The sequence below is a fragment of the Gallibacterium faecale genome (genome assembly GCF_027920745.1).
Classification (GTDB): domain Bacteria; phylum Pseudomonadota; class Gammaproteobacteria; order Enterobacterales; family Pasteurellaceae; genus Gallibacterium; species Gallibacterium faecale.
Genome location: NZ_JAQIBB010000101.1, coordinates 1 through 57,671, shown reverse-complemented (window position 1 = coordinate 57,671; position 57,671 = coordinate 1). Strand labels below are relative to the sequence as shown.

The window sequence follows — 57,671 nt, the reverse complement described above, 5'->3', positions numbered from 1 at the left end:
AGCCATGCATCCGCATAATTTCTTCTGCTTCATCAATCATGGCTTGGGTAATAGGTTGGCAAAGATATTTCTTCAAATAATATTGCAAACCAAAAAACTGGGTATATCCATAACGCCCACCACGACTTTCAATGTAATGATGCATATACGTCATCTTGTTTGGATATTGTGCTGAGTGGGAATATTTATATGAATCACTCATCAAGATAATATTTTTTTCCATTATGGTTATCCTCTTGGTTTTAGCTTATTTTGCGATCAGACTTAATTTCGCTACTCGATCCCCTGAAAGGACACAGTCCATTTGGTAAAATTTATTTCCATTCAAACGCATAGACGCTGTTAAACGTGATGTACTTTGCGCACTATTTGCTGAAGTACGTAATACTTTTTTCGTTCCTGCGACTTGTTGAATTTTTGCAATACATAAGTAGTTTAATTTTGCCTCATCACCTGTACGAACAGCAGAAATATTGCGATCCGCAGAGTTATAACCTAATTTTTGCACCCATTTTTCTGCTGCTAATTGTTCATTATTTAGATTACCTTTACTGAAATCATAGTAATGTTGATCATTAATCACCGCTGCAACACGCCCATTCTTCAAATAGATATTCTCTACTTTTTTTGGCGATTTCACGGTAATAAAGGTGATTTGTTGTTGATTAAAATAAGCGGTCGCTGTTTGTTGCCCCGTTTCATACGTGAAACTTGGTAAGCGTTGTGCAGTTTCTCTGATCGCTTTTAATGCAGCATCTTCTTTCGCTAATGGATCTGACACACTTTTAGCTTCAGATACAGACGCTGTAGGAAAATGTAATTGACTACACGCTGATAATAATAACGCCACCAACATAGAGGCGAATACTGATAGTTTTTTCATCTTTTTACTTCTCCATCTTATTAATTAATCTCGACTTAAAAATAATGCTGCTGCTCCGCGCACACCGCCAGAATCTCCATGTTTTGCTTTCAAAATTGCAGGTACTACAGCACTACGCATTAAGTGTTTTGGTAAGCGTTGTGGTAATGCTTCATAGATATAATCAAAATTAGATAATCCACCACCTAAAAAGATAGCGTCTGGATCTAATACTGTAATCAAATTACCAAAACAAATTGCCATTAATTCAATAAATTTATCAACAAATTCCACCGTTTTTGCATCATTTTGATAGAAGCGTTGAATAATTTCTTTTGCTGAAAGCTTTTCTTTGAGTAAATCATGGTGTAATAGCTCAAAGCCTCGCCCTGAAAGATAAGTATCTAAGCAGGCTTCATTACCACAGCCACATTGATAAATTGGTGCTTGATCCCAACCAAGGAGTTTCAATGCATGGTAATTGAGTTGAATATGCCCCACTTCACCTGCCATACCAACTTTACCAGAATGTACTTTACCATTAAAGACTAAGCCACCGCCAAAGCCGGTACCAATAATTAGCCCTAATACGGTTGCATATTGTTGACTATCAGCATCCCACGCTTCTGATAATGCAAAACAGTTTGCATCATTTTCAATTCGTACTTCTCTTTGCAAACGTTCTGTTAAATCACGAATAATTGGTTTGTTATCTGCTACACGAATATTAGTAATTTCAGCAATCCCTGTATCACGACGTACAAAACCAGGTACACCAATACCCACTGTACCCTTGCAATTAAATTTTGCATCTGCGCTCTCTACTAATTGCACTACCGCATTTAACCACGCTTCATAAGATGTTTGTGGTGTATCAACCCGTTCACTATGAAGCTTTTCTAATTGTTGATTAAATACTGCTAATTCAATTTTAGTACCACCAATATCAATTCCGTATAACATAATCTACGCTCGCTTAAGTTAGTCAAACTGGGCGGAATTATATCTTATTTTCTGGGCTTTACTAACCTTCCAGATCAATCATCAAGTTGTTATTAGAATCTGTGGCAATTTTTGCCTACAATGCTGCAACAAATAAAATATCCATAGCCCCCTAAATAATCATCAAAAAGTAACAGAAAAATCGAAAAATAATGTATATAATGTCACCCTTTTACATTTTTATTCGATTAGCATCACGCCATACATAACATAACTAAGGACAGAAAATGGCAAAAATTGAACTTGTTGCTCAGGCAAACTTACCAACAGAATTTGGTATTTTTAAAATTATCGGTTTTGAACATCCAGAAACTCATAAAGAACATGTTGCTTTAGTGTTAGGAGATGTCACCAATGATGAACCTGTATTAGCGAGGATTCATTCAGAATGTTTAACTGGTGATACATTACATAGTCTAAAATGCGACTGTGGCTTTCAATTACAAGCAGCATTAAAGCAAATTAGTGAAGCAGGACGAGGCGTATTAATTTATCACCGTGCAGAAGGTCGTGGGATTGGATTAATCAATAAAATTCGTGCTTATGCGTTACAAGATCAAGGAATGGACACAATCGAAGCAAACTTAGCACTTGGATTTAAAGAAGACGAACGTGATTTTAGTGTTTGTGCTGAAATGTTTGAGTTATTAGGTGTTAAAGCCATTCGTCTATTAACGAATAATCCTGAAAAAATTAATACGATGAAACAAGCAGGCATTAATGTAGTTGAACGTGTACCATTAAATGTAGGTGAAAACCGTTATAATACTGGCTATCTCACCGTAAAAGCAGAAAAAATGGGACATATGATTGTGCATACCCATGATTGCCAATGCGATCAACATAAAAAATAACAAAAACCCCAGATTTATACAATAAATCTGGGGTTTTATCCTTTACTGGATTGAGATTTAACGTAAGCTAAATGGATATGAATATGGGATAATTCCAGTACTTAACATCTTACTCATACTGCTACCGTGGCGATTACCCAATCCTGAAATCTCAAAGTTAATTCCAAATGAATTATTATAGAAGGTATCATTACGATTTGAGTATTGTTGCCCTTCTTTTGGCGCCGTGAGATAACGTCTTGCACCAATATTTGCTTTCCAACAACAGGTGCGATATTCAACACCAATATATTGCTCTACTGGCTTATTCAATGAAATATCTTGATATACATGCCCAACAACTGCCCAGTTGTCGTTAATCTGCCACGCTGTTGCCAACCCTACTTGACGAATCTTCTGATCATACACATTGCTTCCCGTTAAATTTTGATCAATATATTTTTCACTGACATAACGATAAGATAATTGGATCAAATTTTCGGCAGATGGACGATACTCAAGCGCCATATTCATTAATGCAGTTTCATCAAATAAAGTATCGTACTGATAACCGCCTTTCCAATTCCATTGTTGGTTAATCTTCCAGTTGGCTTCTGCCGCCCAAGAAGAGGAAGTTCCTTGAGTACGATTTCTACTACTTTCATCAATTTTTGACGGCGTAAAATAAAGAATTTGCCCTAAAGAAAGATTAAAACGTTCATCTGCATCTTTATCAAAGAAGCGTGTTGTTCCGCCAATAGTTAATTGATTTGCTGAAGCTATCCGGTCTAAACCACTATAACGTCGATCATTAAATAATGAGTAGAAATCTTGCTGCAATAAAATTGAATCATAGCCAAAGCCTAAATAACTGTAACTATCAGTTCCAATATTGCTTTGATTTCGATAAGGGCGATAAACGTATTGTACTTTTGGTTCAATAGTTTGAGTATAACCATCAAATAATGTTTTATTTGATGCTAATACAGTAGCCACTTCTGCTTTAAACTGAGGAATTACACGATTCACCGACTTTTCTACCTCTACCGCATCAACAGCTTCGCCTTTTTTCTGCGAATAATGGGTTGCATACAATTTCGTTTCTAAATTTAGACTGCCATATCGATTGGCTAATGGCATCGAAAGAGTAGGTTCCATATGGAAACGCCATGCTGATGGCATTTTCGCACTATCGTTTTTAAATTGTACGGCTTGTGAATAGAGAGAAAAATCAACTAAATCATTAAATAATCCATCACGATAATAATTAAAATCAATCTGCGGCAAAGTCCGATAAGGCCCTACTGATACGGTATCAAATACTTGGAATTGCGTTGCAGATACAGTGAGATTGTAATTTGGTTGATAATAGCTTAATGCGAAACTTTGAGTGGCATAACCATCAGTACTACTACCATAAGGTGATGAAAAATCATTAAAATAACGAGGATCACTCACTTTAGTATAATTCACATTAAAACGCCAATTATCCCAAAGAGAACCACCATTTTGCCAATACACTAAATAACGAGGGGCATCCTGCGTATAATCTTCATAACGATCATTTTTGATATATTCACCCGCTACAACTCCAGAACCTAAAATATTTAAATAACGTGCTTCACCCAAAAATTGTACGCCTCGGTTACTCATATATTTTGGCGTAATCGTCATATCATAATTAGGTGCAAGATTAAGATAAATCGGTTGCGCATAATAATAGCCATCTGTACTTGAAGCCCCAAAATCTGGCATCAATAACCCTGAACGGCGACGATCTCCTATTGGGAATTGAACATAAGGAAAATAGAACATTGGCACGTCTTTTACATAAAACACCGCATTCCATAAATCTGCATACTCTTCTTTGATATGTTGCTTCATTTCAGAGGCACGAATCTTCCATGAATTATTATTTGGCAAACAAGAAGTAAACGTCGCATTCTTTAATAAACGGTAATCTTGACGTAACTCTGCTTTTTCAGCATCGCCACGACCTTGTCGATCAACAAATTGGTAGTTGGAACGATAAATATTGGCATCTTTAGAATTAAGATGAATATCTGCTTTTTCCCCAACAACTTGCACTAAATTATCTTGGTAATTCATATTACCATTTACATACGCATAACGTTGAAGATCTTGCTTATTTCCTTTTTGCTCGATAAAAACAGAATCAGCTTGTAATTTACGATTCCCCTGCTCAACTTGCACATTGCCCGTATAAAGGGCGTTATTAGGTTGGTTAATTTCCGCACTATCGGAATCAATATAAACAGGTAAATCATTAGGATCAGTTTTCACAACCTCCCCAGTAAAATGGGGAACACCTAATAAACATTGACTGGTCAAATCAGCATAGCTCGCTTGACTATATAACGCCGAGAGAATCGACAAGGATAAGAATGAATAATATTTTTTCATCGGACGTTTCAACTATCTCTTTAACAACAAATGGTCAGCATTATAGCCTAAAACTAGGCCAAAGATGAGTAGTAAAATGAAATAAAAAAGCGTTGGGTAAGGAGAATATTAACACCAACGCTTTTTCTAAAAAATACAGGAATTATCTTACTGTATTAACATATCAATTCGCAATCACTTATAGTTTTGCACTTAACATTGCTTCTAATTTTTCGATATCTGCCGCAAATTTACGAATTCCATCAGCAAGTTTTTCTACCGCCATCGCATCCATATTATGTTGCCAATAGAATTCAGCTTCTGTCATGGCTGCTGGACGCGGTAATACTGCACCTTGATAATCCAATTTACGTGGTAGCTCTGCATTGCTTTCTTGTAACTCTTTTAATAACGCTGGAGAAATAGTTAAACGATCACAACCGGCTAACTCAGTGATTTCACCAATATTACGGAAACTTGCTCCCATCACCACAGTTTTATAACCATATTGTTTGTAGTAGTTATAAATCTTGGTTACAGAAATCACACCCGGATCTTCACTTGGCGCGAACTCTTTCTTATCACCATTTGCTTTATACCAGTCTAAAATACGGCCTACAAATGGTGAAATTAAATAAACGCCCGCTTCTGCACAAGCACGAGCTTGAGCCTCAGAGAATAATAGGGTTAAGTTACAATTGATACCTTCTTTTTCTAGAATTTCCGCAGCACGGATACCTTGCCAAGTTGAAGCAATTTTAATCAAAATACGATCATTGCTAATACCCGCTTCGTTATAAAGCGCAATGAGTTTACGTGCTTTGGCAACGGTCGCTTCAGTATCATAAGAAAGACGCGCATCCACTTCAGTAGAAATACGTCCTGGGACAATTTTTAAAATTTCTAAACCAATATTAACTGCTAATTTATCTTCTGCATCAATTAATTGTTGTGCTTTGTCTGCACTTTTACTTTTTGCATAAGCAACAGCTTCATCAATTAATGAAGCGTATTGTGGTAACTGTGAGGCACTTAAAACTAGTGATGGATTGGTTGTTGCATCTTCTGGTTGGTATTTTTTAATTGCTTCGATATCACCAGTGTCTGCAACGACAACGGTCATTTTGCGTAATGCATCAAGTTGAGACATGAATTTACTCCTTTATTTGTGTCTGAAAAACTTTTGCATAGTATCACAGAACAGAATGGATTGAGTAGTCAGTTCTATAGCAATTATTGCTATTATTAAAATTAATCAATCCCAAGTTCTTGCCAGATTTGATCAATACGAGCGACCACTGCTGGATCTTTTTTAATTGGTCGTCCCCATTCTCGTTGCGTTTCACCCGGCCATTTATTAGTTGCATCAATGCCCATTTTTGAGCCTAATCCTGCCACAGGTGAAGCAAAATCAAGATAATCAATAGGTGTATTTTCAACTAAAGTTAAATCACGCGCAGGATCACAACGTGTGGTAATCGCCCAAATCACATCTTTCCAATCACGTGCATTAACATCATCATCACACACAATCACGAATTTAGTGTACATAAACTGGCGTAAGAATGACCAAACTCCCATCATTACTCGTTTCGCATGTCCTGCATATTGTTTCTTCATCGTCACTACTGCCAAACGATACGAACACCCTTCTGGTGGTAAATAGAAATCGACAATTTCAGGAAATTGTTTTTGTAAAATCGGAATAAATACCTCATTTAACGCTTCACCTAACACAGCCGGTTCATCAGGCGGACGCCCTGTATAAGTTGAGTGATAAATCGGATCCTTACGCATCGTGATATGGGTTACCGTAAATACCGGGAAATACTCTTGTTCATTATAGTATCCAGTATGATCACCATAAGGTCCTTCTAATGCTTTCTCCGTAGGATCAATATAACCCTCTAGTACAATCTCAGCGCCAGCCGGGATTTCTAGATCGCAGCTTAATGCTTTTGCTACCTCTGTTTTATTCCCCCGTAATAATCCAGCAAAAGCATATTCGGATAGGGTATCTGGAATTGGTGTTACTGCACTTAAAATTGTTGCTGGATCTGCCCCCAAAGCCACAACAACAGGGAAATTTTCTCCAGGATGTGCCTCCTGCCACTCTTGGAAATCTAACGCACCACCTCGATGTGATAACCAACGCATAATTAATTTATTTTTACCAATTAATTGCTGGCGATAAATTCCTAAATTTTGCCGTTTCTTATAAGGGCCTTTTGTCACAGTTAGCCCCCAAGTTACCAATGGAGCGACATCTTCTGGCCAACATTGCATAATAGGCAACTTATACAGATCCACCTCATCCTCTTTCCATACAATAGCTTGGCAATCAGGATGACTGATAGTCTTAGTTGGCATATTTAATACAGGGCGAAATTGTGAAATACTACTAAACAAATCTTTAATGCCTTTTGGTGGCTCTGGCTCTTTCAGAAAGGCTAATAATTTCCCTACTTCACGTAATGCACTCACATCCTCCTGTCCCATACCTAATGCAACCCGTCTTGCAGTACCAAACAAATTACAAAGTACAGGCATTGAGAAACCTTTTGCATTTTCAAATAACAATGCTGGTCCACTTTTACGCAAGGTACGATCAGCAATTTCCGTCATTTCTAAATAAGGATCAATTTCATGGGAAATTCGTTTTAATTCCCCTTGTTCTTCGAGTAGTGCAATAAACTCACGTAAGTTCTTATATTTCACCCTGTATTCCTCTTATACCAATACAATCCACGCCAATAATAACGCTAAAATAAAACGATAAATGGCGAAAGAAACAAAAGAAATTTTCCCAATCACATGAAGGAAAGTTCGGATTGCAATCATTGCTACCACAAATGCGGTGACAAATCCCACTGCAAACATTGGTAAATCATTCCATGAAAGGAAAGGCAAGCTTTTATAAAGATCTAAAGCTGTTGCTCCCATCATCATTGGCACTGCTAGAATAAATGAATATTCTGCAGCAGCTTTCTTACCCACTCCCATTAATAAACCACCTGAAATTGTTGCGCCTGAGCGAGAAAATCCAGGAAACAACGCTAAGCATTGGAAAAGACCAATAGCAAAAGCTTGGCGATAGGTCATTTGATCCACCTCTTCTGCATAGGCTTGTTGTGGACGGAATTTTTCTGCCAAAATCAACAAAATCCCCCCAGCTACCAAAGAGCCAATCACATTATGAATGTTAAACCATGACTTAATCGTAGAATGAAATACCAATCCTAAAACAACTGCAGGAATCATTCCTAAAATAATATGCAATAAATTAAGATGCGGGCGTTTATTATCTACCTTTTCTCCAAAATGAATCCCAATTAGACCAAACATCTTACGCCAATAAACAAAAATCACCGCTAAAATAGAACCTAATTGAATAATTACTTCAAATGTTGCTGCTTTTTCACCTTCAAAACCAAGAAAGTGTGCAGCAATAATCATATGCCCAGTTGAAGACACCGGTAAAAATTCAGTTAGCCCTTCAACACAACCTAAAATAAATGCAATTAACAACTCAGACATGAATAACCTCTCGTTTATGGCAACATTTTACCAAGTTGTTTGCCACCTACGAGGTGCATATGTAAATGGAACACTTCCTGACCACCATGTTTATTGCAATTCACAATTAGGCGATAACCATCTTCAGCAATTCCTTGTTGTTCTGCAATCTTTGCTGCTACCACAAACAAATGGCCTAATACTTGTTCATCTTCAGCAGTCACATGATTTACAGTAGGAATAATCTTATTAGGAATAATTAAAATGTGAGTTGGTGCTTGCGGCGCAATATCACGAAATGCGGTCACTTGTTCATCTTGATACACAATATCCGCAGGAATTGCTTTACGAATAATTTTGCTAAAAATTGTTTCTGTTGTCATAACATCCTCGCTAAACAATAAAAAAATCGCCCCTTAGACAAGACTTTTATCCAAGAGTGCTGAATAAGTTAGAAATATATTATAAAAAAATTTTTTTGCTTATGCTTGTAAAAGCGTAGAAAACTTTAGATCATTGTTTCGCAACACTTTTTTAACATCAAAAAAGTAATCTGCTTTATAATTTGATCTGTATCAACTACAATGCAAAAGAACAAAAACTAGTCATAAAATTACTATGTATTTTTCTCAAAAATTTTTATAATTACCTAAATTTTTTGAAAATATAAAATTTTTTTGAAAAAGGAAATCGTCTTTATGAAAGATGCGACAACAGTAGCACTGAATCCAACAGAGATGACTAATCTTGCGGAAGACGTTGCCGCTTATAAAGCACAAAAAAAACCTTTTCTTTCCTTTGCTTCTGGCATTTCTGCTGGTGCATGTATCGCATTAGCATTTGTTTTTTATACAACCACTCAAACAGGATTAAATAATGCTTCATGGGGACTTGCTAAACTCGTAGGCGGTTTAGTATTCGCATTAGGCGTAATTATGGTTGTCATTCTAGGGACAGAATTGTTTACTTCCTCCACTTTAACCGTTACTGCAAAAGCATCTGGACGCATTACCACAACCCAGATGTTACGTAACTGGATTGTCGTGTATTTTGGTAATTTTGTAGGAAGTTTAATTATCGTTGCTTTAATCTGGTTTGCAGGTCAAACAATGGCTGCAGATGGTCAATGGGGATTAACCATTCTAAAAACTGCACAACATAAAATTCATCATACTTGGCTTGAAGCATTTTCGCTTGGTATTTTATGTAACATTATGGTGTGTGTTGCTATTTGGATGGCATATTCTGGCCGTACTGTCACAGATAAAGCATTTATTATGATTCTCCCAATTGGAATGTTTGTTGCTTCTGGTTTTGAACACTGCGTAGCAAATATGTTTATGATTCCAATGGGTATTATTACTGCTCATTATAGCAGTCCGGAATTCTGGCAACACTTGGGTATTGATGCTTCACTATATGCTGATCTCGATCTTTATCACTTCATAGTGAAAAACCTTATCCCAGTGACCTTAGGTAATATTGTTGGTGGTGCGATTTGTATTGGCTTATTCCATCGCTTCTTAGCCAAAGCGCACTAAAGATTTATTTTTTATTATTCATTTAATGAAGGAAATGATTATGACTCAACTAACTGAGCAACAACAAAAAGCATGGGCTGGTTTTGAAGCTGGCGACTGGCAACAAAATGTGAATGTGCGTGATTTTATTCAACGCAACTACACTCCTTATGAAGGTGATGAATCATTCTTAGCTGGTGCAACTGCTGCAACTACTAAGCTTTGGAATAAAGTAATGGAAGGAATCAAAGAAGAAAACCGTACTCACGAACCTCTTGATTTCGATACTGATATTCCATCAACAATCATTTCTCACCCAGCTGGTTACATTGAGAAAGAATTAGAACAAATCGTTGGTTTACAAACTGATGCACCTTTAAAACGTGCAATCATCCCATTCGGCGGTATCAAAATGGTGGAAGGTTCATGTAAAGTTTATGGTCGTGAACTTGATCCACAAGTGAAAAAAATCTTCACAGAATATCGTAAAACTCATAACCAAGGTGTATTCGATGTTTATACTCCAGATATCTTACGTTGCCGTAAATCTGGTGTGTTAACCGGTTTACCAGATGCTTACGGTCGTGGTCGTATCATTGGTGACTATCGTCGTGTTGCACTTTACGGTATCGACTTCTTAATGGCTGATAAATTCAAACAATTTACTTCACTTCAATCTCACTTAGAAAATGGCGAAGATTTACAAATGACTATTCAATTACGTGAAGAAATTGCTGAACAACACCGTGCATTAGGTCAAATCAAACAAATGGCTGCAACTTACGGTTGTGATATTTCTGGTCCAGCTACCAATGCAAAAGAAGCAGTTCAATGGACTTATTTTGGTTATTTAGCTGCTGTTAAATCACAAAATGGTGCCGCAATGTCTTTCGGTCGTGTATCTTCATTCTTAGATATCTACATTGAACGCGACCTTAAAGCAGGCAAAATTACTGAAGAACAAGCTCAAGAATTAATTGACCACTTAGTCATGAAACTACGTATGGTACGTTTCTTACGTACTCCAGAATATGATCAATTATTCTCTGGCGACCCAATTTGGGCAACTGAATCTCTTGGTGGTATGGGCTTAGATGGTCGTACTTTAGTAACTAAGAATACATTCCGTTTCTTAAATACCCTTTATACAATGGGTCCATCTCCAGAACCAAATATGACAATTCTTTGGTCTGAACAATTACCAGATAACTTCAAACGTTTCTGTGCAAAAGTTTCTATTGATACTTCTTCTGTTCAATATGAAAACGATGACTTAATGCGTCCAGACTTCAACAACGATGACTATGCAATTGCTTGTTGTGTAAGCCCAATGGTTGTGGGTAAACAAATGCAATTCTTCGGTGCTCGTGCAAACTTAGCGAAAACCATGCTTTACTCTATCAACGGTGGTATTGATGAGAAAAATGGTATGCAAGTTGGTCCAAAAACTGAACCAATCAAAACTGAATACCTTGACTTCGACGATGTAATGACTCGTATGGATAGCTTCATGGATTGGTTAGCAAAACAATATGTGACTGCATTAAATATCATTCACTATATGCACGATAAATACAGCTATGAAGCGTCATTAATGGCATTACATGATCGTGATGTTTACCGTACTATGGCTTGTGGTATTGCTGGATTATCTGTTGCAGCTGACTCACTTTCTGCAATCAAATACGCGAAAGTTAAACCAATTCGTGGTGATATCAAAGATAAAGACGGCAATGTAGTTGCGAAAGATGTTGCTATTGACTTCGAAATTGAAGGTGAATATCCACAATTCGGTAACAACGATAGCCGTGTTGATGAAATCGCTTGTGATTTAGTTGAACGTTTCATGAAGAAAATTCAAAAACTTAAAACTTACCGCAATGCAGTTCCTACTCAATCTGTATTAACCATTACTTCTAACGTTGTTTATGGTAAGAAAACTGGTAATACTCCTGATGGTCGTCGTGCAGGTGCACCATTCGGACCAGGTGCTAACCCAATGCACGGTCGTGACCAAAAAGGTGCGGTAGCATCATTAACTTCTGTTGCAAAACTTCCATTTGCGTATGCTAAAGATGGTATTTCTTATACCTTCTCAATCGTACCAAATGCATTAGGTAAAGATTACGAAGCTCAAAAACGTAACCTTGCAGGCTTAATGGATGGTTACTTCCACTACGAAGCAACTGTTGAAGGTGGTCAACACTTAAACGTTAATGTTATGAATCGTGAAATGTTATTAGATGCGATGGAAAATCCTGAGAAATATCCTCAATTAACCATTCGTGTTTCAGGTTACGCAGTACGTTTTAACTCTTTAACTAAAGAGCAACAACAAGACGTAATTACTCGTACTTTCACTCAAACTATGTAATCTGATAGCTATATTAAAAACTGCCCTACGGGGCAGTTTTTTTATGACTCTTAATCCACCAATCAATCGATTAATATTCCTGTTTTATTTTTCTAAATTAATTTAATCTCCCCTTTATTTTTTATATTACTAAACTGTAAACAATTTGTTACAAACAAATTTCCTTTCACCTACTCATATAAGGAAATTTAATATGAAAAAATCCTATCTCTATAAAAAGAGCTTACTCTCGTTGTTGATCGCACTACCACTCATTACCTTAAATGTTGAAGCAAATACTCAACCGGTTAGTGCAACCACACAAACAACTGCCGCAGCACAACGTTATGATAGTAGTAAAGATATTTTCCATCCTATTTATGCCAAACACGGTATGGTTGCAACTGAGCAACATCTTGCTACTGAGGTAGGATTATCAATCTTAAAAGAAGGTGGAAATGCCATTGATGCAGCTGTCGCTGTAGGCTTTGCTTTGGCCGTTGTTTTACCTAATGCGGGAAATATTGGTGGCGGTGGTTTTATGGTGTTACATGATGCTAAAACCGGTGAAGATTTTGCTATCGACTTCCGTGAAGTTGCCCCATTAAAAGCACATAAAGACCTGTATTTAGATGAGAAAGGTAATGTTGTTGATGGTAAATCTCTCTTTACGCATTTTGCCGTAGGTGTTCCTGGTACAGTTGCTGGTATGGAATATGCCTTGAAAAAATGGGGCACTATGCCTTTAGAAAAAGTTATCCAACCTGCAATAAAACTCGCTGAAAAAGGATTTATTGTCAGTGATACGTTAGCAGATACACTTAAAATTGAAAAAGATAATTTAGGTAAATGGGAAAGTACCAAAGCAATCTTCTTTAAAGATGGCGAACCGTTAGCAAGTGGTGATCGCTTAATTCAAAAAGATCTGGCTCACTCGTTAAAATTAATTGCGAAACAAGGATCAAAGGCTTTTTATCAAGGCGAAATTGCTGAAAAAATCGTAAAAGAGATGGAAAAACATGGTGGACTTATATCGATGCAAGATATGAAAGAGTATCAAATTGTAGAGAGAAAACCAGTTACTGGAGAATATCGAGGCTATAAAATTGTTACTATGCCACCACCAAGTTCTGGCGGCGCACACTTAATTCAAATTCTTAATATCTTAGAACGTTATCCATTAAATGAGTATGGTGCAAATAGTGCTAAAGCTATTCAACATTATGCTGAAGCGATGAAATTAGCGTATGCTGATCGTTCCGAATATTTAGGCGATCCTGACTTTGTTAAAATTCCACTGAAAGGGCTTATCTCGAAAAAATATGCTGATGAACTAGCACAAAAAATTTCTGACGATAAAATCACACCTTCAAGTACGATTAAGCCAGGTAAACCACAACCTTATGAAAGTGATCAAACCACGCATTTCTCTGTCATGGATAAATTTGGTAATGCTGTTGGCGTAACCTATACCTTAAATCTTAATTTTGGTACTGGTATCGTAGCTGAAGGGACCGGAATTCTACTGAATAATGAAATGGATGACTTCTCCGCTAAGCCAGGTGTTCCTAATGCCTTCGGCTTAATCGGTGGCACAGCAAATGCAATTGAAGCGAAAAAACGTCCATTGTCATCAATGACACCAACTTTAGTAATGAAAGACAATAAACCTTGGTTAGTCACAGGCAGCCCAGGTGGAGCACGTATAATTACCACTGTATTACAAAGTATTGTGAATACTATTGATTACAATATGAATGTTGCTGAAGCAATTATGACGCCACGTGTACATCACCAATGGTTACCTGATGAATTGCGTATTGAAGAAGGAATCAGTCCAGATACTATTCACCTTCTTGAAAAGCAAGGTTATAAAGTAGTAACTAAAGCAACTATGGGACGTGTACAAATTATTCAAGCTAAAGATGATGGTTTCTATGGCGCTTCAGACCCACGTAATCCTGATGGAGCAACCTTAGGTTACTAACCTTTTACTCTATTTATACTTATCACAAATCCCACTTCCAGGTGGGATTTGTTATTATTAGATAGCTTAGATCTTTTCACTTACCCTACGGCAATAATTATGAAAAAACCTTCTTTTTATATAAAACGCCTGTTCTTAATTGCTTTCTTACTCATAACACTAAGTACCCAAGCTAATACTCAACTGGCAAGTACAACCTTAGGACTAACAATAGAAACACTACATTGTGATAGTGATAACATTTCTTGCCAACAAAAAAAGATAGCACCAGAACAACATTCCTCTATCCAACCCCAAATACATCTTCCGCAAGAAAATAGAAATATCTTTGAAGCCGCTATTACAGTGAGCTTAATTTCAACAGTTGTTTTATTATCACAAAACCTACTATTCGTGGTTGTTTTATAGAATTACATCATTTCATTAATAGTGAATGATTAAGAGCATAAAAAATCCCACTTTACTGTGGGATTTTATTCTGCTCATTTAAATTATTACCAATACCAATGTCCTCTACGCCAACGGGGTCCTAAATCATAAGGAGGATAATCTTCATAAAACTGCCGTTCAATTTCCATCTGTCTAATCTGTTGTTCCGCCATATAATTTTGTAATGCCAACTTATAACAAGCTTGGAACATAGGATCATTTACTTTCTTAGTATATTCTTCCTTAAACGCTTTTTGTTGTTGTGCAGTTAACCCAATATCTTGATCAAATTGACGCTTCATTAAATAAGCCGTTTCTTCATCACACTGTTTTGCTAATGATACTTGCAAGGCTTGTTGTTTACGAATTTTTTCTTGTTCCATTGCACGTTGTTCTTCTGGCGATAACGCACAACCAGCAAGAACCGATATTGAAAGAAGAAGCGGTAATACTTTTTTCATAAGATTCACCTATAACTGATCATCAGTGGAATAAGCATACTATCAATTTTTCTAGATGGATAGATGAATTTAATTAACACTTAATAATCATAAAAAAACTGCACCTTACTTTCTGGAATAATCCCAGAGTTGGGGTGCAGTAAACCGACAATAAACTTAATTAAGGAACTTACAAAATACTCTATCTATTATTTCTTCTTAGCATATTTCAATGAGTCAATCGCTACCGCTAAGATGATAATGGTACCTTTAATGATATATTGCCAATACGGGTTAACACCGATATAAGTTAAACCATAGTTGATAACAGTAAAGATAATTACCCCGGTGATAACACCGATTACTGTTCCCACACCACCAGCAAAAGATACACCACCAACCACACACGCAGCGATTGCATCCAACTCATACATAAAACCTAAGTTATTTGTCGCACTACCGATACGTCCACCTTCTAACATACCTGCAAAACCATAGAATGCACCAGCAAGAACATAAACAAAGATTAAGTTACGAGCAACGTTTACACCAGATACTCTTGCTGCTTCTGGGTTACCACCAATTGCAAACATATTTTTACCAAAGCGAGTTTTGTTCCAAACAATCCAAACAAAGAAGGCTGCAATGGCAGCATAAATTGTGATGTAAGAAAGTCTAAAGTCACCAAGTTGGAAGAAACCTTGTGTAAATTCTGAGAATGATTTACTAAACCCAGCAATTGGAGAAGAACCTACTGCATCATAGTAGAGTGAGTTCACACCATAGACGATAATCATTGTACCCAAAGTTGCGATGAATGGTGTTACATTAAGATAAGCAACAATTAACCCATTGACCATCCCGATTACTGCGCCAATACCACAGACAATTAAAATAACTACTGGAATTGGCATTTCAGCAAGATCTGGGAATACACGATTAGTATTATCTAGCGCTTGAAGCATGGTTGCTGAAACTACCGCTGCAAGACCAACTTGACGACCAGCTGACAAGTCTGTACCTTGTGTAATCAAGATACCTGCCATACCTAATGCAATGATAAGTCTAACAGATGATTGAGTTAGAATATTACTGAAGTTTAGTAAACTTAAAAAGGTATCATCTTGAGAAACGATCACCCCTAACAAGATTAAAAGAACAAAATAAATTGCATTTTGTTTCATAAAATCTAGCGATTTTTTTTGTTGAATACCAGCCATAATTCAATCCTTTTATCAACTTATAAATATTTTGCAGCAAGTTGCAAAATTTCTTCTTGTGAAGTTTTTGCGGTTTCGACAATACCTGCAACACGACCATTACTCATTACTAAGATTCTGTCTGTTACCCCTAACAGTTCAGGCATTTCAGAAGAAATCATGATGATTCCTTTGTCTTTTTCAGCTAACTGCATCATTAATTGGTAAATTTCAAATTTCGCCCCAACGTCAATACCACGTGTAGGTTCATCCATCATTAAGATTTCCGGTTGAGTTAATAACCAACGCCCAATAATTACTTTTTGTTGGTTACCACCAGATAATGAACCAATATTAGTACGATGAGATGGCGTTTTTACATTCATTGAGTCAATTACCCATTGTGTATCGCTTTTCATTCTTGCTGTACTCAACAAGCCAAATTTGCCTAGATACGCTTTCATATTTGAAATCAATGAGTTAAATTCGATACTCAAGTTAGCATAGATACCAGTTGAACGGCGTTCTTCGGTAATCAACGCAAAGCCATTATTAATCGCTTCTAAGGCACTACGATTACGCATTTCTTTACCATGCAATTTAATCGTACCGCTACTTCTTTCACGAATACCAAAAATAGTTTCAACAATATCTGTTCGTTTTGCACCGACTAGACCCGCGATACCTAAAATTTCGCCTTTACGAAGTTCAAAACTAATGTCTTGAATAGAAGGTTGGTTTTTCGCAGTTAAATGTTCTACAGTGAGGATAGTTTCTTTTGGTACATTATGTTTTTCAGGGAAACGTTGCGTTAACTCACGTCCCACCATCATTGCAACTAATTGATCCATATTGGTATCTTTAATTGCAACTGTATTTACCCATTTACCATCTCGTAAAATAGTGACTTCATCACAAATTTTGAAGATTTCATCCATTTTGTGTGAAATATAAATAATTCCACAACCACGATTCTTTAATTTATCGATAATTTTAAATAAGTGATCGACTTCTTTTTCAGAAAGCGACGAAGTTGGTTCGTCCATGATCACAATTTTTGCGTTATAAGAGAACGCTTTTGCAATTTCGATCATCTGCATTTGTGAAACAGATAATTTGGCAACTTTTTCTTTTGGATCGATATCAATATCTAGCTCTTCAAAAATTGCCTTTGTATCACGATACATTTTGCCATGATCGACTAAACCAGCTTTAAGCGGATAACGACCTAACCAAAGGTTATCCATCACACTTCTTTGGCGAACCAAGTTTAACTCTTGATGCACCATAGAAATCCCATTTTCTAATGCTTCTTTCGAAGTTTTAAAATTAACTGTTTTTCCAAGATAAAGAATTTCACCTTCATCTTTAGCGTAAATACCGAACAGACATTTCAGTAATGTTGATTTTCCTGCACCATTTTCACCCATTAATGCATGCACGGAATAAGAACGTACCGTTAAGTTTGCATGATCGAGCGCTTTCACACCGGGAAATGACTTACTGACGTCCTTCATTTCTAACAGTATTTCACTTCGGTTTTCGACTTGCATTGACATATCTAACCCCAAACTAACGAAAGAGGGGAACTTATCCCCTCTAGGAACTACATGACGGTATTATTTTAAAAACTCACCTAAGTTGTCTTTATCTACACCCACATATGGAACACGAACAACACGATTATTTAAGTTCCATTTTGTTCCTTCTGTGGCTGGTTTACCATGAGCTAAGTTGTTAGAAAGTTCCACAACTGCTTTCGCTTGATTCACACCATCATTTAATACGGTACCCGCAATTTCACCTTTCTTAATTAACTGTAATACTTCAGGTAATGCATCAACACCAAAAATTGGAAGTTTTTTACCGTGTGCTTTAGTCGCTTCTAACGCCCCCATTGCCATACCATCGTTGTTAGAGATGATAACTTCGATATCTTTAGCTTTTGAGCTTGATAACCATGCGTCAGTTTTATCTTTAGCCATTGCTGCATCCCACATACCAGTATCTAAGAAGAGTTGTTCAGTTTGGATACCCTTTGCATTTAATTCTTCGATAACATATTTAGTACGAGCTTCAGCATCTGGGTGACCTGGTTCACCTTTTAATAATACAAATTGAATTTTGCCATCTTTATTTAAATCCCAATCTGGATTGGCTTGCCATTGTTTTGCAATGAGATCACCTTGAATAATGCCTGATTCTTTTGGATCAGTACCTACATAGTAAGCATTTTCATAACTATCAATGGCTTTTTGACCAGGATCTTTATTGAAGAAAACAACAGGTACATTGCTTGGTTTAGCTTTAGCAATAATGGTTGGTGCAGCTGAAGGGTCAACTAAGTTGATTGCTAATGCTTTAACACCTTTAGAAAGTAGAACATCTACTTGGTCATTTTGGATTGATTGTGCGTTTTGAGAGTCATTCATTAATAATTTAATGCCTGGGATTTGTTCTGCATCTTTATTAATTTCTTTACGCATTAATGACATGAAGTTGTCATCATATTTGTAAATGGTTACACCGATACGAACATCTTTCGCTTGTGCTACAGAACCTAAACCTAAGCCTAATGATAAAGCAATCGCACTTAATACAATTTTCTTCATAATACAGATCTCCTGATTGTAATTTTACTGGAAATTCATTGTGTTAAAGTTAACAACTTTCCTTCATACAACAGCTCGTTAGCAAATTAACCAACTGTCTTGTTATCTTTCCATACCACTCTTGCAGAAATATAACTGTTTATAGCATACCGATTTTTTTTGTCCTTTGATGTGATCGGTTTCACAAAAATGTAACTCCATTACAATTTTTTTTATTTTTGTCGTCTTTCTACAGAAAAACGTCTAACTAAAGTAGGATTAAACTGTATCGGTTTTGGCAAGTTTTCATCATCATTAGCTAAACTTAAAGCCAGCTCAGCAGCATAATTTGCCATTAAATCAACAGGATACCTAATTGTTGTCAATTTAGGGATTAAATGGTTTGCAATTGGCATATCATCAAAGCCAATCACAGAAAAATCTTTTGGCACAATAATACCGTTTTCACTCAATACGGACATTGCTCCTGAAGCCATAGAATCGTTATAAGCAACGACAGCAGTTAAGTCACTGTTATAGCTTAATAAATTAATCATCGCCTCTTCACCACCTTCAAAATTAGGTGACCCTTTTGTAATGGCTAATTTTCGAATAGGTAGATTATATTTTTGCAACATATTCAAATAGCCTTGTAAACGATCTGTTTCATCATGAATTAGATGATTAGAACCAATATAACCAATGCTCCGATGCCCGCATTTAATCAATGTTTCTGTTGCAATTTCAGTACCTTTTGTATTGTCTAAACCAATGCAACGGTGTTCGAAGCCAGGAATGATTCGATTAATAATCACCATCCCTTTCACTGTACGCAAATAATTTGCTAACTCCTCATCAGATAAGGCTTTAGCATGCACCACTAAACAGGTACAACGTTTACGTAAAAGGTTATCTATTGCTTTGCGTTCTTTCTCTGCATTGTGATAACCAATCCCAATCAAAATATTTTTTTGATATTTTTCAGCAACTTGATCAACTGATTTAACTAAAATTGCAAAAAATGAATCTGTTACATCAGTTACAACAACACCAATAGTGTCAATACTTTGTGAAGCTAAAGCTTGTGCATTCGCATTTGGTTGGTAATTTAATTCTGTAACTGCTTGTAATACTTTATTTTTTGCTTTTTCACTAATACTTTCATGGTTATTCAATACCCGAGAAACGGTGGCGACTGATACACCAGCTAATTTAGCGACATCACGAATTGTTACCATATTTTTAACCCATCAATGACTTTGTTACATTATTTTGCTAAATAATAACGCTAATTTAGCCAATATAGGGATAAATATGTTCTTTTTGTGATCTAGATAACAGTTTATTATGCAAATAATTGGTATCTTACGCAGAAAATTTGTAAACGTTTTCATTTTAGTGTGAGGAATTATTCATGAGTGATGTATTTGATCCAACAGAACACCCACATCGTCGCTATAATCCATTAAAAGGTGAATATGTATTAGTTTCACCACATCGAGCAAAACGTCCTTGGCAGGGACAACAAGAAAAAACAGCAGATGAGCAAAAACCAAGTTATGATCCTACTTGTTATCTTTGTCCAGGGAATAAACGGATTACTGGTGAACAAAATCCTCAATACACTAAACCATTTGTATTCAAAAATGATTTTTCAGCATTATTGAATCAAACACCAACACCACCAATCAGTGATAATCCGCTATTCCAAGTTTCTCAGGCAACTGGGGAAAGTCGCGTTGTTTGCTTTTCACCAGATCACAGCAAGACATTACCTTTATTAACAACACAAGAAATTGTTGAAGTGATCAAAGTATGGCAAGAACAATTACTAGAGCTCGGACTACAATACCCTTGGGTACAAATATTTGAAAATAAAGGCGCTGCAATGGGGTGTTCTAATCCACACCCTCACGGACAAATCTGGGCAAATAGCTTTTTACCAAATGAAATCGCCCGAGAAGATCTTATGCAACGTCAATATCTACAACAACATGGTTCTGTATTATTAGTCGATTATGTACAACAAGAATTGCAACGCAAAGAACGCATTGTTGTAGAAACTGAACATTGGGTTGCAGTAGTGCCATTCTGGGCAGTTTGGCCATTTGAAACCTTATTATTACCAAAAGCACACGTGAAACGTTTAACCGATTTAACAGCAGCACAACGAGATGATTTAGCGGTAGCGATTAAACAACTTACAACAAAATACGATAATTTATTCTCTACTTCATTCCCTTATTCAATGGGCTTCCATGGTGCACCATTTAATCAAGAGGATAATCAACATTGGCAGTTACACGCCCATTTCTATCCACCACTTTTACGTTCAGCAACAGTACGTAAATTTATGGTCGGTTATGAAATGTTAGCTGAATCACAACGTGATTTAACTGCCGAGCAAGCTGCTGCACGCCTTGCTGCGTTACCTACTATCCACTATAGCCAAACAAATTGATCAAGTGAGGAATTTATGAATCCAATTCAGCAATCTAGACAAGTTTTTCTTGAGTATTTCGCTGTTAAACCAACTTTACAAGTTTATGCACCAGGTCGTGTTAATCTCATAGGAGAACATACTGATTACAATGATGGGTTTGTTATGCCATGTGCGATCAATTACGGTACATCAATTTGTGGAAATCCGCGTAGCGATCATCAATTCCATATTTTTGCCGCAGACTTAAATGAAATGGATCAATTTTCGTTATTAGAGGAAATCAAACCTGTTGAACACAAATGGTGTAATTATATTCGTGGTGTCGTTCATTTTATTCAACAAGCGTATCCTGAATTTAAGCAAGGGGCGAATTTGGTCGTTAGTGGTAATGTTCCTCAGTCTTCTGGCTTAAGTTCTTCCGCAGCATTAGAAGTAGCCACAGGTAAATTCTGTCAACAGATAGGATTACTTCCATTAACTAATACCGATATTGCTTTAATTGGTCAAAAAGCAGAAAACATTTTCGTAGGTTGTCAATGTGGCAATATGGATCAACTCATCTCTGCTTTAGGGCAAGAACATCATGCGCTTATGATCGATTGTCGCAGCTTAGATACTGTGCCAACACCAATTCCTGATAACTTAGCCATTATGATCATCAATTCACATGTAAAACATGATTTAGTTGATGGTGAATACAATACTCGCCGCCAACAATGTGAACAAGCGGCAGCATTTTTTGGGGTTAAAGCCTTACGAGATGTCACACTTGAGCAATTTGAAACTAAAGGCTTTGAGTTAAAAGCGACTAATCCACTGGCTTACAAATGCGCAAAACATATTGTTACCGAGAACCAACGTGTTCTAGAAGCAGTGGAAGCATTAAAACATAATAATATTAGTTACTTAGGTGAATTAATGGCGCAATCTCATAACTCTATGCGTGATGATTTCCAAATTACCGTGCCTGAGATTGATTACTTAGTTGAATTGGCACAAGTAGCTATTGGCAAAACAGGTGGCGCGCGTATGACAGGTGGTGGTTTCGGTGGTTGTATTGTTGCTATTGCACCTCATGATCGAGTAGATGTTGTTCGTAAAATGATTGCAGACAACTATGAAAAACAAACAGGATTAAAAGAGGACTTTTACGTTTGTACCGCATCACAAGGAGTTCACGTATGTTAATAACAAGTCGTATTGTTGCACCTGATCAACGTCCCTATCATGTCATTACCCTACGTAATAACTGTGGTATGCAAGTAAAATTAACTGATTGGGGTGCAACGTTACTCTCTGTTATTGTTCCTGTGCAAGGTAAACTTCGTGAAACATTATGTAGCTGTCCTTTGTCACAACTAGCGAATAATCAAGCTTATCTTGGTGCGACTATTGGTCGCTTTGCTAATCGTATTAATCAAGGTAAGTTTCGTTTAAATGGCTATACACAACATATTGTGAAAAACCAACAAAACCGCCATACCCTACATGGCGGTAAAGGATTTGATCAACGCCGTTGGCAAATTGAACAAGTAAATGACAATAAAGTCACACTCTCACTCTTTTCAGCTGATGGCGATCAAGGTTTTTCAGGAAATCTTTCTGTACAAGCAACTTATCAGTTAATGGCAGATAATCGGTTAGTCTTAACTTTAACTGCGGTTAGTGATCAAGATACCGCATTGAATTTAACCAATCATGCTTACTTTAATTTAGATGGCCATCTATCTGACGTTCGCCAACATCAGCTCCAACTATTCGCTGATTATTATCTGCCTGTTGATCCGCAAGGTATTCCTAATCGCCCATTAACAAAAGTTGAAAATAGTCATTTTGACTTCCGTCAACCAAAGAAAATTGCACAAGATTTCTTACAAGATGACGATCAACAAGCTGTTGGTGGTTATGATCATGCTTTTTTATTACAAGGTAAGTTAGGTGAATTAAAACTAGCAGCAAAATTGACTTCTGCTTCTGGTGATTTAACTTTGTTACTTTCTACTAACCAAGTGGCAGTTCAAGTTTATACAGGCAATTTCCTTGCTGGAAACCCTAATCATTCTGGTATTTATCAAAACCATCAAGCTATCGCTTTAGAACCAGAAGCACTTCCTGATGCACCAAACCATCCTGAATGGTATCAATATGGTGGTATTCAGAAAGCTAATAGACGTTATCAGCATCAGATTGTTTATCAATTTTTAGATTAAAAAAGAGTGGCATTTTGCCACTCTATTCTATCTCTCTAATCAATTAATCCATGTTCAAACAGATAATCCAACACCAAACACCCTGCTTGTGAGCAAATTGTTTTATCTTTCGTAGTTAGCCAACGAATTTCTTCAATTTCTGCACTCGCTGCTGGCTTGCCTCGATAATCACCTTGGTAGCAACGCATAATCACCATTACACCTTCTGCTTTACCATGTGCTTGAGCTTGGAATGTTTCTACTAATTGTAATGTTTCTGGTAATAACTCAACATTAAGCTCCTCTTTAATTTCTCGCAATAATGCTTGTTGATCGCTTTCTCCCGTTTCTCTTTTTCCACCCGGTAAATAATATTGATCCTTACCATAAGATCGAGTCATTAATACACGGCGATTATCTAATAGAATCCATGCAAGTTTATCAATGTGTTGTGTCATTTATTTCTCCTATTAAAATGATCTGGTCTGTTTCCTTGTAGGAAGTTTCTTTGTTAGTATAAAGCGTTTTTCAATAACCGAAACCTCTATTTATAGGATTATTATGCTAACTGTTTATGGAATTAAAAACTGTGATACTGTGAAAAAAACGTTAACTTGGCTACAACAACATCATATTGATGCTGAACTGCATGACTATCGTCAGCAAGGAATTACCGCAGATTTTTTACAACAAGTGATCAATTCTTTTGGTTGGGAAGCCTTAGTGAATAAGCGTAGTACAACTTGGCGTAATCTTGATGAGCAAACCAAACAACAATTAAATCCAAATAATGTCATCGCATTATTACTTGCTCAACCTACATTGATTAAACGCCCTATTATCTTAGAACAAAATCTTCAATTAATCGGATTTAATGAAAAGCAATATGCTACTGCTTTTGGAGTCAAATAATGAATCAACCTGTTATTTCTCTTGCACAAGAATTAATTCGTCGTCCATCTATTAGTCCAGACGATCAAGGATGCCAACAAATAATTGCTGAACGTTTAACTAAATTAGGCTTTGAAATTGAATGGATGCCTTTTGGCGATACCTTAAACTTATGGGCGACACATGGTCATTCTGCTCCAACAATTGTTTTTGCTGGGCATACTGATGTTGTTCCGACTGGAGATGAAACACAATGGCATTACCCACCTTTCTCTGCTGAAATTGTTGATGATCTTCTCTATGGTCGCGGTGCAGCAGATATGAAAGGCTCATTAGCCGCAATGATTGTGGCTGCTGAACAATACGTACAGCAATATCCTCAACACCCAGGCCGAATTGCATTTTTAATTACATCTGATGAAGAAGCGGCAGCAAAAGATGGCACAGTTAAAGTAGTTGAAGCCTTAATGGCTCGTGGTGAACGGGTTGATTACTGTTTAGTTGGTGAGCCTTCCAGTACCGCAAAACTAGGTGATATTGTGAAAAATGGTCGTCGCGGTTCAATTACTGGAAATCTCTATATTCAAGGTATTCAAGGTCATGTGGCGTATCCACACTTAGCAGATAACCCAATTCACAAAGCAGCTGCTTTTATTCAAGACCTCGTTAATATCCAATGGGATCAAGGTAATGATTTTTTCCCACCGACTAGTTTGCAAATTGCCAATATTCATGCTGGTACAGGTTCAAACAATGTAATTCCTGGTGAACTCTATATCCAATTTAATTTACGTTTTAATACCGAAACCACTGACGACAAAATTAAACAACGTGTAGAACAACTATTACAGCAACACAACCTAAAATATCGTCTTGAATGGTGGCTTTCTGGGCAGCCATTTCTTACTGCAAAAGGCAAGTTAGTTGATGCCGTTGTCGGTGCATTACAAGAAATTGCGAATATTACACCAACATTAGAAACCAGCGGTGGGACTTCTGATGGACGCTTCATTGCGCTAATGGGCGCTGAAGTAGTTGAATTAGGCCCATTGAATAAAACTATCCACCGCATTGATGAATGTGTCAGTTGTAAAGATTTAATTACACTTACAGCTGTCCATGCTAGAATGCTCCAGCTTTTATTAGGAGAATAATTTAATGTCATTATCCATTGACTGCCTAACAGGGAAATCTCGCCAACATTTATCCCCGTTACCATTAGCTCACTCGACAGCCCATTTTCTACAAAAAGAAGCTGTACAAGCCTTTCTGGCTTTGCAGCAAGCCGCAAAACAGGCTGGATTTAATTTACAACCCGCAAGTAGTTTTCGCGATTTTGCTCGCCAACAATGGATTTGGAATCATAAATTTAATGGCGTAAGAAAGGTTCATGACGAACATGGTAATAACATCAATATTTCTATGTTTAATGATTGGCAAAAATGTGAAGCTATTTTACGTTGGTCAACAATGCCGGGGGCAAGTCGCCATCATTGGGGAACAGAAATTGATATTTTTGATCCAGATTTATTGCCTGACGGACAATCATTGCTATTGGAACCACAAGAATATCAACCAGGTGGTTATTTCTTTCCTTTAGTTGAATTTCTATTAGAAAATATGGCGACATATGGATTTACCTTGCCGTTTGTGGATACTCCAGCAAATAAAAGAATTGGTACTGAATATTGGCATATCAGTTACCAACCTCTTGCCGAATTAGCAAAACAGCAATTTACGCCAGAAATCTTAATTGCTGCTTGGGAAAACGAAAATATTGCAGGTAAATCTACTTTAATTGCACATTTACCTGAAATCTTTGAACACTTTATGTTGTAACTATTGAAACGACAGTTCTAATAATAATGGATTGTGATCTGATGCTTTATTCTCTTCTGTTTTAGCTTGGATCACATTCATTCCTCGCACAAACACATAATCGAGAGGATGTTGATTAAAGCGAACTCGATAATCTGGTTCAAATTTCACCTCGACTAATCCCAATTGTTGTGCCATATCTCGCAATAGTTTCGTTCTTTCTTCACTCCAAGCATTAAAATCCCCAGCTAAGATGACCGGGCCCGTATGCCATTTCACTTGTTGAGAGAGTTGCTGTAACTGTTGCTGATAGGCATCAGGAATTAATTCAAAATTAATCAAATGTGCACTTATCACTAATAAAGACTGTCCATTGGCTAATGGATACAACGAACTAATACTTGCTTTAGGAAAACGAATCCACGGTTCAGCCACAGACGCACTGCAATAAGATTGTGGCGTAAATTTTGTTAATAACGCCACCCCAGAATGTACACCTCGATAGGCAAAAGGTGTGGCAAAAAGCTGGTTAGATAAATTTGGTAGTAATATTGGTAATTGTTGTTCACTGGTTGCTTCTTGTAATAAAACAAAATCCGCTAATTCACCATAATCTGTTAAGGCTTGCTGCCAACCTTTATCTAATCCCTTATGCAGATTCCAAACCAATAAACGTAAATGATTTTGCGTTATATCCTTGGTAGTCAAGCTTGGTTGATAACAAGTAATTGCATTTTTATCATCTTGCGACAAAACAACCGCCCCAACTTTAGTTGCTGACGCGATTAATGTCGTTTGTGGTGATGGATAAATTGTCAAAGAATGTATTAAAAACCAACAAATGGCGATCAATATCAAGACAATACCAGAACCTTTCTTAACCAATTTTTTCATAATTTCTAAAAAAATTTTAAAATATACCTACATACTACCACTTTACTTCTCACCAATGAATTGCTTTAATAGCGCGCGTTAATGACTTTACCAAAGAAGGCTTATTATGAGCATTTATACCTACATTTGTTTTTTATCTGCTATCTCTATCATACTTGGTTTTGTCACCAGTAAAATTAGCGATAAAATTCAATCTACTATAGCCATTACTGCTGCAGCAATGGTAGGTTCATTGCTATTACTTTTACTTGGTTATTTGGGGTGGTTCCAGATTGACTCCATTGCTATTGAAGTAATGCAAAAAATTGACTTTAAAAGTTTCTTACTCGATGGGATCTTAGGTTTCTTATTATTTGCAGGTGCATTGGGAATTAAAATTCCTGTCTTGCGGGATCAAAAATGGGAAATCACCATCTTTGCGCTCTTCTCTACATTAGCCTCTACATTTATTGTCGGTGCTTTAATTTACTTAGTTGCTAACTTAATTAGCTTACCAATTGATTTTATTTACTGTTTATTGTTTGGGGCATTAATCTCGCCTACTGACCCAATTGCTGTATTAGCTATTATTAAAAATTTACGTGCACCAAAACGCTTATCTATGCAAGTAGAAGGTGAATCATTATTTAATGATGGTGTTGGTTTAGTGATTTTCGTAACTATTTTTACGGTAGCTTTTAGCACTGAAGAAATGACCGCTAGTGAAGTTTTACATTTATTCCTACATGAAGCGATTGGCGGAATCTTATTCGGTTTTATTCTCGGTATCATTGCTCATTTCCTCATTTCATCAACCGATGATGGTAGCTTGGAAATCCTACTTACTTTGACTATTCCAACAGCTGGTTTTATGTTGGCAAATATGCTAGGTGTTTCTGGGGCATTAGCAATGGTAGTTGCAGGAATCATGGTTGGGAACTGGACTCGTCATCGTGGTTTCTCAGAACAAAGTCAACGCTATCTTGACCACTTCTGGGAGATGATCGATCATTTCTTAAACTCATTACTATTCTTCCTCATCGGATTCGCTTTATTATTAATTGACTTTACTTTTAAAGGCTTCTTGATGATGTTATTAGCGATTCCTGTTTGTTTGGCAGCGCGTTATCTCAGTCTATGGATTCCATATTCTGTTTTAAAATTCTTCCGTACCTATAACCCTTATACACTCAAAATTATGACTTGGGGTGGTTTACGTGGTGGATTAGCGCTTGCAATGGCACTTTCATTACCAGCCAAAACTGTCTTTGTGAATGGTATTGATGTTAAAGATATCATCCTAGTGATGACTTATGCTGTCGTTGTTTTCTCAATTTTGGTACAAGGTGTAACAATTGAAAAAATGATCAAAAAATCGAAATTAGTTGATCCAAACCGTGAGGAATACCTTACACCAAGTAGCCATTTTGAATCTCATACATCAGCACAGCATAAATAATTTTGCCCGCTATCAGAAGAATCTGTATAATTTATTCATCTCGCCGCACAAACATTTGTGCGGCATCTTTTTATATTTACCTAGGTAGTAAGTTATGACAGCAACAATTATTACGGTTGATGGCCCAAGTGGTGTTGGTAAAGGAACTTTATGCCAAGCATTAACCAAACATTTCGGTTTTCACCTTTTAGATTCTGGTGCTATCTATCGTATTCTTGGTTTAGCCGTATCACAAAATCAGATTGACTTCAACGATGAAGCCGCTATTACTCAATTAGCTAAATCTATTCAAATTCACTTTATTGCAAATGAAAATGGCGTAACCACATTATTAAATCAGCAAGACGTGAGTAACATCATTCGCACTCAACAAGTTGCGGATTATGCCTCCAAAATTGCTGTATTTCCGGATGTTCGTGCGGCTTTATTACAAAAGCAGCGTGATTTCGCTGTGGAACCGGGGTTAGTCGCTGATGGACGTGATATGGGGACGGTAGTTTTCCCACAAGCACAAATTAAATTTTTTCTTGATGCTACCGCAGAAGAACGTGCAAAAAGACGCTTAAAACAGTTGCAGGAAAAGGGAATTAATGGTAATTTTGCCCAGATTTTATCCGAAATTCAGGAACGAGATTATCGTGATAGAAATCGTGCGGTAGCGCCGCTTGTTCCAGCGGACGATGCGATTCTATTAGACTCATCTTCCCTTTCTATAAATGAAGTTTTTTCGTTGGCTTTACATCATATTCGTCAGCGACTCCCTCATTTGGGATAAATCATTTTTTGTGTGTTTATTCACGGATGGATAAACAATTATTATCAGCCCCGTTTAATAGGATTTTAAACGGTCGTTATTAACTTATTGAAGATTAATTTATATGTCAGAATCTTTTGCTCAACTTTTTGAAGAATCACTAAAAGAACTTGAAACTCGTCAAGGTTCAATTGTTACTGGTACCGTTGTTGCTATCAACAAAGGTTTCGTTTTCGTTGATGCTGGTTTGAAATCTGAAGCAGCTATCCCTGCTGAAGAATTCCAAAATGCACAAGGTGAAATCACTGTTCAAGTTGGTGATCAAGTTCAAGTTGCGTTAGACGCTGTTGAAGATGGTTTCGGTGAAACTAAACTTTCTCGTGAAAAAGCAGTTCGTCACGAATCTTGGATTGCCTTAGAAAAAGCATACGAAGATCAAGAAACTGTTGTTGGTTTAATCAATGGTAAAGTAAAAGGTGGTTTTACTGTTGAGTTGAATGGTGTTCGTGCATTCTTACCTGGTTCATTAGTGGATACTCGCCCTGTGCGTGATACTCTTCACTTAGAAGGTAAAGAATTAGAATTTAAAGTAATTAAATTAGACCAAAAACGTAACAACGTAGTTGTTTCTCGTCGTGCAGTTATCGAATCTGAAAACAGCCAAGAACGTGATCAATTACTTGAAACCTTACAAGAAGGCGCTGAAGTTAAAGGTATCGTTAAGAACTTAACTGACTACGGTGCATTCGTTGATTTAGGTGGTGTTGATGGTTTATTACACATCACTGATATGGCTTGGAAACGTGTTAAACATCCAGGTGAAATCGTAAATGTTGGTGATGAAGTCACTGTTAAAGTATTAAAATTTGACCGTGATCGTACCCGTGTATCTTTAGGCTTAAAACAATTAGGTCAAGATCCTTGGGCAGCAATCGCTGAAAATCATCCAGTAAACAGCAAATTAACTGGTAAAGTAACTAACTTAACTGACTATGGTTGCTTCGTTGAAATTTTAGATGGTATTGAAGGTCTTGTTCACGTTTCAGAAATGGATTGGACTAACAAAAACATTCACCCATCTAAAGTAGTTAGCGTAGGTGATGAAGTTGAAGTTATGGTATTAGAAATCGATGAAGAACGTCGTCGTATTTCTTTAGGTTTAAAACAATGCAAACCAAATCCATGGCAACAATTTGCTGACACTCACAACAAAGGTGACCGTGTTCAAGGTAAGATCAAATCAATTACTGACTTCGGTATCTTTATCGGTTTAGAAGGTAGTATTGATGGTTTAGTTCACTTATCAGACATCTCTTGGAATGTTCCAGGCGAAGAAGCTGTTCGTAACTACAAAAAAGGTGATGAAGTAGAAGCGATCGTATTACAAGTTGATGCAGCTAAAGAACGTATTTCTTTAGGTATCAAACAACTTGAAGAAGATCCATTCAATAACTTCGTTGCTGTAAACAAAAAAGGTAGTGTTGTAAGTGCGAAAGTTGCTGAAGTTGATTCTAAAGGCGTTAAAGTTGAATTAGACAATGGTGTTGAAGGTTATATCCGTACTGCAGATCTTAACGGCGATGTGAATGTTGGTGATGTAGTTGAAGCTAAATACACTGGTGTTGATCGTAAAGCTCGTATTGTTCACTTATCAATTCGTGCGAAAGACGAAGCTGAAGAAGCAGCAGCATTAGCAAGCGTAAATAACAAACAAGAAGAAGTTGTTATTCCTAACGCAATGGCTGAAGCATTCAAAGCAGCAAAAGGTGAATAATCGCTAAGATCATTTATTGATTGAAATAAAAATCCGATATGCTTGCATATCGGATTTTCTGCGATTTTACAGAAGGATACTAACATGACAAAGTCAGAATTAATTGAAAAATTAGTCAATCGTCATCCTGCTATGCCGATTAAACAAATCGAAGGCTCTGTTAAAGAAATTTTAGAACATCTCTCAAATACTTTAGCTGAGGGAGATCGTATTGAAATTCGCCGTTTTGGCAGTTTTGCCTTACGTTATCGTCAACCTCGTACAGGACGCAACCCAAAAACTGGCTCTCAAGTTAGTCTTGAAGCGAAATCAGTTCCGCATTTCAAAGCTGGTAAAGAATTGCGCGAACGTGTTGATAACTAAATGTGATTCATATGATCCTATCAAACTAAATGCTGTTAATTTTTTCCTTAATTAACAGCATTGTCTTTTAATTTCTATAAACTTAAGCCGCTTAAATTCAGAATTCTACTATTATAGTTTCGCTATTTTTGGCATAATGAACTATCTTTAAATCTGTTTATCTTTAGGGGGCAACGTGAAATTAAAATATATTCTAACGCTCGTTATCGTTATTGCTTTAATTATCGTCGGCATTACCGTTGGTGCGAATAACGATCAAGTCATTGCAATTAATTACATCATTGCTAAGAGCAATATCCAACTTTCTTCTCTTGTTGCACTCTTATTTGGTTTTGGTTTCTTGCTTGGTTGGTTAGTCACAGGTTTCTTCTACCTTAAACTCAAAATGAAAAATCTTGCCTTAAATCGACAAATCAAAAAACAACTACAACAGATTAATGAGCTAATGACTGCAAAAGATAAAAACGCATAATGCTAGAACTTCTCTTTCTTCTGTTGCCGATTGCAGCTGCTTATGGCTGGTATATGGGGCATAGAAGTGCAAAAAAAGATCAAGAAGAAATTAGTAATAAATTATCCCGTGATTATATGACAGGGGTAAACTTTTTGCTTTCTAATCAACAAGAGAAAGCTGTCGATCTTTTTTTGAAAATGTTAGAGAAACAAGAATCAGAAAATGCTATCAACAATAGCTCCCAATTTGAAGCTGAACTAACATTAGGCAATCTCTTTCGTTCTCGAGGAGAAGTCGATCGTGCACTACGTATTCATCAAAACATTGATAGTAACCCTAATTACACCTATGAACAAAAGTTACTGACTAAACAACAACTTGCTAAAGATTTTATGTTCATTGGTTTTCTAGATCGTGCAGAAAAATTATATCAAGAGTTAAGTGATGAACCTGATTATGCCGAAAATGCATTACATGAATTAGCAAATATCTATCAGCGGACTAAAGAATGGCATAAAGCTATTGATGTTGGTGAACGCTATCGCAAACTTACACAATCTGAAAATAATATTGCCCTTTCTCATTATTATTGCGAATTAGCGCTACAACAAGAACAAGAAGAAAAGAAAAATCGTCAACAAATCATCTCTTATTTAACCAAAGCACTCATCGTATCCCCAAATTGTGTGCGAGCCTCACTAATTTTAGCTGATGAATATGCCTTACAAAACGATCACAAACAAGCGATCAAAACGTTAGAACACATTGCAGAACAAAACATTTCTTACGTTAGTGAATCACTTCCAGCATTGGTAAATTATTACCAACAACTACCGAATCACCAAGACTTAGAATTATTTCTTCTTAGGTTACATGAACAAAAAGTTAATAGTGAAGTGACGTTAACGCTTACTCGCTATATTGAACAAAAATCTGGTACCACAGCGGCGAAAAAATACCTTTATCACCAACTTGAAAAACGTCCAACTATGCGAATTTTTCATCGTTTTATTCAATACCAAATTGATGAAGTAGAAGAAGGAAATGGCAAAGAGAGTTTAAAACTACTCTACAATATTGTTGATGAAAGGCTTAAACAAGGCTTTAAATACCGTTGTAATCATTGTGGTTTTCAAAGTCACAAATTAATATGGCAGTGCCCATCTTGTCGTCACTGGGAAACAGTTACACCAATTGATAACTAAATTTAACCTTAAACATAACGAGGAAAATCATGGAAAATAAAGTTATTGTTGCTTTAGATTATGAAACGAGAAAAGAAGCGATGCAGCTTGTAGATCAACTTGATCCAAGTTTATGTCGTCTAAAAGTCGGTAAAGAGATGTTTACAACTTTGGGCACAGAATTCGTCAAAGAGTTACAAAAACGTCATTTTGATGTTTTCCTAGATCTCAAATTCCATGATATTCCTAACACTGTTGCAAGAGCTGTGCGTTCTGCTGCTGATTTAGGGGTATGGATGGTTGATATGCATGCGAGTGGTGGTCTAAGAATGATGGAAGCCGCAAAAAAAATTCTCGAACCTTATGGTAAAGATGCCCCAATTTTAATCGCAATTACTGTTTTAACCAGTATGGAAGAAGCAGATTTATTACAAATTGGTGTAAATACTTCTCCTGAAGAACACGTTATTCGTCTAGCACGTTTAAGTCAACGCGCTGGTTTAGATGGTGTTGTGTGTTCACCACAAGAGGTTGAAATTCTACGTCAACGTTGTGGAGATGATTTTAAATTGATTACGCCGGGCATCCGTCCAGAAGGCAGTCAATTAGGCGATCAACGTCGTGTAATGACGCCAAGAGAAGCGATTGATGCAGGTTCAGATTATTTAGTTATTGGTCGCCCAATCACTCAAGCAGCAGATCCTATCGCTGTATTGAAACAAATCAATGCGTCTATTCAGGGATAATTCATGTCGGATAGTCAACTCGTTTACTCAACGGAAACAGGTCGAATTAAACCAGAAAAAGTATCTGAACAACGCCCTAAAGGTGATGGTATTGTCCGCATACAACGCCAGACTTCTGGTCGTAAAGGAAAAGGTGTTTGTGTGATTTCGGGTATCGATCTTGATACAACTGCTTTAAACCAACTCGCATCTGAATTAAAGAAACGGTGTGGTTGTGGTGGTTCTGTCAAAAATGGGACTATCGAGATCCAAGGTGAAAATCGTGACCTTATAAAACAACTACTTGAAAATAAAGGATTTAAAGTAAAACTTTCTGGTGGTTAATCATATTACTCTCTCGATCTTACGCCTTTTTGAGCAAAATCGAGAGAGTTTTCTATTTTTAACGAACATTTAAATTTTAACCCTCCATTTTTTGTGAAATACCTCTCATTTATTTTAGAAAAACAACAATTTTTTTGACAAACCTCTCATTTTCGAAAAAACAAACTTTATAAAAGTACATTTTTGTCCTTAAATACCCCACAAATGTTCGATATTGAACATTAAATTTACTTACTCTCTACTTATCTCGACATATTAAGGAGTCTTTATGGAACTTGATCATTCACTTAAAGGTCAATGTATTGCTGAGTTTCTTGGTACTGCATTATTGATATTTTTTGGTTGCGGTTGTGTAGCCGCTGCTCGTGTTGCAGGCGCACAATTTGGTCTGTGGGAAATTAGTATTGTTTGGGGAATGGGTGTAGCGCTGGCAGTTTATTTGACTGCTGGTGTATCAGGAGCTCATCTCAACCCTGCAGTGACTATCGCATTATGGAAGTTTGCTTGTTTTGATGGTAAGAAAGTATTGCCTTTTATTGGTGCACAAATGCTTGGTGGATTCTGTGGAGCAGCAATTGTTTATCTACTCTATCGTGGTGTCATTATTGATTATGAAGCAACACAACATATTATGCGTGGCTCCGTAGATAGCCTCTTTACCGCCGGTATCTTCTCAACTTACCCAAACCCTCATATTGATATCGCTACTGCCGCATTAGTCGAAATGACTTTAACCGCGACTCTTGTTGCTTTGATTTTAGCTCTTACTGATGATGGTAACGGCGTTCCTCGCGGTCCACTTGCGCCATTGCTCATTGGTATTTTAATTGCTGTACTTGGCGGTGCTATGGGGCCATTAACAGGTTTTGCAATGAATCCAGCACGTGATTTTGGTCCAAAACTCTTCGCAACACTTTTTGGTTGGGGTGAAATTGCGATGACTGGAGGTACTGCTATTCCTTACGCATTAATTCCAATCATTGCTCCAATTATTGGTGGTTTAATCGGCGCTTGGGGCTACCGTCAATTTATCGGTGCGAATCTCCCATGTAATAGTTGTAAAATTAATAACTAAATACTTCGTTTAAAAGGTAATTATTATGACAGATAAAAAATACATCATCGCTTTAGATCAAGGTACAACCAGTTCTCGTGCAGTCTTACTCGATCATAATGCTAATATTGTTGGGATTGCTCAACGTGAATTTACACAAATCTACCCAAAAGCAGGCTGGGTTGAACATGATCCTATGGAAATTTGGGCAACACAAAGCTCAACATTAAACGAAGTTGTCGCTAAAACTGGTATTAGTTCCGATCAAATTGCCGCTATCGGTATCACTAACCAACGTGAAACAACGATTGTCTGGGATAAAAATACGGGTAAACCAGTTTACAATGCTATTGTATGGCAATGCCGCCGTACTGCTGAATTTTGTGACAAGTTAAAAGCTGAAGGTTATGCAGAATATATTCGTAATACAACTGGTTTAGTGGTTGACCCATATTTCTCTGGTACAAAAGTCAAATGGATTCTAGATAACGTCGAAGGTGCAAGAGAACAAGCAGAAAAAGGTGATTTGCTTTTTGGTACCGTGGATACATGGTTAATTTGGAAATTAACTCAAGGTCGTGTTCATGTTACAGATTACACCAATGCTTCTCGTACAATGATGTTCAACATTCATACTAAACAATGGGATGAAAAGATGCTGGAAATTCTTGGTATTCCTCGCTCAATGCTCCCAGAAGTAAAAAATTCATCTGAAATTTACGGACAAACCAATATTGGTGGTAAAGGAGGAATTCGTATTCCAATCGCAGGGATTGCTGGCGACCAACAAGCAGCACTCTATGGACATCTTTGTGTTAATCCGGGACAAGCAAAAAACACTTATGGCACAGGTTGTTTTATGTTAATGAACACTGGTGATAAAGCTATTACCTCAAAAAATGGTTTATTAACCACCATCTGTTGTAATGCCAAAGGTGAACCCGCGTATGCTCTAGAAGGTTCTGTATTTGTTGCAGGTGCATCTATTCAATGGTTACGTGATGAACTCAAAATTGTTCATGATAGCTCTGATACTGAATACTTTGCCCAAAAAGTTCATGATTGTAATGGCGTTTATGTTGTTCCTGCCTTCACTGGTTTAGGTGCGCCATATTGGGATCCTTATGCACGTGGTGTCATTGTTGGTCTTTCTCGTGGAGCCAACCGTAATCACATTGTACGGGCAACATTAGAATCTATTGCATATCAAACTCGCGATGTTTTGGAAGCAATGCAGTCAGATTCAGGCGAAAAATTACAAACCTTACGTGTTGATGGAGGTGCAACAGCCAATAATTTCCTAATGCAATTCCAAGCAGATATTCTTAACACTCAAGTTGAACGCCCGACAGTAAAAGAAGTTACAGCACTCGGCGCAGCTTACCTTGCTGGTCTAGCAACAGGTTTCTGGCAAAATCTTGAAGAGTTACGTGATAAAGCCTCTGTGGAAAGAACCTTTATTCCAGATCAAGATGAAGCAAAACAACAACGTCGTTATAAAGGTTGGAAAAAAGCGGTTAAACGTGCTTTAGAATGGGCAAAAGAAGACGCTGAAGATGATATCTAAACCTTAACAATTCCATAATCGTCCACTTAAATCAAAACCCATAATTTCCCACAAAGTTATGGGTTTTTCTATACATTTTATATAATGAATAATCTTCTCCTAAGTTGGACTTATTATCCAATACACAGAAATGCACAGATCACAGTAAAGAACTTGATTCCGTTATCACAGTAAACGTTCGTTATTACAATGAGGAAAGAATACAATTAAAACTAAACAGACTGAGTCCTGTTCAATACAGAATTCAGTCCTTAAAATAACAACTCAATTTGTCAGAGGAGGGGGGGGGGGGAAGGCAGATCAAACTTTGCGTGATAATGCCTTTTTATATACTTCTAATCTTTCTCTTTTTCCAACTGAAAGCACAATCACCGTTATTTCATTGTCGTTTACGTCATAAACGAGACGATAACCTGAAGAACGTAATTTTATTTTATAAAGTGTTTGAAACCCATGTAATTTATCACTAGGAATTAATGGATTCTCTAACCGTTCAGCAAGTTTTATTTTAAATTGTTCTCGAACGGCATCACCTAATTTTTGCCATTCTTTCAACGCTCTTTTATCAAAAATAAGTTTATAGGTCATCAAGTGTAACCTCTACTGGCTCAAGCGTTGCAAGGCGTTGTTTCGCTTGTTCACCTAGTTCAGCGTCTTCTAGTACCTCTTGAATATAGGCAAATAATTCTGGGCTAACACAATAAAAAACAGGTTCATTTCTGTTTAAAATTGCGATTGCGCCATCTTCTATCGTGCCTTGTGTAATTACACCCATCGGATTTTTTTTCAAGTCTGTAATGCTTGCTACATTACTTGTTAATATTTGATGAATAGCCATTGTTTATACCTCACAGTTATCATTTAGCACTAAATATAGCACCATTAAAAGTTTTTTTATAGTCTTGAATTATAAAAAAGACTGGAAAAACCAGCCTAGTTTGAAGAGTTTCGGAGCTTATTCCACAAGGTTTATATTTTCAATCAATGCTACGATGTTATAGTCTCCCATAACAAAATCCAATGCTAAAGAAGTAAGCACATCTAAGCAATTTCTCATCGAGTTAAGATCTAATAGCTTTCTGATTATGACTTTTTGGATATAAAGCGAAAGATTATCAAAGCGAGTAATTAAAATGCTATTTTCTGGCGGTGAGAGAGGGATTCGAACCCTCGATGCACTTTCGCACATACACACTTTCCAGGCGTGCTCCTTCAGCCTCTCGGACATCTCACCACTGAAAGAATTCATTAATAGAATGGAGGAGTTGCAATATATTCACTTTCCTTGACTTCGTCAAGTCTTTTTAAAATAAGGATTTAAGTTTGTTTCTTCTTTAAACAAATCAATTAAAAATACCCTCTTTCTTACACAAATAAGGGCTGAAAATTCAGCCCTTATCAGAATAATTAACTTAATAAGTTATCCATTTCTTTGTGCATTAAAAGTTTCTACCGCCGCATCAAATTTCTCTGCAACATCTTTCGCTACTGGCGAGAAAATTGATGAAGTTACAGTTACAATTGAACAAGCTAAGAAACCAGGAATAATTTCGTATAAGTTAGCAATATCATTCCAATTTAATGTGTGCATTAATGGTTTCCACGCCACCACAGTAACCGCACCCGCCAACATTCCCCATAATGCCGCATTTGAAGTAATGTTACGGTTAAATAAAGATAAGATAACTAATGGTCCAAATGAAGCGCCAAATCCAGCCCAAGCATAAGAAACCAAGCCCATAACTTTAGAATTTGGATCTTGTGCAATTAACATCGCAATAACAGCAATGATTAACACCATAATACGCCCAACCCAAACCAGCTCTTTACTTGATGCGTTTTTACGTAAGAAGCCGTGATAAAAATCTTCTGTAATCGCTGCTGAACACATTAAAAACTGAGCGGATAATGTACTCATAATCGCGGCTAAAATCGCTGATAATACAATACCTACGATCCAAGGATTGAAGATCGCTTTTGAGATTTCAATAAAGACTGATTCAGCAGAATCAAGCATCACTTTATTTACTTCAAAATAAGCTAAGCCAAAATAGCCTACTGCACAAGCGCCACCTAAACATAAGATCATCCAGGTAATTCCAATTACACGCGCTTTTTCTAAAGCTTTTACTGAACTTGCTGCCATAAAACGCGCCAAAATATGTGGCTGACCGAAATAACCTAATCCCCAAGAAAGTGCTGAAATCACGCCAATACCTGATACGTTATAAAGCCAGTTTGAATAAGGAATACCAGTTTGTTCTGATTTAATCGCTAAGGCAGCTGAAATTTCATCCCAGCTAATATTTAATAACACAATCACTGGTGCAAGTAATAAAGCAAAAATCATTAACGAAGCTTGAATTGTATCACTCCATGAAATCGCTAAATAACCACCAATAAATGTGTATGTAATCGTTGCAATAGCGCCGAAAAGTAATGCGGTGCCATAATCAATATCAAGCAAACTTTGGAATAATTTCGCACCTGCCACTACACCAGAAGCACAATAAATCGTAAAGAAGAATAAAATCACAGAAGATGAAATAATTTTCAATGATTTAGCACGATGTGGGAAACGTACTGCAAAAAACTCAGGAAGAGTTAACGCATTACCATACTGTTCTGTGAAAACACGCAAACGTCCTGCCACAATTCGATAATTAAAATAAGCACCAACTGTTAACCCTACGGCAATCCAAGCTTCGGACAATCCAGTAACAAAAATTGCTCCCGGCAGCCCAAGCAACAACCAACCCGACATATCAGACGCACCAGCAGACATTGCAGTTACGAAGCTTCCCATTTTACGACCACCTAAAATGTAGTCATTAAAATTTTTCGTGGAATAGTAGGCATAAACACCGATGCCTAAAATGACAACAAGATATAAGGCAAAAGCCGTGTAAATTTGATAGTTTTGCATATGTTCTTCCTGCGTTAAATTATTGTTCTTCAATCGCCATCAGTGTTGCGTTACCACCTGCGGCTGCAATATTTTCACTACGTGAAAATTCATGATACAACAAGGTTAAATCCTGTGTTGTTGTCCAATCATATAAGCATAAAATTGCTGGATTATGTTCCGCCAAAGCTTGTCGTTTTTCTAGACTCACTGGAGAAACAAATACTGCTTTCTGATAATGTTGCCCCTGAATACGACTTTCTAAATCAGGTAAATCCTGTGCTAATAATGGACTATCCTTTTCCACAACAACTTTAAACCCTGCTTGTTGTAAATTTCGATATGCCGCGAGTAATCGCGCAATATCATCACCAAGTAATAAAATACTCGTTGGTTTATAGTCGATACTATTTAACTCACCCGTAATACTTGGTAATACTTTTGGTCTTTCTACCAAAGAAGAATAATATTGCGTAGTTTTTGTTAAACATTGAACATAAAGCTCACCACCCGCTTTTGGTCCTGTTCCTGATAGGCCATGACCACCGAACGGTTGTACGCCAACAACTGCGCCAACAATATTACGATTAATATAGAAGTTACCGCATTGTAAGTTTTCTTCGACAAATCTTACTGTACGTTGGATTCGGCTATGACATCCTCCTGTCAATGCGTATCCTTTTGCATTCACTTCAGATAATAATCTTGGTAATGACTGTACTTTATAACGAACAAAATGGAGAATTGGCCCAAATACTTCATGGGTAATTTGATCGAGTGAACCGACTTCATAAATAGATGGCGCGACAAAATGTCCACTTGTTGGTGTTGTTAATTCTAAGTAACGTCGAGAGATTTTACGGACAGTTTCTTGATAATCAAGTAGTTTTTGTTTGGCTTCAGCATCAATTACTGGCCCAATATCTGTATTTAAATAGGCCGGATTCCCTAATACTAATTCTTTCATCGCTTGGGTTAGCATTTCATACAAGCGATCTGCAATGTCTTCTTGTACCAATAAAATACGCAATGCAGAACAGCGTTGTCCGGCGGAATCAAAAGCAGAACTGAGTACATCTGTAATCACCTGCTCTAATAAAGCAGATGAATCAACCACCATGACATTCATTCCACCTGTTTCAGCAATCAACACTGGCTGATCTTCACGAGAAATTAATTGTTTATTAATCAAATGGGCAACTTCTGTTGAACCGGTGAACATCACCGCATTAAATGGCTGTGCGACTAACGCTGCACCTAATTCACCTGCACCTAACGTTAATTGCAACGCATCTTGTGGTACACCCGCTTGATGTAAAAGTTTCACTGCATAATATGCAATTAATGATGTTTGTTCTGCTGGTTTCGCTACCACACTATTACCCGCGGCTAATGCCGCTACGACTTGCCCCGTAAAGATCGCTAATGGGAAATTCCACGGTGAAATACAAAGGACAGAACCTAATGGTTCAGCTAATACCCCTTTTTCTTCTAGTAAACGAATTTGTTCTGCATAATAACGTAAAAAATCAACAGCTTCTCTCAGCTCACCAATTGCATTTGGTAATGTTTTTCCAGCTTCTTCAATCGCTAATTTAATTAATAAACCAAAGTTTTCTTCATAGAGATCCGCCGCTTGCTCAAGAATAGAAGCTCGCTCAGCCACTGATTTTTGTTGCCAACTACTATTTTTAGCAGCTTGAAACACCGTTGCAACAGACTCTACTGACATAAAGGTGACATTAGCTAACGCTTGATCGAGTTGAGCTGGATTAACGGCGGCATATTGTTTATCGGTCATTACTGTTTCAGCACATAACGAAGTAATATCTGAATATTGTGCTTGATTCAATGCTTCTTCTAAACGAAGTAACGCCATTTCATCATTTAAGTTAAATCCTGCTGAATTACGGCGATTAGCAAATAAATTAGCGGGTAATTTAATCGCTTTATTAGGTTCACCTTGAAAACGAGCAAATTTCTTCCAAGGTGCTTCAATTAATTCTTCAATTGAAATATTAGGATCGACAAGTTGATGCACAAAAGAAGAATTTGCACCATTTTCTAATAAACGGCGCACTAAATAGGCTAATAAGGTTTGATGAGTACCTACTGGTGCATACACACGAACACGGCGATTAAATTGGTGTGCACCAACCACATTGTCATAAAGGGTCTCCCCCATACCATGTAAACATTGAAACTCAAACTCTTTGTCTTTTCCTAATTCAGCAATGGTTGCCAGGGTTTGTACATTATGGGTGGCAAATTGTGGATAAATCACATCTTGTGCAGCTAATAATTTTTGTGCACAACTTAAATAGGAAATATCGGTATGTACTTTTCTAGTATAAAGTGGGAATCCTTCTACCCCTTCAGTTTGAGCCCATTTAATTTCGCTATCCCAGTAAGCCCCTTTAACTAAACGCACCATCATTTTACGTTGATAACGGCGATTCATCTCAATAATGTAATCTAATACGTAAGGACAACGCTTTGAATAGGCTTGTACTACAAACCCAATCCCATCAAAACCAGCCAAATCAGGATCTTGTAATAATTTTTCTAAAAGATCTAACGAGATCTCTAAACGTGATGCTTCTTCTGCATCAATGTTTAGACCAATATTGTATTGTTTTGCCAAAACAAATAGTTGTTTTAAACGAGGATACAATTCATCCATGACACGCTGTTGCTGGGAACGGGAATAACGTGGGTGAATCGCTGACAATTTTACCGATACACCATTTGAATCATACAAAGAGCGTCCAGCTGATTGGCGACCGACTGCATGAATAGCTTCAACATAATCTCGCAGATATTTATCAGCATCCTGCATTGTCATCGCCGCTTCACCGAGCATATCAAATGAGAAGCAATAGCCCATTTTTTCACGATCAACGATATTCTTTAACGCATCGTCCATGGTTTCGCCTGTCACGAATTGATCGCCCAGAATCCCCATCGCTTTTTCAATCGCCAGTTTCATCATTGGCGCTGATAGCTTCGCAAAACTTTTCATTAAGGCTGATGAAAGAATTTCTTCACTTAATGCTGCACTAATCTTACTTCCTAATAACAAACCATAACTTGCTGCATTAGTGAATAATGAACCAGAACGTTTCACATGTGCACGCCAGTCACCTAGTTTTAATTTATCATTGATTAAAGCATAACGAGTTTCTGAGTCAGGAATACGTAATAACGCTTCGGCTAAACACATTAATGCGATACCTTCTTCACATCCTAAAGAAAATTCATGCATTAACGCATCTACACCATAATGTTTCTGTTTTTTTGCTCGTATCTTGGTAATTAATTGCTGTGCTACCTGACTAATAGAGGCTTCTTGCTCAGGAGAAAAATGAAGTGTTCCAACTAATTTTGTTACTGCTTCTTTTTCAGAACAAGCATAATTTTGGCTAATTAAACGACGTAATTCAGATTTTTGACCTAAGTCATTTGCGTATTGATATTGCATTTTAGATATTACCCATGAATGGTTATAGGAAAGAAACAAGCTAAGTGTAAAAGATTGCTTAAAATAATAAATATGAAATTGTTAAAATTGTGACTATATTCAAAAAATATTTAACATTATTAACACAAATACATCTTTTAACCCCAAAAAGTTACATTTAATCCCGCAAAAAACACGCTTTTCCTCTTGACAAAGCTATTTATTAATACGTAAATAAATGGGTTTTATACAACTTTTATAAAAAAATTACTGCCAAACACACAAAACTGGAGAAAATATGAAAAAACTCACTACACTCTCATTAACTGCTTTAGCATTAGCGTTATCTACTTCCGCATTTGCTGCTCCAAAAACCTTAGTTTACTGTTCAGAAGCCTCTCCTTCCTCTTTCAACCCACAACTCGTTACCGACGGTTCTTCTATTGATGCAAGTGGTCAAGCAATTTATAACCGCTTAACTGCATTTGCACGTGGTAAAACAGATGTTGTACCTTCATTAGCAGAAAGCTGGGATGTTTCTGAAGATGGTAAAGTTTATACTTTCCACTTACGCAAAGGCGTGAAATTCCAATCAAATAAATTGTTTAAACCAACTCGTGAACTTAATGCTGATGACGTTTTATTCTCATTTAATCGTCAATTAGATCCAAATAATCCATATCACAAAGTTTCTGGCGGTTCTTATGAATATTTCGTCGGTATGGATATGGGAAATATCATTGATAAAATTGAAAAAATTGATGACTATACTGTACGTTTTACCTTAAAAGCACCTAACTCACCATTCTTAGCAAACTTAGCAATGGACTTTTCATCTATCTTCTCTAAAGAATATGCAGATAAAATGTTAGCGACTGGTAAACCAGAAACCATCGATACTAACCCAATTGGTACTGGTCCATTTGAATTAGTTTCTTATCAAAAAGATTCTTTAATCCGTTATAAAGCGTTTGAAAACTATTGGGAAGGTAAAGCAAAAATTGATCGCTTAGTATTTGCGATTACACCAGATGCTTCTGTACGTTATGCAAAATTGAAGAAAGGTGAATGTCAAGTGATGCCATATCCAAACCCAGCGGATATTGCAGAAATGAAAAAAGATCCTAACTTAACCGTACATGAAAAAGCAGGTTTAAATATTGGTTATTTAACCTTTAATGTTACTAAAGCACCATTTGATAATGTGAAAGTGCGTCAAGCCTTAAGCTACGCAGTAAACAAAAAAGCGATTATTGATGCTGTTTATCAAGGTAGTGGTCAAGTAGCGAAAAACCCTATTCCACCAACAATGTGGTCGTATAACGATGATATTAAAGATTACGAATACAACCCAGAAAAAGCGAAACAATTATTAAAAGAAGCTGGTTTTGAAAAAGGTTTCAGCACAGAACTTTGGGCAATGCCAGTATCTCGTCCATATAACCCAAATGCACGTCGTATGGCTGAAATGATCCAAGCCGATTGGAAAAAAGTTGGCGTTGATGCAAAAATTGTTAGCTACGAATGGGGTGAATACCTACAACGTATGCGTAAAGGTGAAGATCCAACTGGTATGATGGGTTGGACTGGTGATAACGGTGACCCAGATAACTTCTTTGGTACGTTATTAAGTTGTGCGTCTAAAGAACAAGGATCTAACTATGCGAAATTCTGTTATGCACCATTCGATAAATTGATCCGTGAAGCTGTTCAATCTAACGATCACGAAAAACGTGTTGAGCTTTATAAACAAGCCCAAGTTATTTTCAAAGAACAAGCGCCTTGGATCACTATCGCTCACTCAACTATGTATGAGCCAGTGCGTAAAGAGGTTAAAAACTATGTGATTAACCCATTCGGATTACACCCATTCTATGGCGTTGACTTAGAATAACCTAAATCGCTATTATTACGCACTTTTCTGATAACTATAATAAATATTCTTGCCATAGCTTCTATGGCAAGAACCCCTTAATAATTTAGTGAGCAAACAAATTTATGTTTCGATTTATTTTTAAACGGGTAGCCATGGTTATTCCAACTTTTATTGGTATTACCCTTTTAACTTTTGCCTTAATTCATCTTATTCCTGGCGATCCAATCGAAATACGTATGGGCGAACGTGGGTTAAGCCCTGAAGTACATCAGCAAATGATGCATCAATTAGGTTTAGATAAATCTTTACCAGAACAATATTTCGATTATTTAAAAGGAATTGCCCATGGAGATTTCGGCACATCTTTTAAGAATAATGTTCCTGTATTAGATGAATTCTTATCTTTATTCCCAGCAACCATTGAATTAGCTGTTTTTGCAATTCTATTTGCCATTATTATTGGTATTCCAATCGGGATTCTCGCAGCAATAAAACGAGGGTCTATTTTTGACCACTCAGTGATGGCAATCTCGCTGACCGGTTATTCAATGCCAATTTTCTGGTGGGGTTTGCTATTAATGTTATTAGTCTCTGTACAATGGAACTTAACACCAGTTTCAGGGCGTATTGATGCCGAATATTGGATTGATTCTGTTACTGGTTTTATGTTGATTGATAGCTGGCTTTCTGGCGAACCTGGCGCATTTAAATCAGCCGTAATGCACTTAATTCTCCCTTCCATTGTGTTAGGCACGATTCCTCTTGCCGTGATTTCACGTATGACACGTTCTTCTATGCTAGAAGTATTAGGGGAAGACTATATTCGTACTGCACGTGCTAAAGGGTTATCGTCTATGCGGGTGATCGTCATTCACGGATTACGTAACGCGTTGATTCCTGTGGTCACGGTAATTGGCTTAATTGTAGGCCAACTTTTATCGGGTGCCATTTTAACTGAAACTATTTTCTCATGGCCGGGAATTGGTAAATGGGTGATCGAAGCGATTCGAGCGCGAGATTATCCTGTTGTACAAAGCGCCGTTCTCATTATTGCGACGATTATTATTATTGTGAATTTATTGGTTGATCTCTTATATGGTGTGGTCAATCCTCGTATCAGATACCGTAAATAATAAGGATTAAAAAATGTCGAATCCCGCTATTTCCGCGCCAGCGCCACGCACGCCATTACAAGAATTTTGGTTTAACTTTAGCCGTAATAAAGGTGCTGTTGTTGGTTTAGGCTATATTGTGATTATCTTTTTGATCAGTGTATTTGCTGATGTTATTGCACCTCACGATCCAATTGCTCAAGTGCGAGATGCCTTTTTATTACCACCCGCATGGATCGATGGCGGTACTTGGAACCATATTTTAGGAACTGATGATGTAGGTCGAGATATTCTTTCTCGTTTAATTTATGGTGCTCGCCTTTCTTTATTCATTGGTTTATTAGTGGTTTCACTTTCATTTATTTTTGGAGTTACCCTTGGTTTAATTGCAGGCTATTTTGGTGGTATCGTTGACGTTATCATTATGCGTATTATTGATATTATGTTGGCATTACCTAGCCTCCTATTAGCAATTGCAATCGTAGCAATTCTTGGCCCATCCCTACTCAATGCCTCATTTGCGATTGCCTTTGTGTCATTACCAAGCTATGTACGCTTAACACGTGCTTCTGTTTTAAACGAAATTAACCGTGATTATGTGACTTCGTCCAGAGTCGCTGGCGCGGGAATTCTTCGTTTAATGTTTATCACTATCTTACCAAACTGCCTTGCACCTTTAATTGTGCAAACCTCAATGGGATTCTCTAATGCGATCCTTGATATGGCAGCACTCGGCTTCTTAGGTATTGGTGCACAACCGCCAACACCAGAGTGGGGAGCTATGCTCGCTGAAGCATTACAATTTGTACAACGTGCTTGGTGGGTAGTGACTTTCCCTGGATTGGCAATTTTATTTACTGTTCTCGCCTTTAACCTAATGGGTGATGGTTTGCGAGATGCCCTTGATCCAAAATTAAAACAATAAGGAGTTATTGATGGCATTATTAACTGTAAATAATCTTTCTGTGCATTTTGGTGAGAAAGACAAACCTTTTAAAGCAGTAGATCGTATTAGTTATCAAGTAGAACAGGGTGAAGTGTTAGGCATTGTAGGCGAATCTGGCTCAGGTAAATCTGTAAGTTCACTAGCAATTATGGGGCTAATTGATTTTCCGGGGCGAGTTTCTGCGGATGATTTACAATTTGATGGACAAGATCTATTAGCGCTTGATCAAAAACAAAAGCAAAAATTAGTTGGTGCGGATGTTGCGATGATTTTCCAAGATCCAATGACCAGCTTAAACCCTTGTTATACCGTTGGTTACCAAATTATGGAGGCGTTAAAAGTACACCAAGGCGGAAGCAAAAAAGCACGCCGTGAACGTACTATTGAGTTACTCCGTATGGTAGGCATTCCAGCACCAGAATCACGTCTTGATGTCTATCCACACCAACTTTCTGGTGGAATGAGCCAACGTGTAATGATTGCCATGGCGATTGCGTGTAAACCTAAACTCTTGATTGCGGATGAACCAACTACCGCGTTGGACGTTACCATTCAGGCGCAAATTATCGACCTGTTACTAGAATTACAACAAAAAGAGAATATGGCGTTAATTTTAATTACGCACGATCTCGCATTAGTTGCTGAATCTGCTCATCGCATTATCGTGATGTATGCAGGACAGGTTGTGGAAGAAGGGTTAGCAGAAGATATTTTCCGTGAACCAAAACACCCTTATACCCAAGCCTTGTTACGTTCATTACCAGAATTCGCTACTGGAAAATCTCGCTTGGAATCCTTACCAGGTGTGGTTCCGGGTAAATATGATCGTCCACAAGGATGTTTATTGAATCCAAGATGTCCGTATGCAACAGATGAATGTCGCCAAACTGAACCTGTATTACAACAAATTGGTAACCGCCAAGTGAAATGTCATACGCCATTAAATGCAGAAGGAAATCCACAACATGTCTGAAGCTATTATTACACAACAATCGCCTACAGATACTCCTTTACTCGAGGCGATTGACTTAAAGAAATATTATCCTGTTAAAAAAGGAATGTTTGCCCCTGTTCAATATGTGAAAGCTCTGGATGGCGTTTCTTTTAAATTGGAACGAGGCAAAACGTTAGCGGTGGTAGGTGAATCAGGATGTGGTAAATCCACATTAGGGCGTTTACTAACAATGATTGAATCGCCAACTGAAGGTGAGCTTTATTATCAAGGAAAGAATTTCTTAGAAAAAGATAATGAAACCGTTAAATTACGCCGTCAGAAAATTCAAATTGTTTTCCAAAATCCATATGCATCACTCAATCCGCGTAAAAAAATTGGCACAATTTTAGAAGAACCATTAAAAATTAACACCAATTTAAGCAAAGAAGAACGTAAAGCAGCCGTATTAGCCATTATGGAAAAAGTTGGCTTACGCCCAGAGTTTTATGATCGCTATCCACATATGTTCTCTGGTGGACAACGACAACGGATTGCAATCGCTCGTGGCTTAATGCTGAACCCAGATATCGTGGTTGCCGATGAACCTGTTTCTGCATTAGATGTGTCTGTACGGGCACAAGTGCTAAATTTGATGATGGAATTACAAGAAACGTTAGGGCTTTCTTATATCTTTATTTCTCATGATCTGTCTGTGGTTGAGCATATTTCTGATGAAGTGATGGTGATGTATCTTGGACGTTGTGTAGAACAAGGCACGACCGAACAAATTTTTAGTAATCCTCGTCATCCTTATACGAAAGCATTATTATCAGCGACCCCAAGATTATCGCCTGAATTAAGACGTGAACGGATTAAATTAACCGGTGAATTACCAAGTCCGTTAAATCCACCGAAAGGTTGTGCATTTAATGCTCGTTGTCAATTTGCAACTGATAAATGTCGTGAGCAACAACCTGAATTAAAAACCTATCCTGATGGAACAAAAATCGCCTGTTTTATGGTGAGCTAATCTTTAAATATGGCTCGTTAAATCAGTAACTAAAAAATAACGAGCCAACTTCCTTTCTTCCTATTGAATAATAATTCTTGAGTCCTATAATAAAGCACCTTTATTTCATTGATATCATACTATTTGATAATGATTCCTAAACAATTAGCTAAAGGGCTAATATTCGGTTGTACCGCTGCATTTTTCTACGGGCTAAACCCCTTATTCACCCTACCTCTATATCAAATCGGTTTAACACCAGATGCAGTACTGTTCTATCGTTTTAGTGTCGCAAGCGCTATTCTGGCAGTGATTATGTACCAACAAAAAATCTCTTTTGCCTTAAATAATAAAGAATTTCTTACTCTCTTATTAGTTGGTGTAATTTTTGCAGCTTCTTCACTCACATTATTTGTCAGTTATCAACTGATAGAGGCGGGAATAGCTTCAACCATACTCTTTATTTATCCACTATTAGTCGCGTTGATTATGGTGCTATTTTTTCATGAACGTTTAAACTTATTAACGATGTTAGCAATTACATTGGTCATTTTTGGTGTTTCATTGCTTTATCAAAATGATAATGGCACAAGTTTAAATCCGCTTGGTGTCTTGCTTGTGTTTATTTCCGCACTAACTTATGCAATTTATATTATTGCGGTAGAACGTTCTCCATTACACAATATTCCTGTCATCAAACTCACTTTTTATGGGCTGTTTTTTGGCGCTTTTGTCTTTTTAGCACGTCTTGATTTTGGTGCAACCTTACCAACGGATTTCTCACCAACGCTATTATTCAATGTACTAGGATTATCAGTATTTACTACTATTATTTCTTTGGTGTTAATGAATCATTCAATTCAGATGATTGGACCAACCACCGCGTCTATTATTGGAGCCTTAGAACCAATTACCGCCTTATTAGTTGGCGTTTTAATTTTTAACGAACAAATGACAGCACGTATTTTCCTTGGCATTATTCTGATTTTGTCCGCGATTATCTTAACTGTGTCAGGAAAAGAAATTCTTCATTTCCTCTTTGGACGTCACCATCATTTTCGGTTTAAGCATTAAAAAAGAGGGATAAATTCCCTCTTTTTTATATTCCAAATAATTAGCTTTATTCAAACTCATCTAACCAACAGAGAAAAATCGCTTCTAGAATACGTTCATTTGATTTTTCTGGGTCATCGTCAAACTCATCTAATTCACAAATCCAACGGTGCATATCAGTAAACCGAACAGTACGAGGATCCAGATCTGGAAAACGCTCATACAATGCTTCACCAATTTGTTGTGCATCTTGCCATTTCATCTTAGTGCTCCTCTTTCGCGTGGTTAATGGTGTAACGTGGAATTTCAACCACTAAATCTTCATCGCCTACTACTGCTTGGCAACTTAAGCGGCTATCTACTTCAAGTCCCCATGCTTTATCTAACATATCATCTTCTAAATCAGAGCTATCATTAAGCGAATCAAACCCTTCTCGCACAATCACATGACAAGTTGTACAAGCACAAGACTTTTCACAAGCGTGTTCAATTTCAATCCCAGAACGCAATGCCGCATCTAAAATCGTTTCACCTGTATTGGCATCAACTACCATACCTTCTGGACAATGTTCTTGATTTGGCAGAAATACAATTTTTGGCATTTGTTATTTTCCTTCTTATTATTCAGTAAATTGATCAACAGATTGACCTGCTAATGCTTGTTTAATTGAACTATCCATTCTTCTCGCTGCGAATTCACGTGTTGCTTGATCTAACTGTTTAATACCTTGTGCAATACGTTGGCTATCCTCTTCTTTAATTAGTGCTTCTAAGGTTTGTAAAGCAGCCTTTATTCCAGCAAGTTCTTGTTCATTGAGTAATGCAGCATCTTCGGCTAAAGCACTATAGACATTTTCTAGTACGCGAGCGGCTTCAACACGTTGTTCAGCTAATTCACGTGCCTGCAAATCCGCTTTAGCATTTTCGTGTGAAGATTTGATCATTTGAGTGATCTCTTCATCGGTTAAGCCATAAGATGGTTTAACTTGGATTGATGAATGTACACCAGTTGATTTTTCCATTGCAGTCACACTTAATAATCCGTCTGCATCGACTTGATAAGTTACGCGTACATGTGCAGCTCCAGCTACCATAGGTGGAATTCCTTTGAGGCTAAAACGTGCTAATGAACGACAATCTTGCACTAACTCACGTTCACCTTGCACGATATGTACTGACATTGCGGTTTGACCATCTTTAAATGTAGTGAACTCTTGTGCTCTTGCCACAGGGATAGTGGTGTTACGAGGAATAATTTTTTCAACTAATCCGCCCATGGTTTCAATCCCTAATGATAATGGAATGACATCCAATAATAACATCTCACTATCTGGTTTATTGCCCGCTAAAATATCCGCTTGAATTGCAGCGCCTAATGCCACAACTTTATCAGGATCAATTGAGGTTAATGGCTGTTTACCAAAAAATTCTGCAACTTGTTCACGCACAAATGGCACGCGAGTAGAACCGCCCACCATCACAGTTTCAATCACTTCTTCAACAGACACCCCAGCATCTTTCAACGCACGACGGCAAGCTAGTAGGGTACGTTTCACTAATGGTTGGATTAATTGATTAAATACTGCACGTTCAACAGTGACTGCTTGTTGATTGACAGTTACTGTTACTGACTCTGCCGCAGAAAGCTGAATCTTAACTTGGGTAGCAAGATCTAATAATTGACGTTTTTCTTGGTCAGTTTTTGCAGTGAATTGCGCTTGAGTAGCTAAATAATCTGCTAATAAGTGGTCAAAATCATCACCGCCTAATGCAGTATCACCACCTGTTGCTAACACTTCAAACACCCCTTTACTGAGGCGTAAAATAGAAATGTCGAATGTACCGCCACCTAAATCGTAAACTGCAATGACACCTTCTTGTCCACTATCTAAACCATAAGCAATCGCAGCAGCAGTCGGTTCATTCAATAAACGTAATACATTTAAACCAGCTAGGCGTGCTGCGTCTTTTGTGCCTTGACGCTGCGCATCATCAAAATAAGCGGGCACGGTAATAACACAACCAACCAATTCACCACCTAAACGCTGTTCAGCTAAACGATTTAAACGGCGTAAAATATCCGCCGACACTTCAACTGGGCTTCGGGTACCTTGTTTGGTTACTAATAATGGCAACCCATTTTCACTTGCTTGGAAAGTATAAGGTAAATTCGGATAACGCGTTTGCACATCCGCTAAACTACGTCCCATTAAACGTTTTACAGAAATAATCGTATTATGCGGATCTTGTCCTGCATAGGCTTTAGCTTCATTACCCACCTCTAATTGATCATCACCATAATAAACAACAGAAGGAATCAAAGCTCTTTCTTGTTCATCGAGTAAAATATCTGCCTTACCGCTACGAACGGTGGCGACCAAAGAATTGGTTGTACCGAGATCAATACCTACGGCTAATCTAGCTTGGTGAGGTGCTGCACTTTGCCCCGGTTCTGCAATTTGTAATAATGCCATTACCTTATTTTCCCACAATTAAAAATCAAATAACTTTTCTTCTAAACGTTCTATTTCTTGTTGTAATTTTTGAATAAACTTCAAACGATCTATCATTTGTTTAGTGCCAACCCAGTCTTGTTGTTCAATTTTATCAGTTAAACTGGCTAAATTTTCTTGATAGCTCTCTTTTGCTTGTGCCAATAATGTTTCAAGCAAAACTTCATCTTGCTGCTGTTCCGCTTGTTCTAATTGTTCACGTAATTCCATTTGTTGCATTAAAAATTCAAGATCATGCGTTGTATTTTCGCTTTCTACTGGCTTTTGTAATGCTAAACTTAAAATCGCTTCCGCACGTAAGATCGGATCCTTTAATATCTGATAAGCATCATTAACTTGCGTTGATTTCTGCAAGGCTAAGCGTTGTTGTTGTTCTGTTGCGGTAGAAAAATTATCTGGGTGAAGTTGCTTTTGTAATTGCAAATACTGTTGTGATAATTGTGTCAGATCGAGTTGGAAACTTACTGGCAACGCAAACAATTCAAATGGATTAAACATAATAGTATAAATAATGATAAGGGATTAAACGTGGAAACTTTCTCCACAACCACATTGATCTTTTACATTCGGGTTGGTAAATTTAAACCCTTCATTTAGACCTTCTTTGACAAAATCTAATTGAGTACCATCTAAATAAACAAGGCTCTTGTTATCAACAATAATTTTTACCCCGTTATCTTCAAAGACTTGATCATCTTCATTTAATACATCAACAAATTCTAGAACATATGCTAGTCCTGAACAGCCTGATGTTTTGATCCCTAAACGTAAACCAATTCCTTTTCCACGATTGGCAAGAAAATCTCTGACTCGTTGTGCCGCACTTTCGGTTAATGAAATTGCCATGTTTTACTCCTAAAATGGGAAAGGTGTTATCCATAGATAACACCTAAAAGATTATTTAACGTTTTTCGCTTTATAGTCGGCGATTGCTGCTTTGATTGCGTCTTCTGCAAGAATTGAGCAGTGAACTTTTACTGGTGGTAACTCTAATTCTGCGGCAATATCGCTATTTTTAATCGCTTGTGCTTCATCTAATGATTTACCTTTTACCCATTCTGTAATTAATGAGCTAGAAGCAATCGCTGAACCACAACCATAAGTTTTAAACTTAGCATCTTCAATAATACCGCTATCATTTACTTTAATTTGTAGCTGCATTACGTCGCCACAAGCTGGTGCACCAACCATGCCACTCCCAACAGTCGGATCTTTTTTATCGAATGATCCGACATTACGTGGGTTTTCATAATGATCAATAACTTTTTCACTGTAAGCCATAATTCACTCCTAATTAATGTGCTGACCATTCAACGGTGCTAAAATCAACACCCTCTTTATACATATCCCATAATGGAGAAAGTTCGCGCAATTTCGCTACCGCTTTCTTCACTAATTCAATCGTATAATCGATCTCTTCTTCTGTGGTATAACGTCCAATCGTAAAACGAATTGAGCTATGTGCTAATTCATCATTTAAACCTAATGCACGTAACACATAGGAAGGCTCTAAACTTGCAGAAGTACAGGCTGAACCTGATGAAACCGCAATATCACGTAATGACATCATTAATGATTCACCTTCTACATAGTTGAAACTCATATTTAAATTTGTGCCAACACGGTGTTCCATTGAACCATTTACATAGACTTCTTCAATATCTTTTAATCCGTTATATAAACGATCACGCAATGCGGTTAAGCGAGGCATTTCAGTAGCCATTTCTTCCTTGCAGATACGATAGGCTTCACCCATACCAACGATTTGATGCACTGGTAATGTACCTGAACGCATTCCTCTTTCATGACCACCACCGTGGATAATTGCTTCTAAACGTACACGTGGTTTACGGCGAACATATAATGCACCGATTCCTTTTGGTCCGTAGAGTTTGTGACCTGACATTGACATTAAATCCACTTTTAAAGTCGATAAATCAATTGGTAATTTTCCCACAGATTGGGTTGCATCTACGTGGAAAATAATCTTACGTTCACGACATAATTCACCAATTGCAGCAATATCTTGGATCACACCGATTTCATTATTCACGTGCATAATAGAAACTAAAATCGTATCGTCACGCATTGCAGCTTTTAATTCTTCAAGATCAATTAAACCGTCTGATTTTGGTGAAAGATAAGTTACTTCAAAACCTTCACGTTCTAATTGGCGACACGTATCTAATACTGCTTTATGTTCTGTTTTGCAGGTAATAATATGTTTACCTTTGGTTTGATAGAAATGTGCTGCACCTTTAATCGCTAAGTTATCTGACTCTGTTGCTCCAGAAGTAAATACAATTTCACGTGAATCTGCACCAATTAAATCAGCGATATGATTACGTGCAACATCTACCGCTTCTTCTGCTTGCCAGCCAAATTTATGCGAGCGTGATGCTGGGTTACCGAATGTGCCATCTACGGTTAAATATTCCATCATTTTTTTAGCAACACGTTCGTCAACTGGACAAGTTGCGGCATAGTCTAAATAAATAGGTAGTTTCATTATTCACTCCAATAATTCATTAAGAAGTTGTTTCTTAACTTTCTGTATGTTCTAGACGTTGCTGTACGCTGATTTCTGCACGATAACGCTTTTGCATTTTTTCTTGTTGAGAGCTAACCAATTCAGCGACAGTAATTTCATTGAGAAATTCTTCGATACGATCACTTAACTTTTGCCATAAAGAATGGGTTAAACATTGCACCCCATCTTGGCAGTTACCTTTACTACGGCATTTAGTCGCTTGAACATTTTCATTCACAGCAGAAATAATCATACCGATAGAAATCTCTTCGCAGCGATAACCTAATTGGTAACCGCCACCGGGACCACGTGTACTTTTCACAAGACCATGGCGACGTAATTTGGCAAAGAGTTGTTCTAAATAAGAAAGTGATATTTTTTGACGTTCAGAAATATCCGATAAAGTAACAGGACCATCTTCTGCATTTAATGCAATATCTAAAATAGCAGTTACTGCATAACGCCCTTTTGAAGTAAGTTTCATCGTGAATTCCCTAACCTTGTTTCAAACGGGGAAAATTCTCACATAACCTACTAAAACAGTCAAGTATTATTCTTTCTATAATACCGTTTTTAATTATCGTTAATTTCTATCTTTTGTGATTAAGCGTTCTACTGCTGTAAGCATACCTTGCAAGATATTTAATTCATTACGCTGAATAGCCGTGCGTAAATAGAGGCGGCGTAATTTTTTCATCACTGCACTATTCTGAATAAAACCAAGTTCCTGATAGACTTTCTCAGTTTTTTGGAAAAAATACTCTAACTCTTCAGCGACAACGCCTTCTGCTGCGGTCACTTTCGCAGGTTCTACACCTTCCGGTAATTGCGCTTGCAGATAAGCCATTCGAATTTCATAACTGACTAGCTGTACTGCCATCGCTAAATTAAGAGATGAATATTCCGGATTGGCTGGAATATTTAAATGGTAATGACATTTTAAAAGTTCTTCATTAGTCAGGCCAATTCGTTCACGACCAAAAACTATTGCTACTTTTCCTGTATGAAGATGTGCTATCGCTTTTTCGCCACAATGACGAGGTGTAATCGCGGTTGTGCTCAAATGTCTTGCTCTTGCACTGGTCCCAATAATCAATGAACAATCAGCGACGGCTTCATCAAAGGAGGAAACAATATGTGCATTTTCTACAACATCTGCTGATCCTGCGGATAATGCAATTGATTCTTCATTGGGTAACACTTTAGGAGAAACTAAATATAACTGTGATAAGCCCATAGTTTTCATCGCTCTAGCAGCAGATCCAATATTCCCTGGGTGTGATGTTTCTACAAGAACAATTTTGATTTGGTCTAACGACATACTCTTCTGTAATAGCAAAAAATGATGGCAAATTTTAACACGTTTCCAGTTGTGATGAAATTACTCGCAATTTGAATTAACTTTCCCTATAATGCACACCATTTTAATTCATAGCTAAAACTGTTCTTTAAAATCTGGTGGAGAAAATAATGAATCCAATGTTAAATATCGCTATTCGTGCAGTACGAAAAGCAGGCAACATCGTTGCTAAAGGCTTTGAACGCCGAGATGAAATCCAAACAAGTGAAAAATCAACAAATGATTATGTGACCAATATCGATAAAGCTTCTGAGGCGGCAATCATCGAAATTATTCGCAAATCTTATCCTGATCATACAATTATTGGTGAAGAAAGTGGTGCCATAGAAGGTAAACAAAGTAATGTACAATGGATCATTGATCCACTAGATGGTACGACTAACTTTGTCAAAGGTTTACCCCATTTCTCTATTTCTATTGCTGTTCGTGTAAAAGGTCGCACCGAAGTAGGTGTAGTTTATGATCCTATCCGTAATGAACTCTTTACTGCAGTGCGTGGTGAAGGCGCAAAATTGAATGAATACCGTTTACGCTTAGAAGGTCGTAATGAATTAACCGGGGCGGTATTAGCAACAGGTTTCCCATTTAAAGTTAAACGCCATGTTCCAGTGCATATCAATATGATTACAACATTGATTGAAGAGTGTGCTGACTTCCGTCGTACAGGTTCTGCGGCTCTTGATCTTTGCTATGTAGCTGCTGGCCGTGTTGATGGTTATTTTGAAATTGGTATTAAGCCATGGGATTGCGCTGCTGGTGATTTAATTGTCCGTGAAGCCGGCGGTCTAGTAACCGACTTCGTTGGTGGTCATAACTATTTAACTTCTGGTAATATCGTTGCTGGTGCGCCTCGTATTACCAAACAAATTCTCACTAAATTACAACCTTGCCTATCTAACGAATTAAAAGGTTAATTGCTCTGTATCAATAAAAAAGCTAGCGCAG

Annotated in this window: 58 protein-coding genes and 1 tRNA gene (1 of these 59 running past the window's edge); 29 read left to right on the top strand and 30 right to left on the bottom strand. The window is 37.3% G+C overall.

Annotated elements, in window-relative coordinates; all coding sequences use genetic code 11:
* The 3 genes in view from PF272_RS11120 to nagK are tightly spaced (at most 24 nt apart) and all read right to left on the bottom strand, a layout consistent with a single transcriptional unit that may run on beyond the window.
* Window positions 1–223 carry the 5' portion of a nicotinate phosphoribosyltransferase gene (locus tag PF272_RS11120; protein ID WP_271142805.1) on the bottom strand. The gene continues 1,190 nt to the left of window position 1, outside the view, so 223 of the gene's 1,413 nt are visible here — the first part of the coding sequence; the start codon lies at window positions 221–223; its stop codon lies off the left edge, out of view.
* Between the two features lie 24 nt (window positions 224–247).
* The gene (locus tag PF272_RS11115) at window positions 248–883 is read right to left on the bottom strand and encodes a hypothetical protein (protein ID WP_271142804.1); all 636 of its coding nucleotides are present in this window, start codon (window positions 881–883) and stop codon (window positions 248–250) included.
* Window positions 884–907: 24 nt separating this feature from the next.
* Window positions 908–1,825 (bottom strand): N-acetylglucosamine kinase, encoded by a 918-nt coding sequence (gene nagK / locus PF272_RS11110; RefSeq protein ID WP_271142803.1) that lies wholly within the window; start codon window positions 1,823–1,825, stop codon window positions 908–910.
* Window positions 1,826–2,091: 266 nt separating this feature from the next.
* Here nagK and ribA point away from each other — a divergent pair, with 266 nt between their 5' ends.
* Entirely contained in the window at window positions 2,092–2,718 is a 627-nt protein-coding gene (gene ribA, locus PF272_RS11105; protein WP_271142802.1) for a GTP cyclohydrolase II, read from the top strand.
* Between the two features lie 57 nt (window positions 2,719–2,775).
* Here the strand turns inward: ribA and lptD are convergent, their stop codons facing one another.
* From lptD to hinT, 5 genes are all read right to left on the bottom strand, one after another.
* Window positions 2,776–5,121, bottom strand: coding sequence for an LPS assembly protein LptD (gene lptD / locus PF272_RS11100; protein ID WP_271142801.1), 2,346 nt, complete (start codon window positions 5,119–5,121; stop codon window positions 2,776–2,778).
* A gap of 178 nt (window positions 5,122–5,299) precedes the next feature.
* On the bottom strand, window positions 5,300–6,250 hold the full coding sequence (tal, locus tag PF272_RS11095) for a transaldolase (protein ID WP_271142800.1): 951 nt from the start codon (window positions 6,248–6,250) through the stop codon (window positions 5,300–5,302).
* Window positions 6,251–6,351: 101 nt separating this feature from the next.
* Window positions 6,352–7,818 (bottom strand): 4-hydroxy-3-polyprenylbenzoate decarboxylase, encoded by a 1,467-nt coding sequence (gene ubiD / locus PF272_RS11090; RefSeq protein WP_271142799.1) that lies wholly within the window; start codon window positions 7,816–7,818, stop codon window positions 6,352–6,354.
* A 12-nt stretch (window positions 7,819–7,830) separates the two neighbouring features.
* Window positions 7,831–8,637 (bottom strand): undecaprenyl-diphosphate phosphatase, encoded by an 807-nt coding sequence (bacA, locus tag PF272_RS11085; protein WP_065233907.1) that lies wholly within the window; start codon window positions 8,635–8,637, stop codon window positions 7,831–7,833.
* A gap of 14 nt (window positions 8,638–8,651) precedes the next feature.
* Window positions 8,652–8,999: a purine nucleoside phosphoramidase gene (hinT, locus tag PF272_RS11080; protein ID WP_271142798.1), complete on the bottom strand. Its 348-nt coding sequence runs from the start codon at window positions 8,997–8,999 to the stop codon at window positions 8,652–8,654.
* 315 nt (window positions 9,000–9,314) lie between these two features.
* Between hinT and focA the strand changes: the two genes are divergently transcribed.
* The 4 genes from focA to PF272_RS11060 all read left to right on the top strand — a co-directional run bounded on the left by focA (window position 9,315) and on the right by PF272_RS11060 (window position 14,884).
* On the top strand, window positions 9,315–10,157 hold the full coding sequence (gene focA / locus PF272_RS11075; protein WP_065233909.1) for a formate transporter FocA: 843 nt from the start codon (window positions 9,315–9,317) through the stop codon (window positions 10,155–10,157).
* 40 nt (window positions 10,158–10,197) lie between these two features.
* Window positions 10,198–12,510 (top strand): formate C-acetyltransferase, encoded by a 2,313-nt coding sequence (gene pflB / locus PF272_RS11070; RefSeq protein ID WP_271142797.1) that lies wholly within the window; start codon window positions 10,198–10,200, stop codon window positions 12,508–12,510.
* A gap of 193 nt (window positions 12,511–12,703) precedes the next feature.
* Window positions 12,704–14,476 carry a gamma-glutamyltransferase gene (gene ggt, locus PF272_RS11065; RefSeq protein WP_271142796.1) on the top strand — a complete coding sequence of 591 codons (1,773 nt, stop codon included), beginning with the start codon at window positions 12,704–12,706 and terminating at the stop codon, window positions 14,474–14,476.
* A 99-nt stretch (window positions 14,477–14,575) separates the two neighbouring features.
* Window positions 14,576–14,884, top strand: coding sequence for a hypothetical protein (locus tag PF272_RS11060; RefSeq protein ID WP_271142795.1), 309 nt, complete (start codon window positions 14,576–14,578; stop codon window positions 14,882–14,884).
* Window positions 14,885–14,970: 86 nt separating this feature from the next.
* On the opposite strand, the gene PF272_RS11055 is transcribed toward PF272_RS11060, so the two are convergent.
* The 5 genes from PF272_RS11055 to PF272_RS11035 all read right to left on the bottom strand — a co-directional run bounded on the left by PF272_RS11055 (window position 14,971) and on the right by PF272_RS11035 (window position 20,373).
* On the bottom strand, window positions 14,971–15,366 hold the full coding sequence (locus PF272_RS11055; RefSeq protein WP_065234474.1) for a hypothetical protein: 396 nt from the start codon (window positions 15,364–15,366) through the stop codon (window positions 14,971–14,973).
* Window positions 15,367–15,554: 188 nt separating this feature from the next.
* Window positions 15,555–16,565: a galactose/methyl galactoside ABC transporter permease MglC gene (gene mglC / locus PF272_RS11050; RefSeq protein WP_271142794.1), complete on the bottom strand. Its 1,011-nt coding sequence runs from the start codon at window positions 16,563–16,565 to the stop codon at window positions 15,555–15,557.
* A 20-nt stretch (window positions 16,566–16,585) separates the two neighbouring features.
* The gene (gene mglA / locus PF272_RS11045; protein WP_271142793.1) at window positions 16,586–18,103 is read right to left on the bottom strand and encodes a galactose/methyl galactoside ABC transporter ATP-binding protein MglA; all 1,518 of its coding nucleotides are present in this window, start codon (window positions 18,101–18,103) and stop codon (window positions 16,586–16,588) included.
* 60 nt (window positions 18,104–18,163) lie between these two features.
* A complete protein-coding gene (mglB, locus tag PF272_RS11040) occupies window positions 18,164–19,156 on the bottom strand; it encodes a galactose/glucose ABC transporter substrate-binding protein MglB (protein ID WP_271142792.1) in 993 nt (330 codons plus the stop codon).
* A 212-nt stretch (window positions 19,157–19,368) separates the two neighbouring features.
* Entirely contained in the window at window positions 19,369–20,373 is a 1,005-nt protein-coding gene (locus PF272_RS11035) for a substrate-binding domain-containing protein (RefSeq protein WP_271142791.1), read from the bottom strand.
* Between the two features lie 176 nt (window positions 20,374–20,549).
* On the opposite strand from PF272_RS11035, the gene galT reads away from it, so the two are divergent.
* From galT to PF272_RS11020, 3 genes are read left to right on the top strand one after another with little or no spacing between them, the layout of a single operon-like run.
* Window positions 20,550–21,596 (top strand): galactose-1-phosphate uridylyltransferase, encoded by a 1,047-nt coding sequence (gene galT / locus PF272_RS11030; protein WP_271142790.1) that lies wholly within the window; start codon window positions 20,550–20,552, stop codon window positions 21,594–21,596.
* Between the two features lie 15 nt (window positions 21,597–21,611).
* Window positions 21,612–22,766, top strand: a complete 1,155-nt coding sequence (galK, locus tag PF272_RS11025; RefSeq protein WP_271142789.1) for a galactokinase — start codon at window positions 21,612–21,614, stop codon at window positions 22,764–22,766.
* Complete coding sequence (locus PF272_RS11020; protein WP_271142788.1) at window positions 22,760–23,788, top strand: galactose-1-epimerase; 1,029 nt, start codon at window positions 22,760–22,762, stop codon at window positions 23,786–23,788. The genes galK and PF272_RS11020 overlap by 7 nt, the downstream gene beginning before the upstream one ends.
* A 35-nt stretch (window positions 23,789–23,823) precedes the next feature.
* Here the strand turns inward: PF272_RS11020 and PF272_RS11015 are convergent, their stop codons facing one another.
* A complete protein-coding gene (locus tag PF272_RS11015) occupies window positions 23,824–24,225 on the bottom strand; it encodes an NUDIX hydrolase (protein ID WP_271142787.1) in 402 nt (133 codons plus the stop codon).
* A gap of 103 nt (window positions 24,226–24,328) precedes the next feature.
* On the opposite strand from PF272_RS11015, the gene PF272_RS11010 reads away from it, so the two are divergent.
* Genes PF272_RS11010 through PF272_RS11000 form a run of 3 tightly spaced genes read left to right on the top strand, consistent with a single transcriptional unit; the run spans window position 24,329 to window position 26,497 of the window.
* Window positions 24,329–24,679 (top strand): ArsC family reductase, encoded by a 351-nt coding sequence (locus PF272_RS11010; RefSeq protein WP_271142786.1) that lies wholly within the window; start codon window positions 24,329–24,331, stop codon window positions 24,677–24,679.
* On the top strand, window positions 24,679–25,812 hold the full coding sequence (gene dapE / locus PF272_RS11005; RefSeq protein ID WP_271142785.1) for a succinyl-diaminopimelate desuccinylase: 1,134 nt from the start codon (window positions 24,679–24,681) through the stop codon (window positions 25,810–25,812). The genes PF272_RS11010 and dapE overlap by 1 nt, the downstream gene beginning before the upstream one ends.
* Before the next feature lie 4 nt (window positions 25,813–25,816).
* Window positions 25,817–26,497: a M15 family metallopeptidase gene (locus tag PF272_RS11000; RefSeq protein ID WP_271142784.1), complete on the top strand. Its 681-nt coding sequence runs from the start codon at window positions 25,817–25,819 to the stop codon at window positions 26,495–26,497.
* Here the strand turns inward: PF272_RS11000 and PF272_RS10995 are convergent, their stop codons facing one another.
* On the bottom strand, window positions 26,498–27,370 hold the full coding sequence (locus PF272_RS10995) for an endonuclease/exonuclease/phosphatase family protein (RefSeq protein WP_271142783.1): 873 nt from the start codon (window positions 27,368–27,370) through the stop codon (window positions 26,498–26,500).
* Window positions 27,371–27,476: 106 nt separating this feature from the next.
* Between PF272_RS10995 and PF272_RS10990 the strand changes: the two genes are divergently transcribed.
* The 11 genes from PF272_RS10990 (at window position 27,477) to PF272_RS10940 (ending at window position 37,288) form a co-directional block, all read left to right on the top strand.
* Window positions 27,477–28,808, top strand: a complete 1,332-nt coding sequence (locus tag PF272_RS10990) for a cation:proton antiporter (protein WP_065234487.1) — start codon at window positions 27,477–27,479, stop codon at window positions 28,806–28,808.
* 94 nt (window positions 28,809–28,902) lie between these two features.
* Window positions 28,903–29,583: a (d)CMP kinase gene (gene cmk / locus PF272_RS10985; RefSeq protein WP_271142782.1), complete on the top strand. Its 681-nt coding sequence runs from the start codon at window positions 28,903–28,905 to the stop codon at window positions 29,581–29,583.
* Between the two features lie 103 nt (window positions 29,584–29,686).
* Complete coding sequence (rpsA, locus tag PF272_RS10980) at window positions 29,687–31,336, top strand: 30S ribosomal protein S1 (RefSeq protein ID WP_271142781.1); 1,650 nt, start codon at window positions 29,687–29,689, stop codon at window positions 31,334–31,336.
* An 84-nt stretch (window positions 31,337–31,420) separates the two neighbouring features.
* Entirely contained in the window at window positions 31,421–31,699 is a 279-nt protein-coding gene (locus PF272_RS10975; protein ID WP_065234490.1) for an integration host factor subunit beta, read from the top strand.
* Window positions 31,700–31,874: 175 nt separating this feature from the next.
* Entirely contained in the window at window positions 31,875–32,171 is a 297-nt protein-coding gene (locus tag PF272_RS10970; protein WP_065234491.1) for a LapA family protein, read from the top strand.
* Complete coding sequence (gene lapB / locus PF272_RS10965; protein WP_271142780.1) at window positions 32,171–33,358, top strand: lipopolysaccharide assembly protein LapB; 1,188 nt, start codon at window positions 32,171–32,173, stop codon at window positions 33,356–33,358. The genes PF272_RS10970 and lapB overlap by 1 nt, the downstream gene beginning before the upstream one ends.
* Window positions 33,359–33,387: 29 nt before the next feature.
* Entirely contained in the window at window positions 33,388–34,083 is a 696-nt protein-coding gene (gene pyrF, locus PF272_RS10960) for an orotidine-5'-phosphate decarboxylase (protein ID WP_065234493.1), read from the top strand.
* A gap of 3 nt (window positions 34,084–34,086) precedes the next feature.
* The gene (yciH, locus tag PF272_RS10955; RefSeq protein WP_065237822.1) at window positions 34,087–34,407 is read left to right on the top strand and encodes a stress response translation initiation inhibitor YciH; all 321 of its coding nucleotides are present in this window, start codon (window positions 34,087–34,089) and stop codon (window positions 34,405–34,407) included.
* 268 nt (window positions 34,408–34,675) lie between these two features.
* Window positions 34,676–35,482, top strand: a complete 807-nt coding sequence (locus PF272_RS10950) for an MIP/aquaporin family protein (protein ID WP_271142779.1) — start codon at window positions 34,676–34,678, stop codon at window positions 35,480–35,482.
* A gap of 25 nt (window positions 35,483–35,507) precedes the next feature.
* Window positions 35,508–37,028, top strand: a complete 1,521-nt coding sequence (glpK, locus tag PF272_RS10945; protein ID WP_271142778.1) for a glycerol kinase GlpK — start codon at window positions 35,508–35,510, stop codon at window positions 37,026–37,028.
* Window positions 37,029–37,132: 104 nt separating this feature from the next.
* Window positions 37,133–37,288: an IS3 family transposase gene (locus PF272_RS10940; protein WP_082985079.1), complete on the top strand. Its 156-nt coding sequence runs from the start codon at window positions 37,133–37,135 to the stop codon at window positions 37,286–37,288.
* Between the two features lie 40 nt (window positions 37,289–37,328).
* Here PF272_RS10940 and PF272_RS10935 read toward each other — a convergent pair whose 3' ends face one another.
* From PF272_RS10935 to putA, 6 genes are all read right to left on the bottom strand, one after another.
* Window positions 37,329–37,616 carry a type II toxin-antitoxin system RelE family toxin gene (locus PF272_RS10935; protein ID WP_271142777.1) on the bottom strand — a complete coding sequence of 96 codons (288 nt, stop codon included), beginning with the start codon at window positions 37,614–37,616 and terminating at the stop codon, window positions 37,329–37,331.
* The gene (locus PF272_RS10930; RefSeq protein WP_065235078.1) at window positions 37,606–37,866 is read right to left on the bottom strand and encodes a type II toxin-antitoxin system Phd/YefM family antitoxin; all 261 of its coding nucleotides are present in this window, start codon (window positions 37,864–37,866) and stop codon (window positions 37,606–37,608) included. The genes PF272_RS10935 and PF272_RS10930 overlap by 11 nt, the downstream gene beginning before the upstream one ends.
* A gap of 117 nt (window positions 37,867–37,983) precedes the next feature.
* Window positions 37,984–38,217 carry a P2 family phage major capsid protein gene (locus PF272_RS13030; RefSeq protein WP_413789455.1) on the bottom strand — a complete coding sequence of 78 codons (234 nt, stop codon included), beginning with the start codon at window positions 38,215–38,217 and terminating at the stop codon, window positions 37,984–37,986.
* Window positions 38,173–38,262: transfer RNA gene (locus tag PF272_RS10925), tRNA-Ser, on the bottom strand. Before PF272_RS10925 ends, PF272_RS13030 begins: the two co-directional genes overlap by 45 nt.
* Window positions 38,263–38,448: 186 nt before the next feature.
* A complete protein-coding gene (putP, locus tag PF272_RS10920; RefSeq protein ID WP_271142776.1) occupies window positions 38,449–39,954 on the bottom strand; it encodes a sodium/proline symporter PutP in 1,506 nt (501 codons plus the stop codon).
* A 19-nt stretch (window positions 39,955–39,973) separates the two neighbouring features.
* Complete coding sequence (gene putA, locus PF272_RS10915; RefSeq protein ID WP_271142775.1) at window positions 39,974–43,414, bottom strand: bifunctional proline dehydrogenase/L-glutamate gamma-semialdehyde dehydrogenase PutA; 3,441 nt, start codon at window positions 43,412–43,414, stop codon at window positions 39,974–39,976.
* Between the two features lie 277 nt (window positions 43,415–43,691).
* On the opposite strand from putA, the gene PF272_RS10910 reads away from it, so the two are divergent.
* The 6 genes from PF272_RS10910 (at window position 43,692) to PF272_RS10885 (ending at window position 50,344) form a co-directional block, all read left to right on the top strand.
* Window positions 43,692–45,287, top strand: coding sequence for an ABC transporter substrate-binding protein (locus tag PF272_RS10910; RefSeq protein WP_271142774.1), 1,596 nt, complete (start codon window positions 43,692–43,694; stop codon window positions 45,285–45,287).
* 104 nt (window positions 45,288–45,391) lie between these two features.
* Entirely contained in the window at window positions 45,392–46,402 is a 1,011-nt protein-coding gene (locus PF272_RS10905) for an ABC transporter permease subunit (RefSeq protein WP_271142773.1), read from the top strand.
* Between the two features lie 13 nt (window positions 46,403–46,415).
* Window positions 46,416–47,306 carry a dipeptide ABC transporter permease DppC gene (gene dppC, locus PF272_RS10900; protein WP_065235074.1) on the top strand — a complete coding sequence of 297 codons (891 nt, stop codon included), beginning with the start codon at window positions 46,416–46,418 and terminating at the stop codon, window positions 47,304–47,306.
* Window positions 47,307–47,316: 10 nt separating this feature from the next.
* Window positions 47,317–48,300, top strand: coding sequence for a dipeptide ABC transporter ATP-binding protein (gene dppD, locus PF272_RS10895; RefSeq protein WP_271142772.1), 984 nt, complete (start codon window positions 47,317–47,319; stop codon window positions 48,298–48,300).
* Window positions 48,293–49,291, top strand: coding sequence for a peptide ABC transporter ATP-binding protein (locus PF272_RS10890; RefSeq protein ID WP_271142771.1), 999 nt, complete (start codon window positions 48,293–48,295; stop codon window positions 49,289–49,291). Before dppD ends, PF272_RS10890 begins: the two co-directional genes overlap by 8 nt.
* A 129-nt stretch (window positions 49,292–49,420) precedes the next feature.
* Complete coding sequence (locus PF272_RS10885; RefSeq protein WP_271142770.1) at window positions 49,421–50,344, top strand: EamA family transporter; 924 nt, start codon at window positions 49,421–49,423, stop codon at window positions 50,342–50,344.
* A 46-nt stretch (window positions 50,345–50,390) separates the two neighbouring features.
* Here the strand turns inward: PF272_RS10885 and iscX are convergent, their stop codons facing one another.
* The 9 genes from iscX to trmJ form a co-directional block, all read right to left on the bottom strand.
* Window positions 50,391–50,585 (bottom strand): Fe-S cluster assembly protein IscX, encoded by a 195-nt coding sequence (gene iscX / locus PF272_RS10880; RefSeq protein ID WP_065237834.1) that lies wholly within the window; start codon window positions 50,583–50,585, stop codon window positions 50,391–50,393.
* A 1-nt stretch (window position 50,586) separates the two neighbouring features.
* Window positions 50,587–50,925 carry an ISC system 2Fe-2S type ferredoxin gene (fdx, locus tag PF272_RS10875; RefSeq protein WP_065237835.1) on the bottom strand — a complete coding sequence of 113 codons (339 nt, stop codon included), beginning with the start codon at window positions 50,923–50,925 and terminating at the stop codon, window positions 50,587–50,589.
* An 18-nt stretch (window positions 50,926–50,943) separates the two neighbouring features.
* The gene (gene hscA, locus PF272_RS10870; RefSeq protein ID WP_271142769.1) at window positions 50,944–52,797 is read right to left on the bottom strand and encodes a Fe-S protein assembly chaperone HscA; all 1,854 of its coding nucleotides are present in this window, start codon (window positions 52,795–52,797) and stop codon (window positions 50,944–50,946) included.
* 18 nt (window positions 52,798–52,815) lie between these two features.
* Window positions 52,816–53,334, bottom strand: a complete 519-nt coding sequence (gene hscB / locus PF272_RS10865; protein ID WP_065234009.1) for a Fe-S protein assembly co-chaperone HscB — start codon at window positions 53,332–53,334, stop codon at window positions 52,816–52,818.
* Window positions 53,335–53,358: 24 nt separating this feature from the next.
* Window positions 53,359–53,682 (bottom strand): iron-sulfur cluster assembly protein IscA, encoded by a 324-nt coding sequence (iscA, locus tag PF272_RS10860; RefSeq protein WP_065234008.1) that lies wholly within the window; start codon window positions 53,680–53,682, stop codon window positions 53,359–53,361.
* 51 nt (window positions 53,683–53,733) lie between these two features.
* Complete coding sequence (iscU, locus tag PF272_RS10855; RefSeq protein WP_065234007.1) at window positions 53,734–54,117, bottom strand: Fe-S cluster assembly scaffold IscU; 384 nt, start codon at window positions 54,115–54,117, stop codon at window positions 53,734–53,736.
* Between the two features lie 13 nt (window positions 54,118–54,130).
* Complete coding sequence (locus tag PF272_RS10850) at window positions 54,131–55,345, bottom strand: IscS subfamily cysteine desulfurase (RefSeq protein ID WP_065237838.1); 1,215 nt, start codon at window positions 55,343–55,345, stop codon at window positions 54,131–54,133.
* Between the two features lie 34 nt (window positions 55,346–55,379).
* Window positions 55,380–55,850: a Fe-S cluster assembly transcriptional regulator IscR gene (gene iscR, locus PF272_RS10845; protein WP_065234005.1), complete on the bottom strand. Its 471-nt coding sequence runs from the start codon at window positions 55,848–55,850 to the stop codon at window positions 55,380–55,382.
* Window positions 55,851–55,949: 99 nt separating this feature from the next.
* Entirely contained in the window at window positions 55,950–56,687 is a 738-nt protein-coding gene (trmJ, locus tag PF272_RS10840; protein ID WP_065238868.1) for a tRNA (cytosine(32)/uridine(32)-2'-O)-methyltransferase TrmJ, read from the bottom strand.
* A gap of 149 nt (window positions 56,688–56,836) precedes the next feature.
* On the opposite strand from trmJ, the gene suhB reads away from it, so the two are divergent.
* Window positions 56,837–57,640, top strand: a complete 804-nt coding sequence (gene suhB / locus PF272_RS10835; RefSeq protein WP_271142768.1) for an inositol-1-monophosphatase — start codon at window positions 56,837–56,839, stop codon at window positions 57,638–57,640.
* Window positions 57,641–57,671: the final 31 nt, after the last annotated feature.

What these genes read in the sequence shown, in the direction of transcription:
- PF272_RS10910 (WP_271142774.1), top strand. Translation starts at nt 43,692, where the DNA reads ATGAAAAAACTCACTACACTCTCATTAACTGCTTTAGCATTAGCGTTA.
- PF272_RS11000 (WP_271142784.1), top strand. Translation starts at nt 25,817, where the DNA reads ATGTCATTATCCATTGACTGCCTAACAGGGAAATCTCGCCAACATTTA.
- PF272_RS11035 (WP_271142791.1), bottom strand. Translation starts at nt 20,373, where the DNA reads ATGGTAACAATTCGTGATGTCGCTAAATTAGCTGGTGTATCAGTCGCC.
- bacA (WP_065233907.1), bottom strand. Translation starts at nt 8,637, where the DNA reads ATGTCTGAGTTGTTAATTGCATTTATTTTAGGTTGTGTTGAAGGGCTA.
- PF272_RS10935 (WP_271142777.1), bottom strand. Translation starts at nt 37,616, where the DNA reads ATGACCTATAAACTTATTTTTGATAAAAGAGCGTTGAAAGAATGGCAA.
- dapE (WP_271142785.1), top strand. Translation starts at nt 24,679, where the DNA reads ATGAATCAACCTGTTATTTCTCTTGCACAAGAATTAATTCGTCGTCCA.
- hscA (WP_271142769.1), bottom strand. Translation starts at nt 52,797, where the DNA reads ATGGCATTATTACAAATTGCAGAACCGGGGCAAAGTGCAGCACCTCAC.
- hinT (WP_271142798.1), bottom strand. Translation starts at nt 8,999, where the DNA reads ATGACAACAGAAACAATTTTTAGCAAAATTATTCGTAAAGCAATTCCT.
- trmJ (WP_065238868.1), bottom strand. Translation starts at nt 56,687, where the DNA reads ATGTCGTTAGACCAAATCAAAATTGTTCTTGTAGAAACATCACACCCA.
- nagK (WP_271142803.1), bottom strand. Translation starts at nt 1,825, where the DNA reads ATGTTATACGGAATTGATATTGGTGGTACTAAAATTGAATTAGCAGTA.
- ribA (WP_271142802.1), top strand. Translation starts at nt 2,092, where the DNA reads ATGGCAAAAATTGAACTTGTTGCTCAGGCAAACTTACCAACAGAATTT.
- glpK (WP_271142778.1), top strand. Translation starts at nt 35,508, where the DNA reads ATGACAGATAAAAAATACATCATCGCTTTAGATCAAGGTACAACCAGT.
- PF272_RS13030 (WP_413789455.1), bottom strand. Translation starts at nt 38,217, where the DNA reads ATGTGCGAAAGTGCATCGAGGGTTCGAATCCCTCTCTCACCGCCAGAA.
- pflB (WP_271142797.1), top strand. Translation starts at nt 10,198, where the DNA reads ATGACTCAACTAACTGAGCAACAACAAAAAGCATGGGCTGGTTTTGAA.
- hscB (WP_065234009.1), bottom strand. Translation starts at nt 53,334, where the DNA reads ATGTTTAATCCATTTGAATTGTTTGCGTTGCCAGTAAGTTTCCAACTC.
- PF272_RS11055 (WP_065234474.1), bottom strand. Translation starts at nt 15,366, where the DNA reads ATGAAAAAAGTATTACCGCTTCTTCTTTCAATATCGGTTCTTGCTGGT.
- PF272_RS10950 (WP_271142779.1), top strand. Translation starts at nt 34,676, where the DNA reads ATGGAACTTGATCATTCACTTAAAGGTCAATGTATTGCTGAGTTTCTT.
- mglC (WP_271142794.1), bottom strand. Translation starts at nt 16,565, where the DNA reads ATGGCTGGTATTCAACAAAAAAAATCGCTAGATTTTATGAAACAAAAT.
- yciH (WP_065237822.1), top strand. Translation starts at nt 34,087, where the DNA reads ATGTCGGATAGTCAACTCGTTTACTCAACGGAAACAGGTCGAATTAAA.
- tal (WP_271142800.1), bottom strand. Translation starts at nt 6,250, where the DNA reads ATGTCTCAACTTGATGCATTACGCAAAATGACCGTTGTCGTTGCAGAC.
- dppD (WP_271142772.1), top strand. Translation starts at nt 47,317, where the DNA reads ATGGCATTATTAACTGTAAATAATCTTTCTGTGCATTTTGGTGAGAAA.
- PF272_RS10930 (WP_065235078.1), bottom strand. Translation starts at nt 37,866, where the DNA reads ATGGCTATTCATCAAATATTAACAAGTAATGTAGCAAGCATTACAGAC.
- mglA (WP_271142793.1), bottom strand. Translation starts at nt 18,103, where the DNA reads ATGTCAATGCAAGTCGAAAACCGAAGTGAAATACTGTTAGAAATGAAG.
- cmk (WP_271142782.1), top strand. Translation starts at nt 28,903, where the DNA reads ATGACAGCAACAATTATTACGGTTGATGGCCCAAGTGGTGTTGGTAAA.
- lptD (WP_271142801.1), bottom strand. Translation starts at nt 5,121, where the DNA reads ATGAAAAAATATTATTCATTCTTATCCTTGTCGATTCTCTCGGCGTTA.
- iscA (WP_065234008.1), bottom strand. Translation starts at nt 53,682, where the DNA reads ATGGCAATTTCATTAACCGAAAGTGCGGCACAACGAGTCAGAGATTTT.
- iscX (WP_065237834.1), bottom strand. Translation starts at nt 50,585, where the DNA reads ATGAAATGGCAAGATGCACAACAAATTGGTGAAGCATTGTATGAGCGT.
- focA (WP_065233909.1), top strand. Translation starts at nt 9,315, where the DNA reads ATGAAAGATGCGACAACAGTAGCACTGAATCCAACAGAGATGACTAAT.
- iscR (WP_065234005.1), bottom strand. Translation starts at nt 55,850, where the DNA reads ATGAAACTTACTTCAAAAGGGCGTTATGCAGTAACTGCTATTTTAGAT.
- PF272_RS11020 (WP_271142788.1), top strand. Translation starts at nt 22,760, where the DNA reads ATGTTAATAACAAGTCGTATTGTTGCACCTGATCAACGTCCCTATCAT.
- mglB (WP_271142792.1), bottom strand. Translation starts at nt 19,156, where the DNA reads ATGAAGAAAATTGTATTAAGTGCGATTGCTTTATCATTAGGCTTAGGT.
- dppC (WP_065235074.1), top strand. Translation starts at nt 46,416, where the DNA reads ATGTCGAATCCCGCTATTTCCGCGCCAGCGCCACGCACGCCATTACAA.
- putA (WP_271142775.1), bottom strand. Translation starts at nt 43,414, where the DNA reads ATGCAATATCAATACGCAAATGACTTAGGTCAAAAATCTGAATTACGT.
- galT (WP_271142790.1), top strand. Translation starts at nt 20,550, where the DNA reads ATGAGTGATGTATTTGATCCAACAGAACACCCACATCGTCGCTATAAT.
- fdx (WP_065237835.1), bottom strand. Translation starts at nt 50,925, where the DNA reads ATGCCAAAAATTGTATTTCTGCCAAATCAAGAACATTGTCCAGAAGGT.
- suhB (WP_271142768.1), top strand. Translation starts at nt 56,837, where the DNA reads ATGAATCCAATGTTAAATATCGCTATTCGTGCAGTACGAAAAGCAGGC.
- PF272_RS10905 (WP_271142773.1), top strand. Translation starts at nt 45,392, where the DNA reads ATGTTTCGATTTATTTTTAAACGGGTAGCCATGGTTATTCCAACTTTT.
- ggt (WP_271142796.1), top strand. Translation starts at nt 12,704, where the DNA reads ATGAAAAAATCCTATCTCTATAAAAAGAGCTTACTCTCGTTGTTGATC.
- PF272_RS10850 (WP_065237838.1), bottom strand. Translation starts at nt 55,345, where the DNA reads ATGAAACTACCTATTTATTTAGACTATGCCGCAACTTGTCCAGTTGAC.
- PF272_RS10995 (WP_271142783.1), bottom strand. Translation starts at nt 27,370, where the DNA reads ATGAAAAAATTGGTTAAGAAAGGTTCTGGTATTGTCTTGATATTGATC.
- PF272_RS10890 (WP_271142771.1), top strand. Translation starts at nt 48,293, where the DNA reads ATGTCTGAAGCTATTATTACACAACAATCGCCTACAGATACTCCTTTA.
- PF272_RS10975 (WP_065234490.1), top strand. Translation starts at nt 31,421, where the DNA reads ATGACAAAGTCAGAATTAATTGAAAAATTAGTCAATCGTCATCCTGCT.
- PF272_RS11010 (WP_271142786.1), top strand. Translation starts at nt 24,329, where the DNA reads ATGCTAACTGTTTATGGAATTAAAAACTGTGATACTGTGAAAAAAACG.
- rpsA (WP_271142781.1), top strand. Translation starts at nt 29,687, where the DNA reads ATGTCAGAATCTTTTGCTCAACTTTTTGAAGAATCACTAAAAGAACTT.
- PF272_RS11060 (WP_271142795.1), top strand. Translation starts at nt 14,576, where the DNA reads ATGAAAAAACCTTCTTTTTATATAAAACGCCTGTTCTTAATTGCTTTC.
- pyrF (WP_065234493.1), top strand. Translation starts at nt 33,388, where the DNA reads ATGGAAAATAAAGTTATTGTTGCTTTAGATTATGAAACGAGAAAAGAA.
- galK (WP_271142789.1), top strand. Translation starts at nt 21,612, where the DNA reads ATGAATCCAATTCAGCAATCTAGACAAGTTTTTCTTGAGTATTTCGCT.
- PF272_RS11115 (WP_271142804.1), bottom strand. Translation starts at nt 883, where the DNA reads ATGAAAAAACTATCAGTATTCGCCTCTATGTTGGTGGCGTTATTATTA.
- PF272_RS10990 (WP_065234487.1), top strand. Translation starts at nt 27,477, where the DNA reads ATGAGCATTTATACCTACATTTGTTTTTTATCTGCTATCTCTATCATA.
- putP (WP_271142776.1), bottom strand. Translation starts at nt 39,954, where the DNA reads ATGCAAAACTATCAAATTTACACGGCTTTTGCCTTATATCTTGTTGTC.
- PF272_RS11015 (WP_271142787.1), bottom strand. Translation starts at nt 24,225, where the DNA reads ATGACACAACACATTGATAAACTTGCATGGATTCTATTAGATAATCGC.
- lapB (WP_271142780.1), top strand. Translation starts at nt 32,171, where the DNA reads ATGCTAGAACTTCTCTTTCTTCTGTTGCCGATTGCAGCTGCTTATGGC.
- iscU (WP_065234007.1), bottom strand. Translation starts at nt 54,117, where the DNA reads ATGGCTTACAGTGAAAAAGTTATTGATCATTATGAAAACCCACGTAAT.
- PF272_RS10885 (WP_271142770.1), top strand. Translation starts at nt 49,421, where the DNA reads ATGATTCCTAAACAATTAGCTAAAGGGCTAATATTCGGTTGTACCGCT.